Source organism: Rhizobium sp. LjRoot30, from assembly GCF_964253915.1.
In the GTDB taxonomy this organism is placed as follows: domain Bacteria; phylum Pseudomonadota; class Alphaproteobacteria; order Rhizobiales; family Rhizobiaceae; genus Metarhizobium.
Genome location: NZ_CAXUSG020000016.1, coordinates 1 through 54,937 on the forward strand (window position 1 = coordinate 1; position 54,937 = coordinate 54,937).

The following is a 54,937-nucleotide window of genomic DNA, read 5'->3' on the forward strand; positions in this document are numbered from 1 at the left end:
CCGAAGCGGAAGAGCCGGCCGCTCCAGCCGCAGGTTTCAATCCACACCTGCCTACGGCAGGTGACGCTTGGTCTTTCGCGACGACAGTGGCTTGTCTTGGTTTCAATCCACACCTGCCTACGGCAGGTGACGACCAACCTCTCCTCCATCTCGACCGCCGAACTCGTTTCAATCCACACCTGCCTACGGCAGGTGACGGTCACGAGGATGATTCCTCCGCAATCGGAGGTGTTTCAATCCACACCTGCCTACGGCAGGTGACGCGCCATGCTGGATATCATCGGCAACCTGGAGCCGGTTTCAATCCACACCTGCCTACGGCAGGTGACCCAAGGGCAAGGACGTCGATTTCGACGCGCTGCTGTTTCAATCCACACCTGCCTACGGCAGGTGACGCTGATGTAGCGGAAGCTCTACGGCATCTTGTTGGTTTCAATCCACACCTGCCTACGGCAGGTGACTGCCCTCCTTTTAACCACCGAAACTCGTTGTACAAAGGGAGTTGTGCGTGCGATCGGCGGGATTTTTCGCGTCCTTTTGGCGCCGTTTCTGCAAGATCTGGAAAATTCGAAGAAAGTTCAATGGAGTGCGACGGCGCGGACCCCTCGGGTCCTGGCGGGACGCTTGTGGTTCGCACGGTCATGCATAAAAAAATCCCGGCGCCGCGGTGAAGCGGGCCGGGATCGGCATTCGGGCCTTTTGGCGGCTTAGTTGAAGCGGCCGGCGGCGTGGGCGAGCATCGTGTAGACCTTGCCGGTATCGGAGGTCAGGTACGATTGCGTCACCGTCTTGTCGCGGTCGGTGCGGGCGACGTCCGAGAGCAGCTTTTCGAAATCGGCGATGTAGCGGTCGACGGCGGTGCGGAATTCCGGCTCCCGCTCGTATTTGCGCTTGATCTCGTCAAACGTCTGCTGGCCCTTCAGCGTGTAGAGGCGACGGGTGAAGACGTCGCGCTCGCCGCGCTGGTAGCGCCGCCACAGGTCGACCGAAGCGTCATGGTCGATGGCGCGGGCGATATCCACCGAAAGCGAATTCAGCGATTCCACCACATGGCGCGGGTTGCGGCTGTCGCCATTGCGCGGTGCTGCCCCTTCCGGCTGCTGGCGTACGGGCTGTTGCGCGCGCTGCGGCTGGACATCAGCCTCTTCGCGCGAGGCGCCCCGCAGCAGGTCGCTGATCCAGCCGCCGCTTTCTTCGCGGCGGGCCGTTTCCACGGGGCGGGCAGTTGCCGTGACCGGGCGATCGGTCGCCAGGCTACCACGCAGGCCGAGCGGCTCCATTGGCCGTGCGGCCGGCTGTGCCGGGGTCTGGGCAATGGAAGGTTGCGGACGCTGGACCGGCTGCGTTTCCGCCATGGCGCGCATGGCAGGCTCAGACACTTCGAGATTGCGCGACGAACGGCCGACGATCTGCGAGATGTCCTGCAGCGCCTTGATCTGCTCCGAGACGGCGCGGCGCATGGCGGCAGCGCTTTCGCGGGCTTCTTCCGGCAGGTCGAAGGCACCCTTCTTGAGCTCGCCGCGGGTAACGTCGAGTTCCTTGCGGATCTCGTGTGCCGAGCGGCGGATCTCGTCGGTGGCGCCGGCAAAGCGGTTGACGGCTTCCTCGACACTCTGGCGCAGGGTTTCGCGCATCTGTTCGGCGGCTTCGTCGGACTTCTTGCCGGTTTCGGACAGCATCTTGTCGATATCCGAAAGCGAAGAGGTCATGCCGCTGCGGACGCGGCCGGCAAATTCGCCGGAACGCTTTTCCGCCTCGCCGAAGGAACCGTCGAGCGTGGCGCGAACATCCTGCGTCGCCTTGACGAAGGTGTCGCGCAGGCTGTCTGCGGCCGCTTCGGCACGCTGTTCGGCGTCGGAGAGAACCCGGCCGACTTCGGCGAAGGAGGTCTGGATACCCTGGCGCAGATTGCCGGCAACCAGGTTCGAGCGCTGCTCGGCCCGGTCGAAGGCGGTTTCCACCATGTCGGACAGCGAACGCATCGATGTCTCGATCTCATCCGACCGCTTGACGAGGCCAATGGCCAGCGTGCGCAGGGCTTCTTCGCGCTCTTCCAGCGTGCTGACGAGGTTCGACTGGGCGGCCGACAGCAGGTCGGAGGCCTGGCCGAGCACCTTGGAGTGGTCGCTGAAGCGGGCAACGATGGACGAGACCTGCGAAAGCGTATCGCCGGAGATGCTCGACAGCTTTTCCACCTTGCCTTCGAGGAAGCGGGTGGAGGTCGAGACGCGATCGGCGGCCTTTTCTGCCGATTCGGCGAAGCGGGTGGTAACGGATTCCAGGCTGTCGTTGACGCTGCGCAGGTCTTCGCTGGCGCGGCTGACCACGGAGGCGATGCCGGAATTGCTCTGCGCCAGCTGGTCGATCAGGCTGTTGACGTTTTGCGTCAGGCTGTTTTCCAGGGTCGAGAGCTGGTTTGCGGCATTGTCCGCCCGCGCCGTGATGGCGTTGATGAGGGCGGCGTTTTCGGCGCGCAGGCGGTCGGCGCTGGTCTGGGTCGCAGCGGTGATCTGCTCGGCGGCGGTACGGCCGATGGCGGCATAATCGTCGAGCATCGGCCGGGCCTTCTCGTCGATCAGGCGTGCCAGTTCGGCAGAGCGGCCGGAGAGCATCGAGTTCAGCTCGCGGGTGCGGTCGTCGATTGCGCTGTGGATCGAGGCGCCGCGGGCTTCCAGCGCCTTGTCGACGTCGGAGAGCGAGGCTTCGATTTCGCGGGCGCGCTGGTCGAGGCTGACGCGGATCGCATCGCTGCGGGCTTCCAGCGCCCGGTCGACGGCGGAAAGCGTCGAAGCGATCTCCTCGGTGCTGCCGTGCAGCGTCGAGCGGATCGAGGTGCCGCGGGCGGCGAGCGCCTGCTCGGCGTCGCTCAGCGTCTGGGCCAGCTGGGTCGTCGTGTTTTCGAAGGTTTCGCGTACCGCGGTGCCGCGGGCTTCGAATGCCTTTTCCGCTTCGGCAAGCGTGTCGCTCAATTCCGTCGCGCTGCTGCCGAGCGTCGAGCGGATCGAGGCGCCGCGGGCCGAGAGCAGGCGTTCGGCTTCGGTCATTGCGTGGGCGATGCTTTCCGAGCTTTCCTGCAGCGCGCCGCGGATGGAGGCGCCACGGGCATCGAGTGCCGATTCGGCATTCGCCAACGCCTGCGAGATGGCATTGACCTGGTTGCCGACGAGGCCTTCGGCTTCGGCGACCTTGTTGACGATGGCATTGCCGGCAGCGGAGAAGGTCTGCGCCACGGCAGCGGCCTGGGCGGCCAGCCGGTTCTGGGTTTCGGTGACGCGGTTGACGATGCGTTCGGAACGCTCCTCGACCGACTGGGTGAACTCGGCGTTGCGCGTGTCGATCTGCTCGACGAACTGCGAGCCGGCGCGCGACAGGATATCGGCGGTGCGCATCGCTTCGGCATCGAGGCCCTGGGTGGCGTCGGAAACGGCATGGCGCAGGGTGGAGGCGAGGCCGGCAGCCTTCTCCTCGATCGTGCGGTTGACGTTTTCGAGGCCGACGTTGAGCGCCCGGTCCATGGTGGTCAGGCGTTCGTCGATGCGGGCCGTGCGGGTGTCGAAGGTGTCGATGAGCGCGGCGTTGCGGCTGTCGATCGTTTCGGCAATCGTTGCGGTGCGGGTATCGACGGTTTCGGCGAGGGCGGAGGTTCGGGCCTCGAAGGTTTCCGCAAGCTGTGCCGTGCCGCTGCTGAGCGTGGTGTTGATGCGCTCTGCCGCCTCGCTGCTGGCCTGCTGCAGCGCGTACATCTGGTTGGACAGCGATTCGCTCATCGCACGGCCGGCAGTGCCGACGCGTTCGCTGATGGCGGTCGTGCCGTCGCGGATCTGGCCGTCGAGCAGCGAGAAGCTGGTTTCGATGCGGCTGCCGCTTTCGGCGACGCGGCCGACGAGGCTATCGGCCGAACGCTCGATGCGGCTCGCCATGTCTTCCGTGACGCGGGAAATGCCGTCGGCGGTTTCCTGCAGGCCGCTGGAAAGGTGGCTGGTGCTTTCGCGCAGGCGTTCCTCGAGGTTGCGGGCGCTGCCGTCGATCGACTGGCGCATGGCCGCTTCGTGGTCTTCCAGCGTCATTTCCAGCATGCTGGCGCTGGTGGCGATCGTGGTGCCGATCGAGGTTGCCTGCTCCGTCAGCGTATTTTCCAGTGTGTCGCGTGCATCCTTGAGGCTGGCGGCGATGGCCGTGCCGCGCTCGTCGAGCGTCGCGCGGATCTGCTCATGCGTACCGCCGAGTGCGGTTTCGATCTGGGTGAGGCCGCCGGACAGGGTCGCATCGAATTGCTGGGCGCTTGCCGACAGCACGCTTTCGACACGCGCCACCGATGCGCCGACGACGGCTTCGACGCCCTGGCGGCTGTTGTCGAGCAGCGAGGAGAGGGTGCCGGTCTGGCTGAGGAGCGTTTCCTCGAGCTTCTGCTGGTTGGTCTCGTAGGCGGCACGGATCGCTTCGGTCTGGGTGCCGAAGGAGCTGGTCACGCGGTTTTCCGCATCGCCAAGCGCTTCGACCGCCGCGGAAACCCGCGTTTCCAGCATCATGTCCAGGTTGAACTGGCCATCGGAGAGCGAGTTGCTGATCCGCTCCTCGCCACGCTGCAGCATGCCGGAGATCAGGTCGGTGCGCTCGTCGAGCGCATTGGTCAGGCGCTGCTGGCTGTTGGATACCGAGTTGAGGAAGGTGCTGGTGCGATCGTCGAGTGCCGCGTCGATGCGGATCTGGCCGGCTGCCAGCGCGTCGGTGATGCGCTGTTCGCCCTGGCCGATCGATGCGGCAACCGCGGATGCCTTCTCGTCGAGCACGTGGTCGAGACGGATCTGGCCTTCTGCCAGCGAACCGGCAATGCGCGAATGACCATGCTCCAGCGAGCCGGCAATGGTCGCTGCCCGTTCGTCGAGGGCTGCGGCAAGGCGCTGCTCGCTTTCGGCAACACGCGACGCCATGGCGTCGGTGCGGCTTTCGAACACGCCGGCGATGGCCGAGGCGCGTTCGTCCAGCGTTGCGGCAAGGCGGTCGTGGTTTTCCGAAACGGAGGCGATGATGGCTTCCGAGCGGCTGGCCAGCGCATCGGCGAGACGCGCCTGGCTGCTTTCCAGGTTGCCGATCAGGCTGCTGCCATGCTCGCTCATGACGCTGTCGATGCGCTGCTGGGCGTTGCCGAGCGCCTGGGTGATTTCCGTGGTGCGGGTGTCGAGCGACGAGGTGATCTCGCCGGTGCGAGCCGACAGCGCCGACGTCATTTCCTGCATGCGGCTGTTGAGGGCCGTGCTCATTTCTTCGGTGCCGCTGCCAAGCGCTGCCGTGATTTCTTCGGCGCGGGCGCCGAGCGTCGCGGTGAGCTCCATCGACCGCATGTCGAGTTCGCTCGACAGGTTGGAGGCGGTTTCGCTCAGCAGCGTCGAGAGTTCCGTCGTCTTCCGGCTGATCGCGCCGGTGATCTCGCTGCTGCGGCTGTCGAGTGTCGAGGTGAACTCGTCGGTCCGGGCGCCGAGCACGGCAGCCATTTCGGCGGTCTTCTCGCCGAGGGCCGCGGTGATTTCGCCGGTGGTCTGCGACAGGACCTGGGTGATCTCGCCGGAGCGGGAATGCATGCGGTCGGCGATGTCCTGCACCTTGGCGTCGATGCTGCTTTCCAGGACGTCCTGGCCGGCGCTGAGTGCCGTGGCAAGCGCGAAGGACTGGTCGTTCAGCGTCGCGCCGATGCGTTCGATGCTGGAATTGAGGATGCCGTCGATCGATTCCGAACCGCCCGAAAGCGTCTCGTTGATCCGCGTCAGGCTTTCCATCAGCTTGCTGTCGAGCGTGCCGACGCGCTGTTCGAAGGCTTCGGCGAATTCCGAGACCCGCTCGTCGAAGATGGTCGACAGCTGGTTGACGGTCGACTGCATGCGCTCCTCGAAGAAGCCCGAGCGCAGGTCGAGGTCCATGATGGTGTCGTCGGCGCTCGACTGCAGGCTCTGGCGGAAGCTTGCGCCCTTTTCGTCCAGCGTCGAATTGAGCTTGCTGAGCACGTCGTCCAGCGTTCCGGCGATGGTGCTGTGGCCGCCGGTCAGGCTTTCGTTGATTTCACGGGTACGCGAAATCAGCGTTTCGTTCAGCTGGTGGGCGCGTTCATTCAGTGCCGCGTTGAGCCGCTCGGTGTTGGCGTCGAGCGTCGAGGCGCGGGTTTCGAACTGCGACAGCAGTTCCTTGCCGCGATCGTTCAGCGTGTGCGACAGTTCTTCCAGGCGGGTGTCGAACTCGTTGGCCAGCGCGAATCCGGAGGAATTCAGCGTCTGCAGCAGGGTTTCGGTGCGGTTGCTCAGCATGCTGCCGATCGCCTCGGAGGCCGAGTCGGACTTTTCCATCAGCAGCGCAGCGCGGGTGTCGATCAGAGACGCGAAAGCCTCGCCCGAGGTGGCGAGGCGCACGGTGATCTCTTCCGTCGCCAGCGACATCTCTTCTTTTAGTTGCTCGTTGGCGCCGACGATGGTCGAGCGGATGCGCTCGACGTGGTTGACAATCGCCTCGCGTTCCGTGCCCAGTTCCTGGACGAGGCCGCGCACGCGCATTTCATTATCAGTATAGCTGCGCTCCAGCGCGTTGACCTCGGAATGCACCAGGGTTTCGAGTTCGGCGGCGCGGGCGATGGTGCGCTCGATGCCTTCGTTCATGGCCGAGACTTCGCGGCGCACGGCCTGGCCGACGCTCATGATGCGGTCGCTGGCAGCGGTTTCCGGCTCGGCGAGGCGCAAGGCCACTTCGGCCATGGAACGGGCGGCGTTGCGCATGTCCTGGGCGCGGGCGATCATCACGGCGAAGGCGAAGAACAGCATCAGCGGCAGGATGATGCCGACCAGCAGCGCTGCAGCGCCGGGCAAGGCGAGGAAATCGCTGAAGGAGCGGATCTGCCAGATCTGCGGGGCATAGAGGATCTGCGCCAGGCCGAAGCCGCCGAGCAGCCAGAGCAGCGACACGAGGATCGCGCTGCGCATGGCCGATTGCGTCGAGGCGCCGTCGATGGATTTCAGGATGGCGGCCGGGCTGCGACGGCTGGCGTCGTTGGCAGGGGCAGGTGTCTGGCCGCGCGGGGCAGCTTCGGGGCGCGTGCCCTCAGCGGGTCGGCGACCGGGTTCGGCGCCGGGCCGGGGACGCGATTTGGGATTGTCGGACACTTTACCCTCCCGGGACTCAGAGGTGGATCTGCCACGCGGCGCAGGCTTGTCGTCGCGAAAATTGATCTGCAGGGCGTCTTCCAACGCCTGGTAGGCCTTTTCGTCGATCGACTCGTTGTTTCGGTTGTTCGCCATGCCATTACGCCTCGTTACACATCGGCTTCCTCGGACTTTGCTTCCAGCGCGCCGCCAAGGCGCCGGAATGTCGTCGGTTTGCCTGTATTGAGAACGAGCCGCCGATGCCGACGGCCGTCCCGGAATTCATTTCCTTGCCAAGGACAGATATCTGCTTTTTCAAGCATGCGGTATCTTAAGAAACCGCTATCCACGCCTTGAGGTGTCTTCACGCCTAACTTACAAAACCTAGTAGTACCGTAGTGACACATTCATGACTTTGATACAATTAAGCATCCGGCTCCGACAAAGGGGGCTAAGCCGTTGTTAACAATTTTTAAACCAAAACGAAGGGGAAAAGCGTTTATTTTAGGAGAGTTTAATGGGCGTTAACCATGTCGAAAGAATTCTGCCCTGATTGTGCCCGAATTTAACACGATGGCAGTGCCGCGGCCTCACGATGGGCCTACCAAAATAACAAAACTAAAGGAAATTTGGCACATGGCAGCGGTGAGTATCGCATTCGAGGCCCCGGACAACTCCAGAGGAACCTGCCCGTCGCGGGCGCGGCCGATCGATCTGGTCCATCTTGCGAATCAGACGATGGGCGACAAGACGCTGGAAATGGAAGTTTTGCAGATGTTCGCGCGCCAGGCGCGCAACTGCTTGCAGGAGATTTCCCGCGTCGAAGGCGACGGCCTGCTTGCGGTCGTTCATCGCCTCAAGGGCGCAGCCAGCGCCGTTGGCGCCTTCCAGGTATCGACCGCCGCCGAACGGCTGGAAGAAACGCCCCATGACGCCGCCGTGCTGGCGTCGGTCGGTGCAGCCGTGCTCGAGGCCGAGAATTTCATTCTCAAGCTCTGCCGCTAAGACGATCTTCGGGCGTATCGGCGATGCCGCTGCGCCCCTGTCGTCCGTTCTCGGGCGTGCGGCCAGGGGTATTCTTCCCTTCTGATTGACTGACCCGGGAATTTCGTGGAAGAAACCGTCTTTCCACATCGTCTTTCACCGGATTCCGATCATCATGACCAAGCTTACCATCGTCGCCTTCGACGGCACTCGTTTCGACCTCGACGCCGAAAACGGCTCGACCGTGATGGAGAATGCCGTGCGCAATTCGGTCCCCGGGATCGAAGCCGAGTGCGGTGGTGCCTGTGCCTGTGCCACCTGTCATGTCTACGTCGACGACGCATGGACCGCGGTCGTCGGCCCGCCACAGCCGATGGAGGAGGACATGCTCGATTTCGCCTATGACGTCCGCCCGACCTCGCGGCTCTCTTGTCAGATCAAGGTGACCGACGCCCTCGACGGGGTCGTCGTGCACGTGCCGGAGCGGCAGGCGTAAGCCAACCGCTCTTTGCCGGCAGCCTGCGCTTCCGGCCATTTTGCGTTTACGCAAAAAAAAGCCTCGCTCTCGTGGTACGAGAAGCGAGGCGAGGAGGGCGCATCACCGGCAGGAGAGGGAGGAAACACCTGCGGCTATCGGACGCGCCAGGAGAACCCGTGGCATTTAAGCTTGAACTCTTTAAGTTGATGAAAATATTAATCCAGAATCCGATCAATATCTACGCCCAGAAATAATCGGTTATTCACAGGGGTAATCACAGGTTTCGGGCAAGCTTCGGCCCCAAAACCCGGATATCTGGCTCTTCCAAGAAAAGTTGAGGAATTAATTCAGCGTTTTCGCCTTCATGCGGTGACGCAAAAGCCGCATCATGCGATCTTCGAAATTGGCGGCTTCGATGCGGTCGAAGCGGGCCTGGTCGCGGTCGTGGCTATCGATAGCGGCTTTCGAAGTAGTGGCGACGCGGGCCTGCAGCGCCTCGCAGCTTCTTTCCGGTCCCAGCCGCATCAGCTTGCGCTCCATGTCTCGGGCATGGTTGCGGGCGATCTCGGCATGACGCTCCTCATGCCGCTTGATGTCGGCGGAGAGCGTTTCCCAGATCATCGCCAGGCCGGGCTTGGCTTTCTTGCGGTTCTTCCACTGCGGTAGGATGAGCTGCGTCGACAGCGTGATCTTGGCTTCCTGGATCCGGCAGCGGCCGCCCTTTTCGAAATAGGTAACGGCGCCGCCGAACTTGATGCGCGTGGCGCCCGGGTGGCGCAGGCCGGAGGTTTTGGTCAGCGGGCCGCGGCGATTGAGTTCGTGGTCGAGTTCCTCGGCTGTGGTGCCGCGGATGGTGAAATAGGACACCGATTTGCTGATGATCGTTTCAGCGCATGCCTGACCTGCCAGACCGGAAAAAAATGCCAAAGCTGCGATAAAACCGAGGGATCTGTGCGCTATGGTCATTCATCTGGTCTGCCGGGTTGAAACTGGCGTTAGCTTGCGGCATAGCGGCGGCGAAGGCAACGGGCTCTTGTGTTTCCCGGTCTTTTTTGCGGAAGGATGGTTTATCGGTGACAGCGATCGGCAAATGCATCTGGCGCCTGGCGCATGGCCGCAGCCTGGAACTGGGTGACAAGGGCTGGCTGATGGCGATCGTCAACGTCACCCCCGATTCCTTCTCCGACGGCGGTGATCACGAAACGGCGGCGCGGGCTATCGAGCATGCGCTGGCCTGTGTCGAGGACGGCGCCGTGATTATCGATATCGGCGGTGAATCGACCCGGCCCGGCGCTGCGCCGGTGACCGAAGACATCGAGAAGGCGCGCATTCTGCCGGTGATCGATGCCATCGCAAAACGGAGCGATGCCCTGATTTCCGTCGACACCTACCGGGCGGCGACGGCACGGGCGGCCATCGAAGCCGGCGCGCACATCATCAACGACGTCTGGGCGGCACAACGCGAACCTGCGATTGCCGACGTCGCGGCGCAGACCGGCGCCGGCCTTTGCCTGATGCACAGCGGTCGGGAGCGGCAGAAGCTCGACGACGTCATCGAAGACCAGAGGTTTTTCCTCGAACGCTCACTGGCGATCTGCGCTGCCGCCGGCGTTGCGCGTGAACATATCGTGCTCGATCCCGGCTTCGGTTTCGCCAAGGAGACGGCGGAGGAAAATTTCGCGCTGATGGCGCGTTTCGAGGAGCTTGCCTCCCTTGGCCTGCCATTGCTGGCCGGCACGTCCCGCAAGCGTTTCCTCGGCACGGCAACGGGGCGCGATGCCCGTGACCGCGACGTGGCGACGGCGGCGACTACGGCCATTCTGCGTTTGATGGGGGCGTCCCTTTTCCGCGTCCATAATGTCGCAATCAACAGGGATGCGCTGGCGGTGGCGGATGCTATGCTTGCCGCAAGGCAGAAGCCAGGAGTGGAGCACGGCGCATGAGCAAGACCTACGTCATCGAGATGAAGAACTGCGCCTTTTTCGCGCGCCATGGCGTCTTCGACCAGGAGGAATTCCTCGGCCAGCGCTTTTTCGTCGACGTGGAGATGGAGGTCGAGCCCGGTGATGCGCTGGAGACGGACAACATCGAATCCACCGTGCATTACGGCGAGGTGTTCCAGGTCGTCGAGAAGATCGTCACCGGCACGCGCCGCTACCTCATCGAGGCACTGGCCTTTGAGATCGCCAAGACGATCTGTCGGCAATTCGCCCAGGTCCGCCGCACCAAGATCACCGTGCGCAAGCCGGCGGCACCGGTGCCCGGCATCCTCGACTACGTTCAGGTGACCGTTGAGCATTCCTGCTGATCATCCGCGCCATTACGCGACGCTCGGCCTCGGCGGCAATCTCGGCGACCCGCCGCATGCCATCGCGAGCGCCTTGCGCCGGCTCGATGCGGAGGAGCATTGCCGCATCGTTGCGGTGTCGCGGCTCTATCGCACGCCTCCCTGGGGCAAGACTGACCAGGCGGATTTCTTCAACGCCTGCGCCGGCATCGAGACGACGTTGCTGCCGGGGGATCTGCTCGATCTCTGCCTCGATATCGAGCGAGAGATGAAGCGCGTGCGCGACGAGCGCTGGGGGCCACGGACGATCGACATCGACGTCCTGACCTACGGCACGCTGGAAATGCGCTCGCAAAAACTCGAAGTGCCGCATCCGCGCATGACGGTCCGTGGATTCGTGCTGATGCCGCTGGCGGATTTCGCGGCCGAGATGATCGTTTCCGGCCGCAGCGTCGGCGCGTGGCTTGCCGAGGCCGATACCGCAGGCATCGCCGTCGCCGAGGCAGACCGCGACTGGTGGCGCCACCGCTGAACGCAAAAGGCGGGCCGGATGTCTCCGCCCGCCTTCGATCTGCCGTGAAACGGAATTTATTCGATAGAGCCGACCTTGATGTCGTCGACCTGGCGGTTCAGCGTCACGCCGATGACCGGGATCATCTTGTCCTCGACCTTCACCGAGATCGTCACCTTCATCGCGTTATCGTCTTCGAGGCGGGCGATCATCGCGCCGTTCAGCTTCGAGCGGTTGATGCCCAGCACCACCTTGTCGCCGCTGACGGCGCCGGAGACGATGTCGAGGCCCTTGCCGGCGCCGCCATCGAGGAACTTGCCCTTGTAGGAGCGGCCGGCTTCGGTGATCACTGCCGACATCGGCTGCTTGAAGACGCCGACGCGGCAGGTGCCGTCGAGCTTGACGCCGGCCTTGTTGCCTTCCTGCGCGACGCCCGTCAGGTCGCAGGTGAACTTCGTGCCCTTGTATTTTCCGGCGACGATTTCGCCCGGACCCTTCCAGTTGCCGGCAACGGACTGGAAGAAAGCCTTGTCCTTTTTGGCAGCTTCAGCCGTGGAGCCAATGGCCAGGGGGGAAAGCACCGCTGCGGCGGCGCAGAAAATAGAAATGCAGCGCGGATACATGAGACATTCCTTGGGTAGGCAATAGCCGATTCTGACCCGGAGTTTTGCCCGAGAATGGTTAATGCTTGGTTTCGCAACGCACCAAAAAACACTTTCCGGTAAGCATATCCGCCAAGGGATGTGCCGGGGCAGATCGTTCTAGCTGCCTGAATTCGTTTCCATATGAGCGTCTACTTGCCGTTGCCGGTGAAGCTCGGAGTGAGGTCGCCGATGAAATCGCCGATGCCCGGACGCTTCAGCGCCCGGAAGGCCAGCGGCCGGCAGAGATCCATCGCGGCGATGCCGATACGCGCCGTCATCAACCCGTTGACGACGCCTTCGCCAAGCCGGGCGGAGAGTTTTGACGCCAGGCCATGGCCGAGGACCTGTTGCACCAAGCTGTCGCCGACGGCAATCGAACCGGTGACGGCGAGGTGTGCGAGCACGTCACGGAAAAGCCGGACCATGCCGAGGGCGCCGGGTCGACCGCCGTAGAGTTCAGCCATGTTGCGCACCAGCCGCGCTGCCTCGAACAGCACGTAAAGCAGGTCGACGATGGCGCGCGGACTGACGGCGGTAACGACGGAGACCCGTTTCGAGGCGCCGAGGATGAGCGCGCGCGCCTGCCGGTCCAGCGGCGCCAGCAGTTCGCGTTCGGCAAGATCGATCAGGTGCGGGCCGTCGATGATCTCGCCCTCCGTTGCCTTCAGGGTGGCGCGGCCCTTGGCCGTTTCGGCCCGCGACGACAGGAGTGTCAGCAGCCGGTCGACAACGGCGCGTGCGGGTTTGGGGCCGCCGGCGAGCCTTGCCGCCTCCGCGTCCGTTTTCAGCGACTGCACGGCGGCGAGGCGGAAGAGGCCGGCCAGTTCCCGTCCGGCCAGGGCAAGAACGGCAAGGATGCCGATTGCGATGGCGCCGATCGCCGTGTAGCCGAGCCAGTCGGCGCGGCTGAAGAGATCGTGGATCAACTGGTCGGTCCACAGGCCGAGCGCCAGCGACAGGAGGATACCGAAGGCGCCGGCGGCAAGCTTGCCGAACGAAAACCGTTTTTTGTGCGGTTCAGGTACGATGAGGCTGGTGGCTTCGTCCGGCGCCTTTTCCGACAGGAAGGGGTCGAACTCGTCCGGCGTCATGACGACGGCCTCGTCGAAACTCTGCGGGCTGCGGCGCAGCGGCAGCGGTGCGGCCGCCGGCGTTTCCGCTTCGTCTTCGTCGATACGGAAGGCGGCGGGCTTGCGGGCGGACGTCCTGTCCGTTTTTTTCGGCTCGGGCGGTCTCATGCCAAACGGTCTCCGAAGAGGAATTGCAGCGCCCGGTCGAGGCGGATGTGCGGTACCGACAGTTTTATGCCGGCACCGCTTTCCTCCACCGCGGGCGGGCGAAACCGGACGACGTTGAGATCCGGCAGATGCTGCTCGGAATCCGATTCAAGCGCTTGAAAAAATGAATCCGGATCCTCCGGCAAGTCGCCGGGAAATATGGCGGTTTTCCGTTTTCCGTCGAACTGTTCGCCGTTGATCGTCTCTCCCGCCATCGGCGTTCCGACGATGACCGGCAGCGTGTGGCCGTCGCGGTTGACGGTGGCCTCGCGGGTGGCGCGCACCGAAGCGAGCGCCAGCGTGTCGATGCCGGCGCCGCTCATGCCGATGCTGCGGATCGCCCGGTCGACGAGGCGGCGGGTGATCGCTTCCAGCCGGTCGTGGCTTTCGTGGTGCAGGTGATCGGCCTTGGTCGCTGCCACAAGGACCCGGTCGATGCGGCGCGTGTAGAGCGAAGAAAAGAAGCTGTTGTGCCCGGGGCGGAAGCAGGCCAGCACGTCGGCCAGCGCCCGTTCGAGGTCGAGCACCGCTTCGGAGCCGCGATTGATCGCCTGCAGCGCATCGACGAGCACGATCTGCCGGTCGAGGCGGGCGAAATGTTCGCGGAAGAAGGGTTTGACCACCACCGTTTTGTAGGATTCGTAGCGGCGCTCCATCATCGCCCGGAGCGAGCCGCGCGGCGCCTTGCCGTCAGGCATGTCCGGCAGCGGCGCGAAGGTGAGGGCCGGCGAGCCGTCAAGGTCGCCCGGCATCAGGAAACGGCCGGGCGGCAGCGTCGACAGCGAGCGTTCGTCGGCCTTGCAGGCGCGCAGGTAGTCGGCGAAGGCGGTGGAAAGCTGGCGCGCCACCATCTCGTCGGCGGGGGCGTCCATGTCGATGCCTGATGCCAGTTCCAGCCAGGGGCGGGACAGCTCGGCGCGGATGCCGCTGCGGGCGAGTGTCGCTGTGTTGTCGCTGAAACTGCGGAAATCCTGGGCGAGCAGCGGCAGGTCGAGCAGCCATTCGCCGGGATAATCGACGATATCGATCGACAGCCGACCTGGAGAGAACATCCGGTTCCAGCCGCTGGCGCTGCGATAGTCGAGCGTGATGCGCAGTTCGGAGATGGCGCGGGTGGAATCCGGCCAGAGGCGCTCCTTCACCAGAGCCTTGACATGGTCCTCGTATTGGAAGCGCGGGATGGCGTCATCCGGCTGCTGTTCCAGGCGCACGGCGGAAACGCGGCCGGACTGCACCGGTTCGAACAACGGCAGGCGGCCGCCATGCAGCAGATTGTGCACCAGCGACGAAATGAACACCGTCTTGCCGGACCGCGACAAGCCGGTAACGCCGAGGCGAATGGACGGATTGACCAGATTGGCGGCGCGATCGGTGAGATTGTCGAAGGCGATCAGCGCGTCGTCGGTAAAAGATGTGAGCGATGGCGGCAAGTTTCGGCTTTCCCTGTGGCGCGTGCCCTTCTGCAGCGGCATGCATCGGCAATGACGCACTGAGGAGACTGCAGCATGATCAAAATGCGTGACTGCGATATAGGCGGTCGGCGGCTGCGGGAAAAGAGCCGCCTCGAACTTGTCTCACCGCGGGGCGAGCATGTCGTGCAATGCCCAATGCGGCTCGGACCCTGCATCGTCGAGGACTGCCAGGCCTGCGGTCGGATATCCCTCGGGCAGCCGGTGGCGGGCGACCTCGCGGCCGACCAGGGCCTCGAAGGTTTCTTCCATCGTCGGATTGTGGCCGACCAGCATCACCGAGCGATAGGCCGTCTGGGCATCCATGATCTCGATATAGGCGTCGAGCGTGCCATTATAGAGCGCATCGACATATTGCAGTTCCAGTTCGGGGCCGAAGACGCGGCGCATGGCCTCGGCGGTCTGCCGGCAGCGGGTCGCCGTCGAGGAGATCACCAGGTCGGGGCGATAGCCGCGGTCGGAGGCGGTGTCGGCGATGTATTCGGCTTCCGCAAAACCGGTGTCATCGAGGGGGCGATCGAAATCCCGCTGTCCGGGCAAGGCCCAGGCGGATTTCGCGTGGCGCAGCAGGTAGATGCGGGAGGGCGGCGGCGAAAGGCGTGACATGCGCGAAGCTCCTGCTCGGATCGACATGGCTATGACCTAGCTTTTCGGAACGGCTGCCGTCAACAGAGCCATGGTCGTACCGGGCGGCAAACGGGCCGCAGGCTTGGCGCAAGCCCGGCGGGCTAGAATCACGATTCTATAAATCTGCTGAAAAATTAGCCTCTTAGCTGAATTTTGTGACAGATTTAAAAATGCTTAACACTTGACCATGAGGCTTGAATCCTTGTCCGGTCATGGGATATACACCCGGCATTGAGATGTTCTTCAGGAGAATCGCGTTGAGTGAGAAGATCGATCTTAGCAGCTACGTCCTCTCGGATGACGATGAGTTTATGAATTCCAAGCAAAAAGCTTACTTCCGTGCGAAGCTCGTTGCCTGGAAAAACGACATCCTCCGGGAAGCACGTGAAACCCTCGGCCATCTGGCCGAAGAGAGTGCAAACCACCCTGATCTTGCCGACAGGGCTTCTTCCGAAACCGACAGAGCCATCGAACTTCGCGCCCGCGATCGCCAGCGCAAGCTCATTTCCAAGATCGATGCCGCCTTGCAGCGCATCGACGACGGGACCTACGGCTATTGCGAGGAAACGGGCGAACCCATCGGCCTCAAGCGTCTTGACGCCAGGCCGATTGCCACCTTGTCGATCGAAGCCCAGGAGCGTCACGAGCGCAGGGAAAAAGTCTACCGGGACGAATAACAAATCGTTTCCGGTTTTTGGAAAAAAACTAAGCCGCAAGGATGACCCTCCTTGCGGCTTTTTTTATCGGGATAGGCACCGGATGCCGGAGCTTGTGCAGGGGCGGGGCGTTGCTCGCCCGGCCTTCCTTTTCCGCTGTCCTTATTTGTCGCGTCGCGCGGTGTCGTCACCGAAGATGCGGGCCATTTCCTGTTGCATGGAGCGCTGTTCGCGGTCACTTGCCGCAGCCTGCTGTTGCGGGCGGTTGGCGGGCTGCACCACGGTTACCCGGCGCGGCGTCTGGCCGGCATCGCGCGTTTGGCCCGGGCCACGATTGGCTTCGAGACGGGCGGCCATTTCGGCTTCGAGCATACGCTCGAAATCGTCGATCTCATTGCTGATATTGGCCGCGGAGGCGCGGTTGGCCGCTGGCGTCTGTTGCCGTTCCGGCGTTGCGACCGAACGCTCGGCCGGCACGTTTTTATGCACCGGCGTTGCCACCGGCTGCGCTGCGGCTTTCTCCCGTTCGGCGGGAAACAATTTCCTCCGTGCAGCTTCCAGCGGGCTGAGCGACTGGCGGCTGACCACCGGCGCCGGCTCTTCGGCGCGGGCGACCGGGCGATCGAGATCGAGCGAGCGCTGCCGCGTCTCCACCGGAGGTGGCGTGACGACGACCGGTTCGGTGACGACTTCCGCGCGGTTGCGCCATTCGGCAGCGGGATTGGCTGTGGTGGAAAGGCGGGCCGGCGGCACGGAAACGGCGGCGGTCCGGACAACCGGTACCACCGGCCGCTCGTCGTCGCGGCGATAATCCTCTTCGTCTTCCTCCTCGTCGGCGATGAAATCGTCGTCGGCTGCGGAATAATAGTCTTCGTGGCGGCGGTCGTCCTCATCCTCGACGACGGCGGCGATGCTGCCATTGGCGCGGATGCGCGTCTCGATGACGATATCGGTCGGGCCGCCGATCATGACGAGATGTTCGACGTCGTCGCGCCGGATCAGCACCAGCCTGCGACGGGCATCGACGGCGGCGGCGTCCAGCACCTGCAGGCGCGGCTGGCGATTGCGTCCGCCGCGCAGGAACGGTGCCGGCGCGCGGTTGCGGATGAACCGCAGGACGAAGACAAGGCACACAAGGGCAATGCCAACGCCGGCGACAGCGACGAGCAGGCGCCCGCCATAGGTTGCGATCAGATCTTCCATGTACCAAGATTCTCCATGGCCGACTGTTGCGGCAGCCCGGTTCGCGGTCAAGCCGGAAAAGCGGCTGCCCCCAGCTTCCTTCGGGCCACAGCCCGATCGCCGGCGCATTTGCGGATATAGGGCGCCGCCACCCGGTGGAAAGCCGCCCTTTTGCACCCAAAGCCGCGGTATTCCTTGTGAATTGTCGCGGCGTTCGGCCCGCGGTGCTTTGTGGCCCCGGCGCAAATTGATAAAGGTAAACGGACTGTTCCGATTCCACCTTCCGTCAATCCCGGCGGCCCGAGCGGACATTGAGCGCGAGGAGATGACGATATTGCCCCAGGCGGACGATTACACGGTGCCCTTGGTGGATCGCGGCGTGCGTTCGGGCACGGTCGCGCGCATCATCCTGCTTGCCTTCGTGCTGATTGGTGCAGCCGTCGCTTTCGTCTTCTTCAAGGACCAGTTGAACAACGAAGTCGTTTTGGGCCTGCTCGGCGTTCTCGCCATGGTCGGCATCTTCTTTTTCGTGTCGTCGATCATCGGTTTTGTCGAGGTGATGCCGCAGAGCCGCTCGGACAGCTTCGGCCGCGGCTTCATCGACAGCCAGCCGGACGGCACGCTGATCACCGACGACAAGGGCAGGCTGCTTTACGCCAATGCCGCCTACGGCCGCATGACCGGTGCCAGCAAGGCGACGGACGTGCAGACGCTGGAAGAGCTTTTGTCGCGCAACCGCGAATCCAATGAAGCGCTCTATCGCCTGACCAACGGCCTGCGCGAAGGGCGCGACGGCCACGAGGAGTTCCGGTTGCTGAAGCCGCTCGGGCCGTCTTCCGGTCACGGTTCCGGCGCCCACTGGTATCGGTTGCGCTCCCGTATCCTGCCGCAGCCGCAGGGCAAGGGCAGTCTGCATGTGTGGCAGGTCACCGACATCACCTCCGAGCGTGACGACCAGGAGCGCTTCTTCAAGGAATTGCAGAACGCCATCGACTATCTCGACCATGCACCGGCCGGTTTCTTTTCCGCCGGCCGCAAGGGCGAGATTTTCTACATCAACGCGACGCTGGCCGAATGGCTCGGCATCGACCTGACGAAATTCGTGCCCGGTTCCCTGAGCATCGGCGAGCTGGTGGCCGGCGAAGGGTTGGCGTTGATCCAGTCGGTGCAGGCCGAACCCGGCGCAAAGAGAACGGAAACGCTGGACCTCGATTTGCGCCGCTCCAACGGCCAGAGCCTGCCGGTGCGCATCGTCCACCGCGTGTCCTCGATGCGCGACGGCGCGCCGGGCGAAAGCCGTACCATCGTCATCGCCCGGCAGAAGGACGACGAGAGCGATCAATCCGCCTCCGTGGCGGCGATGCGTTTCACCCGCTTCTTCAACAACACGCCGATGGCGATTGCTTCCGTCGGTGGCGACGGTCGCATCCTGCGTACCAACGCGCCGTTCCTAAAACTGTTTTCCGGTGTCGTGTCGCGTGACGATGTCGATCGCGGCGCGCTGCTGGAATCGATCGTCCACGACAACGAGCGCGGCCGGCTGGCCCAGGCGCTTGCTGCGGCCAAGGATCGGCAGGGCGACATTCCGCCGATCGATTCCCGCCATCCGAAGGACGAAACCCGGCATTTCCGCTATTACGTCAATGCCGTCATCGACCAGACGGACGAGGCGCCGGAAGAGGCTGCTATCGTCTATGCCGTCGAGGTGACCGAGCAGAAGGCGCTCGAAACCCAGATGGCGCAGACCCAGAAGATGAATGCGGTCGGCACGCTGGCCGGCGGCATCGCCCACGATTTCAACAACGTGCTGACGGCGATCCTCCTGTCGTCCGACCATCTGCTGTTGCAGGTGCGGCCATCGGATGCGAGTTTTGCCGACCTGATGGAGATCAAGCGCAACGCCAATCGCGCCGCCGTGCTGGTGCGGCAGTTGCTGGCCTTCTCGCGCAAGCAGACGATGCGGCCGACGGTGCTCAATCTCACCGATGTCGTCGGCGACCTGCGCATGCTGGTCGACCGCCTGATTTCCGGCACCAACGTCAAGCTGAACGTCGACTACGGCCGTGATCTCTGGCCGGTAAAGACCGATCTTTCGCAATTCGAGCAGGTGCTTATCAATCTCTGCGTCAATGCCCGCGATGCGATGCCGGGCGGTGGCACGCTGACGGTGCGCACCCGCAATCTTCTGGCATCCGAGGTCTCCGGCTACAATTACTCCGATCTGCCGGAGGAAGATCTCGTGCTGATCGAGGTCGCCGATACCGGCACCGGAATCCCGCCCGAAATCATGGACAAGATCTTCGAGCCGTTCTTCACGACCAAGGAAGTGGGCAAGGGTACGGGTCTCGGGCTGGCGATGGTCTACGGCATCGTCAAGCAGTCCGGCGGCTATATCTATCCGGAATCGGAAGTGGGCCGCGGCACGGTCTTCCGCGTCTTCCTTCCGCGCCATATCCCCGAAGTGGTGGCCGCCAACGAAAACGTCGCCCACCAGCCGGCAGCCCTTACGGCGTCTGGCGAAAAGCCCGTCGTGGCAGCCGACAAGGTGACGCCGCCGGAGCCGGTCGACCTGACCGGAAAGTCCGCCGTCGTCCTACTCGTCGAAGACGAGGAGGCGGTGCGGCGTGGCGGCAAGCGCATGCTCGAAACGCGCGGCTACACCGTGCATGAGGCCGGGTCCGGCGTCGAGGCGCTGGAGATCATGGAGGAACTGGACGGCAAGGTGGATATCGTCGTCTCCGACGTCGTCATGCCGGAAATGGACGGACCGACGCTGCTCGGCGAATTGCGCAAGACCTATCCGGATCTGAAGTTCATCTTCGTATCCGGTTATGCCGAAGACGCTTTTGCCCGCAATCTGCCCGCCGATGCCAAGTTCGGCTTCCTGCCGAAACCCTTCTCGCTGAAGCAGCTCGCCGAGGCCGTTTGGGAAATGCTGGATTCCTGAGGCAGCCGAAGCTCGGTTGCCCAGCGGAGACGGACCTGCTTTCAACAGTCAGGCATGCCGCGGCTTGAAACGGAAATAGAGTTTCCGTCCGGATCCTTGGCATTGGCGAAGGCGTAATCCGCGGTACGATGGATCGGGCCGAACGGAAAGCCGCGGGCATTGCTCTCGCGGCAGAATGCATCGACATCCGCTACGGAAAAAACGAGCTTTACCGTCGCTTGTCCGGTCTTCTGGCCCTTGGCAGCGGGATGCAGCATGAGATTGGCGCCGCCCTGCGGATCGACCAGCTCGACGATCCGGTCACCTTCCGCCCGTTGGGCTTCGAGGCCGAACAGCGCCGTATAAAACCGTGCGGTCTTCTCGACATCGCGCACATAGAGCAGGATTCGCGTCAGCGGCATGTCGTGCTCCGGGTGGGTCGCGGCCGGCAGGACCGGCCGCTTTGCATTTAGAGCATTTCCGCTTTTCTCCGAAATGCGAAAACGCTCTATCTCTTTGTTTTGCCGCATTGTCCGACGCCGAAGCGATTCCGCTTCAGCTGGAAATACTCTAATCCACCAGCGATACGGCGATCTCTGCCGCAAGCCGCGTGTTGTTTTCGACCAGCGCAATGTTGGTCTTCAGGCTGCGGCCCTGGGTGAGCTTGAAGATATCGGCGAGCAGGTAGGGCGTGACGGCCTTGCCGGAAATATCGTCCTTTTCGGCATTTTCCAGCGCCCGGGCGATGAAGACTTCCATCTCGTCCCTGGGGATCTCTGCCTCTTCCGGCACCGGATTGGCGATCAGCATGCCGCCATCGATGCCCATCTGCTCGCGCACGGCCTGGAAGTTGGCGATTGCCGCCGGGCTGTTGAGCATCAGCGGGCTGTCCAGGCCAGAGACACGCGACCAGAAGGCCGGGAAATCTTTCGAACCGTAGGTGACGACCGGCACGCCGCGCGTTTCCAGCACTTCCAGGGTTTTGGGGATATCGAGGATCGCCTTGGCGCCGGCGCAGACGACGATGACCGGGGTGCGGGCCAGTTCTTCCAGGTCGGCGGAGATATCAAAACTTTCCTCGGCACCGCGATGCACGCCGCCGATACCGCCGGTGGCGAAAACGCGGATGCCGGCCAGCGCTGCAGCGATCATCGTCGCCGCAACGGTGGTGGCGCCGGTGCGCCGTTCGGCAATGGCGAAGGCGATGTCGGCGCGGGACACCTTGAGCGCATCCGTCGTCTGCGCCAGCTGCTCCAGCTCCTCCGCTTCCAGGCCGACATGCAGCGTGCCGCGCAGCACGGCGATGGTCGCCGGCACCGCGCCCTGGGCGCGAATGATCGCCTCGACGCTGTTGGCCATGTCGATGTTGCCGGGGTAGGGCATGCCGTGGGTGATGATTGTGGATTCGAGCGCAACGATCGGCGCACCGCGCTGCTTGGCGGCGGCGACTTCCTTCGAATAGGCGATCGGCAGCGAGGGGGAGAGGGCTTTGGTCATCGAGAGACCTCCATTTGTCTGGTATTTGCGCTTCTCATGACAGGATTTTCGCCGCCGGCACAAGAGCCAGCATGTCGCGGAGCAAGTCTTCGGAGAGATTTTCGGCCGTGGCCAGCGGCGACTGCACGGTAATCGCCGCGGCGGCCGCGCCGAACCGCATCGCCTCCTCGAACGGCAACCCGTTCATGACGCCGTAAAGCACGCCGGCCGCCAGAGAGTCGCCGGCTCCGGTCACATCCGCAACCGTGTCGATGGCCGGTGGCAACAGGGAAACGGAGCGCTCGCCGCTAAAGCCGATCGCCGCCTCGCGACCGCGGGTGACGACGCCGCCGGAAAGCCCGGCGTCACGCAGCAACGAGGGCCATTCCTCGGCTGTTTCGGGACGTTTGCCGACAAGCGCCTGAGCCTCCGCCTCGTTCATGAACAGGAAGTCGATTTCGGCCAGGCTCTCACGGTAGCGCGGCACCTTGGCCGGCGAGATGGCGATTGCCGCAACCCGCTTGCCGAGATGGCGTGCCTTGACCGAAAGCGTGGCGATCGTTTCCTGCGGCAGGTTGGCGTCGCAGAGCACCAGGTCGGCCTCCGCCATGGCATCGCGCACCGCGCGGACGGAAAGCCGGCGCGGCGAAAACAGCCGGTAAAGCTCCATGTCGGCAAGCGCGATCAACAGATTGCCGTCCCGCTCCAGGATGGCGGTGTAGCTCGGTGTTTTCCGGTCGAGGAAGGTGAAGGGGCGATCGTCGACGCCGGCCGCCAGCGCCGCCTCCGCAACGCTCTGGCCATCGGCATCGCCGCCCCGCGGCGAAATCATCCTGACCGCAAGGCCGAGCCGCGCCAGGTTGCGGGCGGCATTGAAGCCGCCGCCGCCGGCCTCCTCGAACCAGTGGCCGGGAATGCTGGCGCCGTGCGCGGTCTCGCCGCCGATGCGGCCCCGCCGATCGATATGCGCGCCGCCGAGGACGAGAATCTTATGCATGTCGCTTCCCCGGAAAGTTCACCCGACCACACCCGATTCGCTGCGTTCCAGAAGAAACGTCCGCATCCGCTTCCGTCTTCAAGCCTCTGTTATCCAAGGTGAAAACAAAAAAAGAACACGCGTTCATTTCGGTTTTTGAATCAGTGGGTTGAATGGGCGTTGCAATATGAGAACAAATGAGGTACAAAATCCGCATCAGCAGCTTCGTTGCCTCAACGGCTTCAATAACCTAAAGGTGGACCGGATGTCACAGAATATGTTGCGGCTTGTAGAGGAAAAATCGGTGGATAAAAGCAAGGCATTGGAAGCAGCTCTCTCGCAGATCGAGCGCTCCTTCGGCAAGGGCTCGATCATGAAGCTCGGCTCCAACGAGAACGTGATCGAGATCGAAACCGTGTCCACGGGTTCTCTCAGCCTCGATATCGCGCTCGGCGTCGGTGGTCTTCCGAAGGGCCGCATCATCGAGATTTACGGACCGGAAAGCTCGGGCAAGACGACGCTGGCGCTGCAGACCATCGCGGAAGCCCAGAAAAAGGGCGGTATCTGCGCCTTCGTCGACGCCGAACACGCGCTCGACCCGGTCTATGCCCGCAAGCTCGGCGTCGACCTGCAGAACCTTCTGATTTCCCAGCCTGATACCGGCGAGCAGGCACTCGAAATCACCGATACGCTGGTGCGTTCCGGCGCCATCGACGTGCTGGTCGTCGACTCTGTGGCGGCACTGACGCCGCGGGCCGAAATCGAAGGCGAGATGGGCGACAGTCTGCCCGGCCTGCAAGCCCGCCTGATGAGCCAGGCGCTGCGCAAGCTCACCGCCTCGATCTCGAAGTCGAACACCATGGTGATCTTCATCAACCAGATCCGCATGAAGATCGGTGTGATGTTCGGTTCGCCGGAAACGACGACGGGCGGCAACGCGCTGAAATTCTACGCCTCGGTCCGTCTCGATATCCGTCGCATCGGCTCGGTCAAGGAGCGTGACGAAGTCGTCGGTAACCAGACGCGCGTCAAGGTCGTCAAGAACAAGATGGCGCCGCCCTTCAAGCAGGTCGAATTCGACATCATGTATGGCGAAGGCGTGTCGAAGACCGGCGAACTCATCGATCTCGGCGTCAAGGCCGGCATCGTCGAAAAATCCGGCGCCTGGTTCTCCTACAACAGCCAGCGCCTCGGCCAGGGCCGTGAAAACGCCAAGACGTTCCTGCGCGACAATCCGGATCTTGCTCGCGAGATCGAGACCGCGCTGCGGCAGAATGCCGGCCTGATCGCCGACCGCTTCCTGCAAAATGGCGGTCCGGAATCGGATGGTGACGACGCCGCCGAGGCCTGATCGGTTCGGTATTGACCGCAAATATCGCTTTTCTGTCGCCGGCCGCACATTTCGCAAGATGTGCGGCCGGTTTTTCTTGCTTGTGCTGGACAGTGGCAGGTGCGGACGATAAAAGCCGTTGATTTTGGTATTTTGCCGGCTTTCCGGCAGCAATGAAGGGCGTGCTATGAGCGGTGTGAATGAAATCCGGTCGACCTTTCTCGACTATTACAAGAAGAACGGCCACGAAGTCGTCGCATCGAGCCCGCTTGTTCCGCGCAACGACCCGACCCTGATGTTCACCAATGCCGGCATGGTGCAGTTCAAGAACGTCTTTACCGGTCTGGAGCAGCGTCCCTATTCGACGGCAGTGACGGCGCAGAAATGCGTGCGCGCCGGCGGCAAGCACAACGACCTCGACAATGTCGGTTATACCGCCCGCCACCACACCTTCTTCGAAATGCTCGGCAACTTCTCCTTCGGCGATTATTTCAAGGAGCGGGCGATCGAGCTTGCCTGGAACCTGATCACCAAGGAATTCGGCCTGGCGCGCGACCGGTTGCTGGTGACGGTCTATCATACCGACGACGAAGCCTTCGATCTCTGGAAGAAGATCGCCGGCCTTTCCGATGAAAAGATCATCCGCATCCCGACCAGCGACAATTTCTGGGCGATGGGCGATACCGGCCCTTGCGGTCCCTGTTCCGAAATCTTCTACGATCACGGCGATCATATCTGGGGTGGCCCTCCGGGGTCGCCGGAAGAGGATGGCGACCGTTTCATCGAGATCTGGAACCTCGTCTTCATGCAATACGAGCAGGTGACGAAAGAAGAGCGCGTCAACCTGCCGCGTCCGTCGATCGATACCGGCATGGGCCTTGAGCGTGTCGCCGCCGTTCTCCAGGGCCAGCACGACAACTACGACATCGACCTGTTCCGCGCGCTGATCGCCGCTTCGGAAGAGGCCACCGGCGTCAAGGCTGAAGGCGAACGTCGCGCCAGCCACCGTGTCATTGCCGACCACCTGCGCTCTTCGGCCTTCCTGATTGCCGATGGCGTGTTGCCGTCGAACGAAGGCCGCGGTTACGTGCTGCGCCGCATCATGCGCCGCGCCATGCGCCATGCGCAGCTTCTCGGCGCCCGCGATCCGCTGATGTGGAAGCTTTTGCCGGCACTGGTGCAGCAGATGGGCCGCGCCTATCCCGAGCTGGTGCGCGCCGAAGCGTTGATTTCCGAGACGCTGAAGCTTGAGGAAACCCGTTTCCGCAAGACGCTTGAACGTGGCCTCGGCCTGCTCTCCGACGCGACGACGACGCTCGGCCAGGGCGACATGCTCGACGGCGAAACGGCCTTCAAGCTTTACGATACGTTCGGCTTCCCGCTCGACCTGACGCAGGATGCGCTGCGCGCCCGCGGCATCGGCGTCGACCTGTCCGGTTTCACCGATGCGATGGAACGGCAGAAGGCCGAGGCGCGCTCGCATTGGGCTGGCTCCGGCGACAAGGCGACCGAAACGATCTGGTTCGAGCTGAAGGAAAAGCTCGGCGCCACCGAATTCCTGGGCTACGACACGGAAACCGCCGAAGGCGTGGTGCAGGCGATCGTTCGCGACGGCAAGAGCGTCACGAGCGCTGCAGCCGGTGAAACGGTGCAGGTCGTCGTCAACCAGACGCCGTTCTACGGTGAGTCCGGCGGCCAGATGGGCGATGCCGGCGTGATCGCCAGCGATACCGCCAAGGTGGCTGTCGCCGACACGCAGAAGAAGGGCGAAGGCCTGTTCGTGCATGTTGCGACTGTCTCGGACGGAACGATCTCCGTCGGCGACGCCGTGGCGCTGACCGTCGACCACGCCCGCCGCTCGCGGCTGCGCTCCAATCACTCGGCCACCCACCTGCTGCACGAAGCGCTGCGCGAGGTGCTCGGTACGCACGTGGCCCAGAAGGGGTCGCTGGTGGCGCCGGAGCGCCTGCGTTTCGACGTTTCGCACCCGAAGCCGATGTCGGCGGAGGAGTTGAAGGTCGTCGAAGACATGGCCAACGAGATCGTGCTGCAGAATGCACCGGTGACGACGCGGCTGATGAGCGTCGACGATGCGATCGCCGAAGGCGCGATGGCGCTGTTCGGTGAAAAATACGGCGACGAGGTGCGTGTGGTCTCCATGGGCCGGGCGACCCACGGCCCGAAGTCCGGCAAGGCCTATTCGGTCGAGCTCTGCGGCGGCACCCATGTCGGCTCCACCGGCGAAATCGGCCTGGTGCGCGTGCTGTCGGAAAGCGCCGTCGGCGCCGGAGTGCGCCGTATCGAGGCGGTCACCGGCGATGCAGCCCGTGCCTACCTCTCCGAGCAGGATGACCGCGTCAAGGCGCTGGCCGCCTCGCTGAAGGTGCAGCCGGCAGAGGTGCTGTCGCGCGTCGAGGCGATGATCGACGAACGCCGCAAGCTGGAGCGGGAACTGGCGGATGCCAAGCGCAAGCTCGCCATGGGCGGCGGGCAGGCCGGTTCGGCCGACGCCGTTCGCGAGCTTGATGGCGTGAAATTCCTCGGCAAGGCGATTTCGGGCGTCGACCCCAAGGATCTCAAGGGCCTGGCGGATGATGGCAAGGCGAGCCTCGGCTCCGGCATCGTTGCCTTGATCGGCGTTTCCGACGATGGCAAGGCCAGCGCCGTCGTTGCCGTGACCGAGGATCTCGTCGGTCGTTTCAGCGCCGTCGATCTGGTGCGCATCGCCTCTGCCGCTCTCGGCGGCAAGGGCGGCGGCGGTCGTCCGGACATGGCGCAGGCCGGCGGTCCGGACGGATCCAAGGCGGCGGAAGCCATCGAGGCCGTGGCCGCCGCGTTGAACGCTTGATCGGTTCTGGCAGGATGAAAAGGCGGATGTGGCTCCAATAGCCGAAGACGGAAGAGTGGGCGCTCAAGCCCACGTCCTGCCTGCAATTGCTGAATGGAATAAGCCGGATGGGGATCGCCTCGTCCGGCTTTTCTTTTGCATAGAGCGTTTCCGCTTTTCTCCGTATCGCGAAAACACTCTATCGTTTTGTTTCTACGCAATTCCGGACGAAAAACCGCTACACACTTTTGCTGAAATTGCCGGCCGGCGGCGCCGAGGCGGGATTACCGTTGAAGCCCGCCGGGATGCAGCCAGCCCTTCGTTGACGTAATATTAAGGATACTGGGCGTGAGATGTGTCCTTGCGTGCGCCCCGGATATTGGCATCGTTTCCGCCCGCGGCCGCGCAAGCGATGTTTCATGTTTCGAAGGTAGGGGCATGGCAGGAAGATATGCGGTTGGGATCGTCGACGCGGCCGGCAACAGGCGGACATTCGTCGTCGAAACGCTTGGCTGCGAGAACGACGTGTTGATCGTCATGCGAAACGGCTTGCGTGAGCGGTTGCCGCACTCCGCTATTTGCGAATTTTATCCCATCGATATCAATCGGTCGTCGGGCCAACTGCCGCCGGCATCGGATGACGGCGCTTCTGTCTTCGACCTTTGCTTCTAATCCATCGCGCTGAACGGCCGAACAGCGAAATGCCGCCGGCCGATGCCACCTATTTTTGCGCGATCTTGAACGGCTGGTCGATCTTGACGGTGCGGCTGCTGCCGGTGTCGTTCAGCGTATACCGCAAGAGATAGTCGCCCGGCGGTGCGCCCGAGATGTCGAGCGTCAGGTGGGTGAAGATTTCCTGGTTGCGCACATAACCGATGAAGGAAAAGTTGCCGAACGTCTTCTGGCCGGCAAGGACCTCGCCCTTGGTATCCATCAGCTCGAAATCGACGGTGAAATTGGTCTGCATCTTGCCGCCGTCGGCGGGTTTCCAGGTGAGGCCGATCGGCTCAACATAGGTGATCAGCTTTTCACCGGGTTTGAAGACCGAGTCGGTGCGCGGCGTATAGATGCCGTAAGCCGTCGGTACGTCGGCGACGAAGATGCCCTTGCCGATCGTCAGCGGCAATGTCGCGGCGAAATCGCCGAGCGCGCTGCGCATGATCTCGTAGGCGCCGATCTGGTCGCCGCTTTTGGCCTTTTCCTCCGCTTTCGTCGCCGCGTCGAGAAGCGGCCCGGCCAGCGCCGGCATCGCAGTCAGACAGCCCATGGCACTCAGAAGGACAAAGGCCGTTCGCAGGCCTTTCCGCGCAGGACGAATCATCGGTACCCTTTCCGCTCGAGCATTGGCAACCAGGCTAGTCTGAAAGATTGGCATGCGCTGTCAAGTGATTGCTATCACCGATATTTCCGCCGCTTTGGGCAAAAGCATGGCGACCGTCTCAACTGCGCCAGAAGGTCGGCATCGCCAACACCAGGACGGTGAGGATTTCGAGACGTCCAAGCAACATGAAGAAGGACAAAAGATGCAGCGCCGGCGCGCTCAGCGTCGAAAAATTGCCGGCAGGTCCGATGGTGGGGCCGATGCCCGGGCCGACATTGGCGAGCGATGTGGCGACCGCCGACGTCGCTGTCAGGAAATCATAACCGAGGCAAGCCATCGCGAGGCTGCCGGCGACCCAGAGAGAGAGAAATGCGATGAGATACAGGACGACGGCACGCTGCATGTCGTCATCGACGATGATGTTGCCGTAGCGGATGGAAAAGACACCGTTTGGATAGATCAACCGGCGCAGGCCGGATCGGAACATGCTGAACAGGATGATCAGCCGATAGGCCTTGATTCCGCCGGCCGTGGAACCGGAACAGCCGCCGACGAAGGTGGCGAAAAAGGCGACGACGACGACGAAGGGTCCCCAAAGCGTATAGTCTTCGCTGGCGAAGCCGCCGGTCGAGAGAATCGAGGCCATGTTGAAGACGGAATGCGTCAGGGCATCACCGAATGCAACTTCGTTGCGGACATGGTGATAGGCGGCCACCGCAAGCGAGAGGGCGGAGAGATAACCGAGGAAAACGATGATCTGTGGATCGCGCAGCGTATCCAGCCGGCCGCGAACGGCAAAAAGGATCATCACAGAGAAGGGCAAGCTGCCGAGCGTCAGAAAGATACTCGATATCCAGAGAATTGCCGTGTTGTCGAAAAAGGCGAACGAAGCGTCATGCGTTGAAAAGCCTGCCGTCGCCACCGTCGACATCGCATGGTTCAAGGCATCGAAATGCGACATGCCGGCGAGATCGTAGGCAACGGTGCAGATGACGGTCAGCAGGACATAGATGGCGAGGAAAGCATGGATGAAACTACCGAGCCGCGCGAACGGCCGGTCGTTGGTGTCCGATGATTCCATCTTGAAGAAGGCTATGCCGCCGACATGCAGGAAAGGCAGGACAAAAAGCCCGAGCGCGACGATACCGATGCCTCCGAACCAGCAGAGCATGGAGCGCCAGAGAAGCAGGCCGGGTGGGGCCCTGTCCAGTCCGCTGATGACCGTGCCGCCGGTCGTGGTAATCGCCGAGACGGATTCGAACAGTGCCTGGGCGAAGCTGAGATCCACGCTGGAAAGATAGATCGGCAAGGCGCCGATCAGCGAGAAGCACAGCCACAGGATGTTGACCAGGATGAAGCCGAAACGCTTGTTGAACGGCGGCTGCGTTCCCGAGGTTGCCAAGGCGGCGCCCAGCGATAGGCCGCCGGTCATCAGGCCGGAGAAAACAAAGACGGTCCAGTCGCGGTGGCCGAAATGCAGGTCGATCAATGCCGGGATGGCCATGGCAATCGACAAATAGAGGCCGCAGATCGCCGCGATATGGACGGCAGAACGAAAAAGATTGACGTTCAAGGAAGGCCCACCATGATTGCTGCGAGGCGAAAAAGTTTCTTTGTATCCGCAGTCCGCTTATGCCATAGCGGGGGTGAAATTGGAACGCAACGGACGCTTTTTCCATGACCAAAGCCGAGATCAACAACGCCGCCGAGGCGATGCGCGGCCTCTTCCCCGCGACACCCCTACAGCTCAACGATTACCTCAGTGCCCGCTATGGTGCGGAGATCTGGCTGAAACGCGAAGATCTTTCGCCGGTGCGCTCGTACAAGATTCGCGGCGCCTTTAATTTCTTCCGCAAGGTGATTGCTGACGGCGGCACAGAAAAGGTTTTCGTCTGCGCTTCGGCCGGCAACCACGCCCAGGGTTTTGCTTATGTTTGCCGGCATTTCCAGGTGCATGGCGTGGTGTTCATGCCAGTGACGACGCCGCAGCAGAAGATCGACAAGACGCGGGCCTTCGGTGGCGAATACATCACCATCCGGCTGTTCGGCGACTTTTTCGACCAATGCTATGCGGCGGCAAGACGGCATGTGGAGAAGATCGACGGCGTCATGGTGCCGCCCTTCGATCATCCAGATATCATCGAGGGGCAGGCAACGGTGGCCGCTGAAATCGTCGAGCAGCTGCCGGAGGGGGTGATCCCGGACATGGTGATCATGCCGGTCGGCGGCGGTGGCCTGTCGGCGGGCGTGACGGGTTACCTCAAGGATGACGTTGCGCCCGGCGCGTTCGTCTTTGCCGAACCCTCCGGCGCGCCGAGCCTGCGGCGTAGCCTGGAGGCCGGAGAGGTGGTGCCGCTGAGCAAGGTCGACAATTTCGTCGATGGCGCCGCGGTGGCGCGGATCGGCGATCTCAATTTTGCGGCCCTCAAGGGTTTCTCACCGGAGCAAGTTCTGCTGCTCTCGGAAAACGCCATCTGCGTGACGATCACCGAAATGCTGAATGTCGAAGGCGTGGTGCTGGAACCGGCAGGCGCCCTCTCGATCACGGCGCTGGAGGCGATCGGCAAGAAGCGCCTCGCCGGCAAGCGTGTCGTCGCTGTGGTGTCCGGCGGCAATTTCGATTTCGAGCGGCTGCCTGATGTCAAGGAGCGCGCCATGCGCTATGCCGGGCTGAAGAAATACTTCATCCTCAGGCTGGCGCAGCGGCCCGGTGCGCTACGTGATTTCCTCAACCTTCTCGGTCCCGAGGACGATATCTCCCGGTTCGAATATCTGAAGAAGTCGGCCCGCAACTTCGGCTCCATTCTCATCGGCATCGAAACAAAGAATTCCGGCAATTTTGCCGAACTGATCGAGCGTTTCGAAAATGCCGGCATGGGATACGAGGACATTACCGAAAACGAGATCATCTCCAATCTGATCATCTGAACAGGCCCGCGGTGACGCCCTTTTGGCGGGGCGGAAAGCCGGCAGCAACGCCCTTTTGGGGGCGGAAAGAATGTGTTAGGACAAAAGCATGTCTATTCTGTCGAATATTTTTTCCCTGTTTTCCGGTGGCCCCAAGGCCGAGCAATCTTCCGCCGTCAGCGCCGAAGCGCAGACGCATGGCGATTGCACGATCCACCCGACGCCGCAGCGCGAAGGCTCGCAGTTCCGTCTGGCGGGCCGGATCGAAAAGCAGGTGAACGGCGAGACGCTCGTGCGGACTTTCGTCCGCGCCGACGTGTTTTCCACCGCGGATGATGCGGTGGAGTTTACCGTGCGCAAGGCACGGCAGATCATCGACCAGAACGGTGCCGGCCTGTTCGCCGATGGCGAGAAAAGCCGGCAGGTCTGATCCCGGTAGCGCCGCTCAGGCGGCCCGGAAGATCTTTGCGCCCGAGGGAGCGCTGGTGGCGCCGCCATCGACGGTGATTTCAATCCCCGTGACATTGAGCGAATCGTCCGAGGCCAGGTAAAGCGCCGCCTTGGCGATTTCGTCTGCCTCGCTCATGCGGCCGAGCGCACTCATGCCGCCGATGCGGGCTTCCAGCGCATTCATGGCGTCGTCCGTCGGTGCAAGCGCCGACCAGATCGGCGTTCTCGTGCCTCCCGGCGTTACCTGGTTGACGCGGATGCCGCGGGGCGCAAGTTCGGAGGCGAGATTGCGCGCCATGGCGCGCACGCCGCCTTTCGCGGCGGCATAAGCGGACCAGCCGGGCATTCCAAGGACAGCATGGACCGAACCGTTGAGGATCACCGATCCTTGGTCGTTCAGATGCGGCAGGGCGGCCTGGACGCTGAAGAAGACCCCGGTGAGATTGGTGCGGACAATCTGCTCGAACTGTTCGAGAGCTGTCTGGCCAAGCGGCGTGGCGCCGCCGATGCCGGCATTGGCGAACAGGATATCGATTCGGCCGAGTTTTTCCGCTGCCGTTGCGAATGCCGTTTCCAGCGATGCCGCATCGGTAACGTCGGCGCGAAGCGCCAGCACGCCGTTGCCGAGTTCCTCCGCTGCCCTGGCAAGTGTTTCGGCATTGCGGCCGACGATTGCCACTTTCGCACCTTCCGCAGCAAAAACCTTCGCCGTGGCGAAACCGATGCCGCTATTGCCGCCGGTGATGACGGCTACCTTGCCCTGAAGACGCATGTTCAAACTCCGCTTGGATCCGTTGATGATTTGGATTATGATTGTAATCCATAAATAAGGATTATGATTATAATCTATTTCTGTCAAGGGATCGGTGAAGGAGATTCGCGATGGCCCGTTCACAAAAGGAAAAGCAGGAGACCCATGAGCGGATCGTCCAGATCGCCGCACGCCGGTTGCGCGAGGAGGGGCTGCAGGGCGTCGGCGTTGCCGATCTGATGAAGGAGGCCGGCTTGACGGTCGGCGGCTTCTACAAACATTTCGGCTCCCGCGACGATCTGGTCGCCGAAGCGATGCAGGCGGCTTTCGAAGGATCGACACAGGCAATGGCGAAGGGCGGAAAATCGTTTGCTGAATTGACCGCCGGCGAATTTGCCGAGATCTATCTCAGCGAAAGTCATTGCGCCGGGCCGAGCGAGGGCTGTGCTTTCGCCATGCTGACCTCCGACCTCGGACGCAGCGACGACAAGACGCGTGCCATCGCCACGGCGCGGTTGCAGCGCAATTTCAGAGCGTTTGAAGGCAGGGTCGCCGGGGAGGATGAAGCGGAACGACGGCGTCAGGCGATTGTTGCGGTCTGCGCCATGGCCGGTGCCGTGGGGTTGGCGCGGGTCAGCGACGATGCTGCTTTGTCGAAGGACATCCTCGATGCGGTCAAGAGTTTTGTGACCGGGATGGGTAAGGATGGAGCATAGACACAAAAACGGCCGGGAAAACCCGACCGTTCTGTTTTCGGACATTGTGCCGGATCAGGCGGCGAGCGCCAGTTCCTTGGCGCGGGTCTGCGCGGCGGCAATGGCCTTTTCCGCAGCTTCCGGGCCGTAGGCGAGGCCTTCGACATAAACCACCTCAACATCGGTGATGCCGATGAAGCCGAGGACGGTCTTCAGGTAAGGCACGGCATGGTTCATCGCGGCAGTCGGACCATCGGAATAGACGCCGCCGGATGCGAGAACGAGATAGGCCTTCTTGCCGGTGGCGAGGCCGATCGGGCCATTTTCGGTGTAGGTGAAGGTCAGGCCGGCGCGGGCGATATGGTCGATCCAGGCCTTCAGCGACGAATAGATGTTGAAGTTGATCAGGCCGGTGCCGATGACAAGCGTGTCGGCGGCCAGCAGTTCGGCAACCAGTTCATCGGAAACGGCGGCAGCCTTGGCTTCTTCAGCGTTGCGCTGGTCGGCCGGCTTGCGGATGGCGGCAGCGAAGACGCCGTCGATATGCGGTAGCGGCTGGCTGACGAGGTCGCGATGGACGATGGACTTGGAGCCGGCCTGGGTGCTCAGCTTGCCGGCGAGATCGGTGGCCAGCTTGTTCGACAGCGAATCGGCACCGCGCGGGCTGGATGTGACGAGGAGGATGTTCGACATAGTCTTTTCCTTGAAATCTTTGGGTCTGGAGGCGGCGCGGGCAGGGGAACCGCGTCTTCGAGATGAAAGATAGGAGTGGATTTCCATCCAAAAAACCGGGATAATATCGAAGTTTATTATCGAGGTTTTGGATAAGTCATGGAAGCGAACCCGACGCTCGACCAGCTGCAGGTGTTTCTCGCCGTCGCCGATACCGGCAGTTTTTCCGCTGCTTCGCGGCAGCTGAACCGGGCACAATCGGTGATCAGCTATACGATCGGCAATCTTGAAACGCAGCTGGACGTGGCATTGTTCGAGCGCAGCGGCGCACGGCAGCCGAAGCTGACGGAGGCCGGCAAGGCAATGCTTTCCGACGCAAGGCGCATCGTCGCCGACCTGCAAGTGATGCGGGCGCGGGCGAAAAGCCTGAAACAGGGGCTGGAAGCCGAGGTCAGCGTCGCCATCAGCGTCATGGTGCCGACGCATGCGGTGGTCGATGTGTTGCGTGAATTCCGTGAAATGTTTCCGTCCGTCGGGTTGAGGTTGAATGTCGGCGAACTCGGCACCGTGATGGACATGGTGCTGAGCGATCAGGCGTCCATCGGCATCGGCGGTGCGCTTTTGCAGCACGACGATGCGTTGCTGGCGGAAAAGATCGGCCATTCCTTCATGATGCCGGTGGCGAGTGCCGAACATCCGCTGGCGCGCATTGCCCGCCCGTTGACGGTGGCGGACGTGCGCGAGGAGGTTCAGCTCGTCGTGACCGACGCGTCCGGCCGCACCCGGGGCCGCGATTTCAATGTGCTGTCCTACAAGACATGGCGGGTCAGCGACATGGCGACCAAACTCGATCTGGTGCGCGGTGGTTTGGGTTGGGGCGGTATTCCCGCTTCGCTGGTGCGGCAGGATCTTTTGGAGGGCAGGCTGGTGCACCTCAAGCTCGATGCCTACGAGCAGGGCGAATATCCGCTCTACGCCATCCGCAAACACTCGAACCCGCCGGGGCCGGCTGTTGCCTGGATGCTGGAGGCCTTTTCAAGCCGGCTGTCGCGCTGCCCCAGCCGCCAGGATTTCGTGGCGATGATGGCGGATGAGGCGTTGCCGTTGCAGCAAGCCGCCGAATGAAGCGGCATGCAAAGGGCTGACGCCGTTTCAGCGGCGACATTTTAACCTGAACAGTGCCTCCGACGGAGGCACTGTTCATTCGGAAGATTTTTGCCGTTCGGCGTCCGAGGCGGGTATCAGGCGTTCGGCTGCTTCTTGAACAGGCCGAGTTCCTTGAAGAACGGGTTGCTCCGAAGATACCGCCGCAGCGTGCTCGGCCAGGCGTGCTTGCCATCGAGATTGATGAAAAGCTTGTTGTTCCGTTCCTCGACCTTCCCCTGAAACCAGGCCATCTGATAGCAAAGAATGACCAGTTCGGAGCAATAGACGTTCTTGACCATGCCCTGGTGGTCTTCAAGGCGTTCGTTGTATTTCGTTAGCCGGGCATACAGGTCTTCGCCTGCCGTGCTGCTGCCGAAGGTGCTCTTGATGACCGCGCGCGTTTTACCGTAGTCGGCCGAACCCAGGATATTGCTGGCGACGCCGACCACCTTTTTCGTATCGGCGGCACTCATTTCCGGGTTGGGCCGAAACATGTCGGCCTCCTCGTTCCACATGTCGATGTGTTCGTTGAGGATGCCGCGTTTTGTCGCGTGGATCACCATCTGGCCGTCCACCACGATTCCGCAATGGGCAGGTTTGAAGGTATTGGTGTTGATTAATATATCCCCGGCCTTAACCTTGTCGCGTTTCATGCCAATATTTGGCTGATAGAAGACAACCATTGTGGGAACCTCGGTTTTGTAAAAATTTCTTTTATTTTACAACTATAACCGTTTGGCTCGAAAAGGGAATTCAGGCCGTGGTTCGCAGCCTTACTTTTTCTGGTAGTTTCCGGCGGTCCTAAGCCTTCTTGTATTCGCCGAGTTCCTTGAAGTTGGCGTTGCTGCGCAGATAGCGGCGCAGTGTGCTCGGCCAGGTGTGCTTGCCGTCGAGCTGGATGAACAGCCGATGGTTGGCGTTGATCGCATCGTTTTCGATCCAGGCAAGCTGGTAGCAAAGAATGACCAGCTCCGAGCAGTAGACGTGCTTGACAACGCCCTGATGGTTCTTCAGGCGTTCTCTATACTTGTTGAGGCGCGAGTGCGTGCCTTCGGCGGCCGTATGCGTGCTGAAGGTGCTCTTGAAGGCGGCTCGGCCGACGCCGTAGGTGGCGGAATCCTTGATTTCCTGGGCGATGCGCTCCAGCTTGGCCGCCTCGGCTGGGGTCAGGTCCGTGGCGGAGCGGAACATGTCGGCATTGTTGCCCCACATGTCGATGTCGTCGACCTTGATGCCCTTGCCGGTGGCGTGAATGACGTCCTGGTTCGATACCACGATGCCGCAGTGCGCCGGCGAGAATGTGTTGCTGTTGATAAGGATATCGCCACACTTGACGGTCGCGCGCTTGCCCGTATGCGGTGTGTAGAAAACTGCCATGTTAGCTCCCGCTTTCGCAGCGGGCGGGCATAGGTTGCCGCTGTGCCCGCAGATTCCCGAATGCTGCCGAAAATGCCACAAGCCCAGGAAATCGGGTAGACTTTTTCTGGTTGCTGGAAACGGCTTGTGACGAAGGCGGAGGCGTTTCCTTTGCTTCAGCGCAGGGATGTGGGGCGCACATCCTTGTGGAAGAAGCGGAAGTAGGAGCCGACCTGCGCGCGCGCGTTCGAATTTGGATTGAACTGGATGCCGAGGCGACCGCGATGGCACCAGCGCACCAGGCCTTCCAGATGACCGATATCGTCACCATAAAGCTTGATCTGGCTGCCGATGCCGGCATGAAGCGGGCTGGCGAGTTCCAGCGCGACGCCGTTGGTCGATAGATTCAGCACGCGGCCCTGGATTTCCTGAAGGCCGTATTTCACCTTCGCCATGACGCGGGTCGCCTTGCGTTGCGTCTTGCGGGTTTCCATTTTCAAGCCGTTGTTCATGCCCCACCCGGAAATAGTGTGATCGTTAGCGGCAAGACTAGGGCGAAAAGGTTGCAGCCTGCTTGCAAGAATCGCTCGGATTGTCTGCTTTCCCGCGATCGCACACGTCACAGCCCGACATTGGGACGGTCGATGATTTCCCGCAGCGCGAAGGACGAATTGATCTTGACGACGTGCGGCAGCGCCGAAAGCCAGTCGCGGTGGATGCGTTCGTAATCTTCCAGATCCTTGGCCGCGACGCGCAGGATATAGTCATACTCGCCCGACATCAGGTAGCAGACGAGCACGTTGGGACAGCGTTTGACCGCGACCTCGAATTCCTGCAGCGTCTTGGCGAACTGACCGGACAGCGAGATGTGGACGATGACCACCATCTTGTAGTCCAGCACCTTGTTGGAGAGGCGGGCATGATAGCCGCTGATCACCCCGGATTTCTCCAGGATATCGAGGCGCCGCGAACACGCCGATGCCGACAGGCCGACGCGTGCCGCAAGGTCGGCATTTGACATGCGACCATTCTGCTGCAGGATCCTCAAAATGGAAGCATCCATGGCGTCTATGTCCGACATTCGTCTTTCCTTCGAATTTTTAGCAATTTTCAGCAATAATATTCGAATTCTTGACGATGGGCAAAAGCTCTTTGCAAGGACATTGCGATCTCTTTCTGCTCTCCTGACGCTCCGCCCGAAACGGCGGAACATTCGGGAGACGAGGAGGAATATTACATGCGCGTCGGTTGCCCCAAGGAAATCAAGAACCACGAATATCGCGTCGGCCTGACGCCCGGAGCGGTGCGGGAATATGTGGCGCACGGCCACGACGTCCTGATCGAAACCAAAGCCGGTGCCGGCATCGGCGCCGATGATGCGGCTTACATCGCCGCCGGTGCGAAGATCGTCGGTTCGGCCAAGGAAATTTTCGAAAAGTCCGACATGGTCGTCAAGGTCAAGGAGCCGCAGCCCGCCGAATGGGCGCAGCTTCGCGATGGCCAGTTGCTCTACACCTATCTGCACCTTGCTCCCGATCCGGAACAGACCAAGGGCCTGCTGGCCTCGGGTGTTACCGCCATCGCCTACGAGACCGTTACCGACGAGCGCGGCGGCTTGCCGCTGCTGGCGCCGATGTCGGAAGTCGCCGGTCGCCTGTCGATCCAGGCCGGTGCGGTGGCGCTGCAGAAGGCCTATGGCGGTCGCGGCATCCTGCTCGGCGGCGTTCCCGGCGTTCTGCCGGCCAAGGTTGCCGTCATCGGCGGCGGTGTCGTCGGTCTGCACGCCGCGAAGATGGCTGCCGGCCTCGGTGCCGAAGTCACCATCATCGACCGTTCGCTGCCGCGACTGCGCCAACTCGATGATATTTTCGCCGGCCGCGTACGCACCCGCTACTCGACGATCGATGCGTTGGAAGACGAGGTTTTCGCCGCCGATCTGGTTATCGGCGCGGTGCTGATCCCCGGTGCCGCTGCGCCGAAACTGGTGACGCGCGAAATGTTGTCCGGCATGAAGAAGGGTGCCGTCATCGTCGATGTCGCCATCGACCAGGGCGGTTGCTTCGAGACCTCGCATGCGACGACCCATTCCGAGCCGACCTATGAGGTCGACGGCATCATTCACTATTGTGTCGCCAACATGCCGGGCGCCGTTCCGATCACCTCGGCGCATGCGCTGAACAATGCGACGCTGCAGCATGGTCTCGCCCTTGCCGATCGCGGCTTGCGGGCAATTGCCGAGGACAGGCACCTGCGCAACGGTCTCAACGTCCACAAAGGCCGCGTCACCAACCAGCCGGTTGCGGAAGCATTGGGTTACGAAGCCTATGCGCCGGAAAGCGTGCTGAACGTAGCGTAAGTTCTCTCGCGTTAGGTCAATCGAAGGAGGCGCCGGCTTCGTCCAAGGGGCCGGCGCCTTCGTTTGTGGATATGGCCCCAAAGTTTTCTTCTGTCATTCTGGGCTTGTCCCGAACATCACGGGCAGTGAGGGCTGCTATCGATCCGAAGCGCCAGCGTCGCAAGCCCTGCGGACGCCATACGGAAGTATCCCATTCTCTCTTGCCAAGCCCGCAAATCGGTGGCTTGCTCGGTCGATATCTGGGAGAGAACGCGCATGTCATTCGAACATTGGATTGCCTTCGTGGCCGCATCCGCCATTCTGCTGGCCATTCCCGGCCCGACGATCCTGCTGGTGATTTCTTATGCGTTGAGCCATGGCCGCAAATCGGCGACGGCGACCGTCGCCGGTGTGGCGCTCGGTGATTTTACCGCCATGACCGCCTCGATGCTTGGCCTCGGTGCCTTGCTTGCCGCGTCCGCTGCTTTGTTCACGGTGTTGAAATGGGTCGGCGCGGCCTATCTGATCTATCTTGGCATAAAGCTCTGGCGCGCGCCGGTAAGCGATCCCGGTGAAACCAAAGATGCGGAGCCGGCGAAGGAGCGGCCTTTGCGCATCTTCCTGCACACCTACGTCGTCACGGCGCTGAACCCGAAGAGCATCGTCTTTTTTGTCGCCTTCCTGCCGCAGTTCCTCGACCTGACGCGTCCGATCGCCATGCAGATGGTCATCTTCGAAACGACCTTCCTCGTGCTCGCCACGCTGAACGCCGCCGCTTATGGCCTGATGGCCTCGATGGCGCGGCAGACGATTCGCAAGCCGGCGGTCCAGCGTGTCGTCAATCGCACCGGCGGCTCCCTGATGATCGGCGCCGGCCTGCTTGCGGTCGGCTGGAAGAAGGCGGCCGCCTGAGCCGGGGCGAAACAACTGCAAAGGCCTGTGCATTTTTCGACTTCGCCGCAGAAACCCGCTGCATTCTTTGCTAAAGGATCTGCCGTTGGCTCTGCGGCGAGTCACTGAAAACAGCAAACGAGGAAAATTCATTGCAGGTCGGCATCGATATGGGTGTGGTTTCGGGCGGCGCCAGCGCGAAGCTTGATATCGAGGAGCTTCTTGCCACCCGCCTTCTGGTCCAGGGCAATTCCGGTTCCGGCAAGTCGCACCTGCTGCGCCGTCTTCTCGAGCAGTCCGCGCCGTGGGTGCAGCAGGTCGTCATCGACCCGGAAGGCGATTTCGTGACGCTTTCGGACCGGTTCGGGCACGTCGTCGTCGATGGCGAGCGCAGCGAAGCGGAACTGACCGGCATCGCCACCCGTATCCGCCAGCATCGCGTCTCCTGCGTGCTGACGTTGGAAGGATTGGAGATCGACCAGCAGATGCGCGCCGCCGCCGCTTTCCTCAACGGCCTGTTCGATGCCGATCGCGAGTTCTGGTATCCGGTGCTCGTCGTTGTCGACGAGGCGCAGATGTTTGCCCCCTCGGTTGCCGGCGAAGTCTCCGAAGACGCGCGAAAAATGTCGCTGGGCGCCATGACGAACCTGATGTGTCGTGGCCGCAAACGCGGGCTGGCGGGCGTCATCGCCACGCAGCGACTGGCAAAACTCGCCAAGAACGTCGCGGCCGAGGCTTCGAATTTCCTGATGGGCCGCACCTTCCTCGATATCGACATGGCACGTGCCGCGGACCTGCTCGGCATGGATAGGCGCCAGGCGGAAATGTTCCGCGACCTTAAGCGCGGCAATTTTGTTGCCCTTGGCCCGGCGCTGTCGCGGCGGCCGTTGCCGATCGTCATTGGCCAGGTGGAAACCTCGGCGCGGTCGTCGAGCCCGAAACTGATGCCGATGCCGGAAGCGCCGGCGGATGTCGAGGACCTGATCTTTACGCCCGACCCCGAAGAATTCAATCGGCCGATGGTCCGCCGCGCGCCGCCGGCGCCGCGACCGACGACCGATATTCTTGCCGAGCTTTCCCGCTCGGCACCGGCCGCCGTCGCCATGACGGAGCCGAAGGCCAGTGTGCCTGACATCTCCGAAGAGGAGAAGGAAACGCGGCTTGTCGCCGTGCTCTCGGAAATTCTCGGCGATCCCGAGGCTGCCTTCCGCTCCGATGCCGTTCTGTATCAGGAGTTTCTGGTTCGCGCCCGCATGCGCCGGATCACGGGTGCGCCGATGCCGCTCCCGGAGTTTCGCCGGCGCGTGGCCATCACGCGCTCCGGCGTCGACGAGGAGACTGCTGCCGGCGAATCCTGGGCCGGTGCCCTGGATCTCTGCGCACGCGTTTCCGAAGACCTGCAGGGCGTCTTCCTGCTTCTGGCCTGTGCGGCGATCAGGAACGAGGCCTGCCCATCGGATGCCCGCCTTGCCCGCGCCTACGGCACGCATTCCGCCCGCCGCGCCCGGCGGCTTCTCGGTTATTTCGAGGAGCAGGGCGTCGTCGTCGTCCACACGGATTTTTCCGGCAAGCGCATCGTTGCCTTCCCGGATATCGGAGCGGAGACGTCGCCCGGGGATGCCAATGCGCCGGACGAGCCGGGGCAATTGGCGGCGGAGTAGCGGCTAGGTTTCGATGACGTGCAGTGCCTCGTGACCGCCGATGACGGCATTTGCATTGATGCGGCGGTCGAAGGTGGCGAGCTTGCCGTTCTTGAAGCGTGCGAGGCCAAGTAGATAAATGTCCGTTATCGCGCCCGGCTTGCGGATCTCTTCGATATCGAAAATCGCTGGATCCAGTAGGCTGATGTCATCGCCCCAAAAGCGATGCTCCGTCATCTGGCGCATGTAGTTGAAAAGAGCGGCGATTTCGACCGGCTTTCCCGCCCAATTGGGATAGCGCGGATTGGACATGATCCGCAGCAGGCCGTTTTCGGTAAGTGGGCAACTCGCCCAATCCTTTCCTCCGACGGTTGAGAACCAGTTGAATGCCGGAGGGTGGTGGATGTGGCTCGAGTCGAGGAGAGGAATCAGAATGTTGACGTCGAGCAGATAGGTCACGGATATTCGTCGCGTAGGGCGTTGACGATTTCCGGCGTCACCGGCGTGTTGCCGGGTTTACTGAGGATAACAGGCACACCGTTCCGGACGACGATCAGCGGCGCGTTTTTCAGGCCGTTTCGCGCGATTTCGGTCATGACTTCGTCGAGGGTACGATTCTGCTTTTTGGCAATCGCCTCGGCTGCTTCCAGCACATCGTCATCGATCTTCAGAGTTGTCTGCATCGCTTTTCTCCAGCGTTGTTCTGAATATAGGCACATTTTCGCGACTTCTCAATGTGGACGCTGCTTGACATTCCCATGACACCGGCCTAAAGACCCCGCCAGCACCGGGCAGCAATGTCCGGTGTTTCATTTGACATGTCCCGTGGCCTTTCCGTTCGCGAATGTGAGAGGCCTGTCAGAACTTCCAAAACGAGGTTCAAAGGAGGGCGTGTTTCCTTGATCCGTGCCGGCAACGGTGCGGTGTAACGTTCTGAAAGGAAATGCGATGAGCAAGCGCGAATCGTCCAAGTACAAAATTGACCGCCGTATGGGCGAAAACATCTGGGGTCGTCCGAAGTCCCCGGTTAACCGCCGCGAATACGGCCCGGGCCAGCACGGCCAGCGCCGCAAGGGCAAGCTTTCGGACTTCGGCGTGCAGCTGCGCGCCAAGCAGAAGCTGAAGGGCTATTACGGCGACATCCGCGAAAAGCAGTTCCGCGCCACCTACGACGAAGCCAACCGTCGCAAGGGTGACACCTCGGAAAACCTGATCGGCCTGCTCGAGTCGCGTCTCGACGCGATCGTGTACCGCGCCAAGTTCGTTCCGACGGTCTTTGCTGCCCGTCAGTTCGTCAACCATGGCCACGTCACCGTCAACGGCGTTCGCGTCAACATCGGTTCCTACCGTTGCAAGGTCGGCGATGTCATCGAAGTTCGCCAGAAGTCCAAGCAGCTCGTTTCGGTTCTCGAAGCCGTTGCCCTGACCGAGCGTGACGTTCCGGATTACGTCGAAGTCGACCACAACAAGATGGTTGCGACCTTCGCCCGCGTTCCGACCCTGTCCGACGTTCCGTACCCGGTCGTCATGGAACCGCACCTGGTCGTCGAATTCTATTCGCGTTAATTTTCGCGAATCGGTATTCAAGATTTGGAAAGCCGCTCTTCGGGGCGGCTTTTTTATTGACGAGAGGGAGCGCGGATGCCGGATTTGCAGACCATCGTTGAAGACATTCACCAGGCACTTCTGCCGCGGCTCGGCGAAGGCGCCGTCGCCGATTACATTCCGCAGCTTGCGAAGATAAACCCGAAGCAACTGGGCATCGCCGTGGCCACCACCGGCGGAGAACTGCACCTGGCCGGCGATGCCGCCACGCCGTTCTCGATCCAGAGCATTTCCAAGGTGTTCATGCTGACGCTGGCGCTCGGCAAGGTGGGCGAGGGCATCTGGAAACGGGTCGGCCGCGAACCGTCCGGATCGCCGTTCAACTCCATCGTCCAGCTTGAGCGCGAAAACGGCATCCCGCGCAATCCCTTCATCAATGCCGGCGCGATTGCCGTCACCGATACCGTTCTGGCCGGTCACCAGCCGCGCGAGGCGATCGGCGAACTGCTGCGGTTCGTCCGATACTTGGCAGACGACGACACGGTATCCATCGACGATGCTGTCGCCCGCTCAGAGACGCAGACGGGGTTCCGCAATTTTGCGCTTGCCAACTTCATGCGCTCCTTCGGCAATATCGATCACCCGGTCGAGCATGTGCTCGGCGTCTATTTCCATCAATGCGCCCTGTCGATGACCTGCGCACAGCTCGCCCGCGCTGGCTTGTTTCTTGCCGCCCGCGGCGCCAATCCGCTGACGGGGCACACGGTGGTGTCCGCCAAGCGGGCGCGGCGCATCAACGCGCTGATGCTGATGTGCGGCCACTATGACGGCTCCGGCGAATTTGCCTATCGCGTTGGCCTGCCGGGCAAGAGTGGTGTCGGTGGTGGTATCCTCTGCGTTGCTCCCGGTGTTGCCTCGGTCGCCGTCTGGTCGCCGGGCCTGAACAAGGTCGGCAATTCGCTGCTCGGCTCGGAGGCGCTGGAAATGCTGGCGGCGCGCACCGGCTGGTCGGTTTTCGACATGTGAACCGCCGGTAGCGCGGCAAAGCGCGCTGCAAGGCAAAAACACCTTGATCTTGCGGTCCATAGCGGGCATTGCCTTTGCGCATCAGCCCGCAACGGTTTTGTCCGGAACGAGACGCCATGAACATCGCCATACCGGTCATCGACGAGCCGGATATTGCGGACGAGGCAGCCGAAGGCGGCGCCCATCCGCTGTTTGCCGAGGCCCCCCGCTCGGTGTCCTTCAACAAGCTGCGCAAGCGCCTGCTGCGACAGGCCCGCCAGTCCATCGAAGATTTCGGCATGCTGAAGGGCCAGAAGCGCTGGCTCGTCGGTGTTTCCGGCGGCAAGGACAGTTATGGCTTGCTGGCGCTGCTGCTCGACCTGAAATGGCGCGGGCTTCTGCCGGTCGACCTCATCGCCTGCAACCTCGACCAGGGTCAGCCGAATTTCCCCAAACATATCCTGCCGGAATACCTGACCAGCATCGGCGTGCCGCACCGCATCGAATATCGCGACACTTATTCGATCGTGAAGGAAAAGGTGCCGGCAGGCGCCACCTACTGTTCGCTCTGTTCCAGGCTGCGTCGCGGCAACCTCTATCGCATCGCCCGCGAAGAGGGATGCGATGCGCTGGTCCTCGGCCATCACCGCGAGGACATCCTCGAAACCTTCTTCATGAACTTCTTCCATGGCGGAAGGCTCGCCGGCATGCCCGCCAAGCTCTTGAACGACGAGGGCGACCTGATGGTGCTGCGTCCGCTCGCTTATGCGGCGGAGGACGACCTTGCCAAGTTTGCGGCGGCCATGCAGTTCCCGATCATTCCCTGCGACCTCTGCGGCTCGCAGGACGGCCTGCAGCGCAATGCCATGAAGGCGATGCTTGCCGATATCGAAACGCGCATGCCGGGCCGCAAGGATACGATGCTGCGTGCACTCGCGCATGTGAACCCTTCGCACCTGCTCGATCCGAAACTCTTCGATTTTTCCAGTCTGATGTCCGTTGAGAGGAATGTATCCGATGACCGTTGATGTGACTGCGCTTGCCGATCTGCTGCGTCGTGCGGCGAAAGCCGAAATCATGCCGCGCTTCCGGCGGTTGGGTGACGGCGATGTCCGCACCAAGACCGACGCCACCGACCTCGTCACCGAGGCGGATGAATCGGCAGAGCGGATGATGCGTGCCGAACTGGCGAAGACGCTGCCGAACGCCGTCTTCATCGGCGAGGAGTCCGTCGCCAGCGATCCGGACCTGCTCTACAAGCTGCCGGATGCGGAACTGGCGATCGTTGTCGATCCTGTTGACGGCACCTTCAATTTTGCCGCCGGCGTGCCGGCCTTCGGCGTCATGGCGTCCGTCGTCTGGAAGGGCGAGACGGTTGCCGGCATCATCTACGATCCGATGGGCGACGACTGGGTCATGGCGGAAAAGGGCGCTGGCGCCTGGCTGCGCCGACCCGAGGACAGCAATGCGCTGCGGTTGAAGGTCGCTGATCCTGTCGGGCTCGAGCATATGGTCGGCATGGCATCGACCGGCTACCTGGAGAAGAACGTGCGCGCCGAAGTGATGCACAGCCTTGCCAAGGTACGTTATGCCGCCAGCTATCGCTGCGCTGCTCACGAATACCGCGCTTTTGCCGGTGGCCACGTGCATTTCGTCATGTACAACAAGCTGATGCCCTGGGACCATCTGGCCGGCACGCTGATCTCGCAGGAGGCCGGCGCGTATGCTGCACGTCTCGACGGCTCGCCCTATCTTCCCAAGCATGTCGATGGCGGCCTGCTTCTGGCAACCGACAAGGAATCGTGGCAGCGCCTCAAGACCGAGGTTTTCGCCGCTATCTGACGGATCGGCACACCACAATGAAAAAGGCGCGGAACTTGCCGGTTCCGCGCCTTTTTGTTTGTCCAATAACTGCCTGATCAGACACGCGGATTGTGTGGGTGGAAGAGCTGCCCCTTCTCGCCGATCAGCACGAAGATCAGACCAACGATCGAGACGCTGAAGAAGCCGGCCACCATCGGCAACGCGGTGCCGTCGAAGGCCTGACCGATAGCCGCACCGATGGCGGCGCCGCCCACCGTGCTCATGAAGCCGAGCACGGAGGATGCGGTACCGGCTACATGGCCGAGCGGTTCCATGGCAAGCGAATTGAAGTTCGAGCCGATCCAGCCGAACTGGAACATCGCCAGGCCGAAGAAGCTGAGGAACAGCAGGAACGGCATGGGCTGCGGTCCGAACAACTGCACCAGCAGCCACAGGAAGGTGATGGCGATGAATCCCAGCAGCGAGGCATGCGACAGCCGGCGCATGCCGAAACGCCCGACCAGCCGGGAATTAAGGAAGGACGCGAAGGACATGAACAGCGCCACGGCGGCGAAGGCGACCGGGAACAGCACGCCCAGACCGTAGATGCCGACATAGATCTGCTGCGCCGAGTTGATAAACCCGAAGAGTGCGCCAAAAATGAAGGTGCTGGCGATGGTGTAACAGAGGGCAACACGGGTCGTCAGCACGATGCGGAAGCCACCGAGCACCGATGAGAAGGTGAAGGGGCGGACATCGGCGGGGTTCAGCGTCTCCGGCAGGCGCAGGTACATCCAGGTGGTGACGATCATTCCTGCGACAGCGATGAACAGGAAGATGAGGTGCCAGTTGCCGACCAGCATCACCGTCTGGCCGATGCCGGGGGCGATGACCGGAACGACCATGAACACCATCATGATCAACGACATGGCTTCCGCCATGCGCCGGCCGCCGAAGACGTCGCGGACGATCGACACGGTAATGACGCGGGTCGCGGCAGAGCCGACACCCTGGATGAAGCGCAGGGCGAGCATCAGCCCAAAGGACGGCACGGCGACGATGGCAAGGGCGGAAACGATGTAGATGATCAGGCCGATCAGCATCGGCAGGCGGCGACCGAACCGGTCGGACAGCGGCCCGTAAAACAGCTGTGCGATACCGAATCCGATGAGGTAGGCCGAAACGACATATTGCCGATGGTTCTCGTTCTCGACGCCGAGGCTGGCGCCGATCTCCTGAAGCCCAGGCAGCATGATGTCGATGGCAAGCGCATTCAACGCCATCAGGAACGCCATCATGACGATGAATTCGACTTTACCCATGCCCTTGAGCTGGGCGGGCATGGTTTCCGATGGAGATGTCACGATGGATATTCCCGAATAAAAGGTAAGGCGCCGTTATTATCCGGCGCCTTTGCAAAATTCCAATGAAAATTCGGAATGAGTCCGATGATATCAGGCGGCGCCGCGCACCGCGATGCCCTGCTGCTCCAGATGCGTCTGGAGTTCGCCGGCCTGGAACATCTCGCGGACGATATCGCAGCCGCCGAGGAATTCGCCCTTGATGTAGAGCTGTGGAATGGTCGGCCAGTTGGAATAATCCTTGATGCCCTGACGGATTTCCGCGTCGGCGAGCACGTTGATACCCTTGTAGTCGATGCCGAGGTAGTCGAGGATCTGGACCACCTGGCCGGAGAAACCACACTGCGGGAACTGCGGCGTGCCTTTCATGAAGAGCACCACGTCGTTGCTCTTGACTTCGTTGTCGATGAATTCGTTGATGCCGCTCATGAGGCTCTTTCCTTTCACATGCGGGTTCAAGATCCGCAGTTTGACAGTTCGGCTTAAATAGCAATGCCGCAAAATGAATTCCAGCGCTGTGACGAAAAAACGGCGCAGAACCGGCGAGTTTCAGCAGCTGGAAGCAGCGTTATTGTGTCGCGTCGCAGCGTTCTTCGCCGGTTTTGCTGATCTTGAGCGATTTCAGGTCAAGCTGCTTGCGTTCGGCAACCGCCGAGCCCATGCCGTTTGCCTGGTTTTCCGCAAAACTCGGGCAGTTTTCCGCGGTCGCTTCGCCGGTGCGCTCCCAGAAGGCGAGTTTGCCGCCGGAAACCTCGTACTCGTCGGCTGGAACATCCAGAACGCTTTTGCCGGTAGAGAGGTCGTAGACGACGAGATCGCCTTGCGGCCCGGTCGAGCGGGTGAGGATCAGGTATTTTCCGGTCTGATCGCCGTACCACAGGGGATCGCCCGGCTCACCGATGACAAGGTCGGCCTTGTCGGCATCGAAGCGGCAGGAAGCCGGCTTCTTCTTGCCCTTGAGTGCCGTCACCGCAAATTGCGCGCCGGCATCCTCGTCGTAGCTCTGCACTGCCACGGCATACTCTTTGTTGGCGTGGCATTCCACCTCGCCGGCGAAAACGGGCAAGGGCGCCAGAAGGCAAGCTGCAGCGAGAGAGGCGAATGTAATCGGTCTCGGCATGGCGTTTGATGTCCCGTGAAAAGGGAGGCTCTTATCGGTTGCGTTGCCGGCTGCGGCCAGCGGCGGTGCGACGGCGGCTGACCTGCTTTCTCGCTGGCTTGCGGGCGGCGGTCGAGGTCTTCTTGACGAAGCGCCCGGTCGTCGCCGACCGGGTCTGCCGCTTCTTGCGTTTCGTCGTCGTGCTCTTACGGGTACCCTTCTTCAGGATTTCCTTGAGCACGCTGTTCACGACACCCGTGACCAGCTCCTTCACCAGATCAGCCATGCGTTCCTCCCGCCGTCAGGGGCCGGTGTTGTGTTCAATCGGGTGCGCTGGTCTGCAGGGCGAGCGCGTGCAGCACGCCGCCCATGTTGCCCTGCAGGGCGTTGTAGACCATCTGGTGCTGCTGGACGCGGGTCTTGCCGCGGAATGCCTCGGCGACCACTTCGGCTGCGTAATGGTCACCATCTCCGGCCAGATCACGAATGGTCACCTTGGCGCCGGGGATGCCTGCGCGGATCATGTCTTCGATATCGCCGGGTTTCATGGGCATGTTGGGTCACTCCTCAGACTATTCAGCGGCGGCGACCGTTCCCGAGCCGCCCTCCATGAAGTCAGGGAACCACGATTCATGGGCCGAACGCAATTGCTCAATTGAAACAGGCCGTGCAGAACCCAATGTCACCCACGATCCGCCGGTGCGGCCGATCCACGGGCAGAAGACGCCGGCGGCTTCGGCGCGTTCGTGCACCTTGGTGAGATTGCTTTCCTTGACCGTGATCACGTAGCGGCCCTGGTCCTCGCCGTAGAAGACCGGGATCGGGTCGTGATCGTTGAGCTGGTTGAGATGGGCGCCGATGCCGGATGCCATCGCCATTTCGGCAACGGCGAGCGCGATGCCGCCGGAGGAGCAATCGTGTACCGCCGTCGCCAGACCGTCGGCAATCAGGCCACGAACGAAATCGCCGGCCTTCTTTTCATGGGCGAGGTCGACATGCGGGGCGGGGCCATCGGTGCGGCCATGGATGTCGCGCAGGTAGACCGATTGGCCGAGATGCGTGCCCCAGCTTGCCGGCGCGCCGGCGAGCAGGATCGCCTGGCCCTGTTCGGCAAAGCGGATGCGCGCCATCTTCGTCCAGTCCTTGAGCAGGCCGACGCCGCCAATGGTGGGGGTCGGCAGGATGCCCTGGCCGTTGGTCTCGTTGTAGAGCGAGACGTTGCCGGACACGATCGGGAAGTCGAGAGCGGTGCAGGCCTCGCCGATGCCCTTGATGGCATGCACGAACTGGCTCATGATTTCAGGGCGTTCCGGATTGCCGAAGTTGAGGTTGTCGGTCGCAGCCAAGGGCAGGGCGCCGGTGGCGGTGATGTTGCGCCAGCATTCGGCAACGGCCTGCTTGCCGCCTTCGTAGGCGTCGGCCTCGACATAACGCGGTGTCACGTCGGAGGAGAAGGCCAGCGCCTTCTTCGTATGGCCCTCGACGCGCACGACGCCGGCGTCGCCGCCGGGAAGCTGCACGGAGTTGCCCTGGATCAGCGTGTCGTACTGTTCGTAGACCCAGCGGCGCGACGAGTTGTTGGCGGAGCCGACGAGCTTCAGCAGCGTTTCGGCCACATCGGCCTGCGGAACGTCGTTGGTGGCCAGCGGTGCGGCGACCTTGGCCGGAGTCCAGGGACGGTCGTATTCCGGCGCCTGGTCACCCAGTTCCTTGATCGGCAGGTTGGCGACTTCTTCGCCCTGATGGATGACGCGGAAGCGCAGGTCGTCCGTCGTCTTGCCGACGATGGCGAAGTCGAGGCCCCACTTGACGAAGATCGCCTTGGCTTCCTCTTCCTTTTCCGGGCGCAGCACCATCAGCATGCGTTCCTGGCTTTCGGAGAGCATCATCTCATAGGCGGTCATGCGCTCTTCGCGCACCGGTACCTGGTCGAGATAAAGCTCGATGCCGAGGTCGCCCTTGGCGCCCATTTCGACGGCCGAGCAGGTCAGGCCAGCGGCACCCATGTCCTGGATGGCGATGACCGCGCCGGTCTTCATCAGCTCAAGGCAGGCTTCCAGCAGGCACTTTTCGGTGAAGGGGTCGCCGACCTGCACAGTCGGGCGCTTTTCCTCGATCGATTCGTCGAATTCGGCCGATGCCATGGTGGCGCCGCCGACGCCGTCGCGGCCGGTCTTGGCGCCGAGATAGACGACCGGCAGGCCGACGCCCTTGGCTTCCGAAAGGAAGATGGCATCCGATTTCGCAAGGCCGGCCGCAAAGGCGTTGACGAGGATGTTGCCGTTGTAGCGGGCATCGAACTCGACCTCGCCGCCGACGGTCGGAACGCCGAAGGAATTGCCGTAACCACCGACGCCGGCCACGACACCGGCCACCAGATGGCGGGTCTTCGGATGATCGGGCGCGCCGAAGCGAAGGGCGTTCATCGCCGCGATCGGCCGGGCGCCCATGGTGAAGACGTCGCGCAGGATGCCGCCGACGCCGGTTGCCGCACCCTGGTAGGGCTCGATGTAGGAGGGGTGGTTGTGGCTTTCCATCTTGAAGACGACGACGTCGCCGTCATCGATATCGACGACGCCGGCGTTTTCGCCCGGTCCCTGGATGACGCGTGGTCCCTTGGTCGGCAAGGTGCGCAGCCACTTCTTGGAGGATTTGTACGAGCAGTGCTCGTTCCACATGGCCGAAAAGATACCTAGCTCGGTGAAGGTCGGCTCGCGGCCGATCAGCGAGAGGATGCGTTCGTACTCATCCGGCTTGAGGCCGTGGGAGGCAATCAGGTCCGGCGTGATCGGGCGGGTGTTGGAAATGCTCATGGGTCTTGGGACATCCGTGCGATAGGGCGGCTTTTGGCGTCTCTTTAGCGCAGTTAGATGGACTGCGCGACAGGAAAATCAAACGCCGGCCCCACTATCCCGTCAAGGATCGCAAGGCCGGCGATTGTCATTCCGAAAGGCCTGCAAAACCGCCATGCGGTATGCAGGCAAGGGATTAGAACTTGTAACCGATGGCAAGACCGGCACGGGTCAGGCCGTTGTTGGTGTCGCCGCACAGGTTGGCGTGCGAGGAGTGTTCGATCTGAGCCAGCACGCGCCAGTTCTGCGTCACGTCGTAACCAACGGCCGCATATTCGCGGAACAGCGTGCGGCAGCCGAGTTTCGGACCGCGCGTGCCGTCATAGTCGAGATCGCCATTGTGGATCATGCCGCCGAAGCCGACTTCGAGGAAGGCCTTTTCCGTGATGTTGGCATTCCAGGCCAGACCGGTGAACAGCATGCTCGCTTCGCGGCTGTCGCTGGCAACGGTGCCGCCGACATAGACGCGCGGACGCAGGAGGTGTTCCTTCCAACCGACAGCCGTGTCGTTGTCGAAGGGATCGAAGAACATGGTCAGCTGGTAGAAGCTGCCGCGCTCGTCGTTGGTGCGGGTCTTGTCCACGGCGATCTGGGCGCCGAATCGCAGTTCGTCGAAGAACGGCTCGTCCGTCGCCGGCGCGCCTTCAAAGTCGGCTGCTATGGAGACAGAAGAAAGAAGAAGGCCTGCTACCACCGATACGGCCGAGACAGTTGCCATGCGCACTGCCAAAAATTTGCCGAATTGAAATGCCATTCCAGAAAAGCCCCCAAATCCCAGTTTGACTCGCCCTGATTTGCCGGACGTTAACACTTGCCTTTATCAATGGTAAAGGGCGGATATGCCACACTCATGAATAACTATCGTAGCCGGCCGATCCCGTTTCCAGGAGGCGGCGGACGATCTGGAATCCCTTGTCCGCTTCTTCGGCCGTGCTTTGCGTCGAGAAACCGATTCGAACGCGATGGAAGGCCTTGTCCGAACGCCCGGCCTTGAACTCGTCCTCGTCGTCGACCAGCACGCCTTCGCGGAAGGCGGCGTTCTTGAATATGCCGGAAAGCCATGGATCGGGAAGCTTCAGCCACAGGAACGGAATGCCTGCCGCAGCTGAAAATTCGAAACCGGAGAAGGTCCTGCGGGCATAATCCACCCGCGTCGAGAGTTCGGCGATCGCTTTCGTGCGGATTTCCGCGGCCTCGCCCGACAGCACCATGCGGGCGCAAAGCTCGGCCAGCAGGAAGGGCATGCCGCCCGTCACCATCTTGTGGGCGATGCTGACGCGGTGGCTGAAATGCGCCGGGCAGGCGACCCAGCCGCCGCGCACGCCGGCGGAAACGGATTTGGAGAAGCCGCCGACGAGGAACGTTCGCTCCGGCGCGAATTCCGTCAGAAGCGGTGTCGTATTGTCGCTCATGGCGCCGTAGAGATCGTCCTCGACCAGCCAGACATTGTGCTTGCGGGCAATTTCGCCGATCGCCCGGCGACGATCTTCCGGCATGCAGATGCCGGTCGGATTGTGTGCTGTCGGCATCAGGAAGGCGAGTTTCGGGTGCTGCTGGGCGCAGAGCCGCTCGAAATCGGCTGGCACCACGCCGTGTTCGTCCGATTCCACCAGCACGGTCCGCCGGCCGATCAGCCCGGCACTGCGACTGATCCGCGAGTAGGTGAGGTGCTCGAAGACGATCTTGTCACCCGGCACCGTCACGGCGGAGATCACCGCCATGATGGCGGCATGGGCGCCGAGCGCCGGCACGATGCTGTCCGGGGCAGGGCGCCAGTTGCCTTTTGCCAGCCAGCTGGCGCCGGCCTGAAACCAGTGCGACGGGAAAGTCCGGGTATAGCTGGTGATGTCGAGCGGATGATCGCGGGCAATATCCGCCAGGTTGCTGGCGACGGCCTCGCCCTGACCGACATCCGGCGCCGCCGTCGTGTCGAAACGGACGATGCCCGGCGGGGCGTCGATCGGCCGCGTGCCGGTCATCGCTGCCGTGACCGGATCGGGCTGGGCGGAATTCTGGTTCTGCGGCAGGGGCAACACGTAGGTGCCGCGCCCGACTTCGCCACTGACGAGGCCGCGTTCATGCACCAGCGAATAGGCGCGTCCGATGGTGCCGATGGTGACGCCGATATCGTAGGCGAGGTTGCGTTGCGGCGGCAATTTCGTCCCGGGCGACAATGTCCCTTCCGAAATTGCCGATTCAATGCTGTCGGCGAGGCGCACGTAAAGTGGGCCGGTGCCGGTGGAAAGGTCGGGAAGCCAATTTGTCATGATGACAATTCTCACTATTGTCACTGTTATTGAGTCAATTGTATCTCATTCCGTGTCGAATACAATATCGGTTTCAGGAAAAGCGGTGCAATATGGCCAGCACAGATCATTATGTGGGTGCAATAGATACAATTTATCCAGACGGCTATGCGCGGGAAAGGCTGTTTCGCGATACGGGCGAGATGCTGAACCCCGGGCCGGTGCACGGTGATGCGAGCCTGCTGAGCCGGCTATGGTCGTTTGTCTGCCTGTGGCAGCAAGAACGCGCCGGCCGCCTGGCCTTGCGCGAACTGACGGACGATCAGTTGCGCGATATCGGCGTGAGCCGAAAGGAAGCGGGAATCGAAGTCGCGAAATCCTACTTCTGGGATTGACGCATTTCCGGCCAGGCGACTGGAAAGAGTGGCCCGGCGCAGCCAGTCCCAGCCGGCGGCGCCGGGCCTTTCAAGGGCAATTATGGCTTGGAAGCAAAGGCCGCTCTTCAGCAGCCCTGTCCGCCGGCGGCCCAGCGGTTGACGTCCTTGGTGACGCGTGCGCCGACCGCTTCGCCCATCAGCGGACCAAAGGCCTCCAGCTTGGCGGGATTGCCTTCCGCATGAACCACCAGCAGCGGCCGCGCCTCCGGCCTGGTCTTGTGGACGACAAGGATGCGCGGACGACCAGAGAAGGAATTCAATTCCGGCGCCAGGCGGTAAGGCTTGAAGGCAGCGTCGCCCGACTTGAACCAGCAGGCATTGGCGCCCAGCGCCACGCGTTCCATCACCGGCAGTGCGGCCCGATTCGCGGCCGGCGGTGTTTCCGGCTTCGTCTGACAGGCAGCGAGTGCTGAAGCGGCGACAAGAATGCCGAAAATCGGGAGCGGGCGGAAAGGACGGAAAGTGGCCATGTCGGTCTCTGATCGATTGCTACATTACCGTTCTAGCAGTTCCATGGTTAAGCAGCCATTACCCGCGCGCGTTCCGATTACGCGCGGCCTTGCAGGCCAATCGCCGCTGTCACGGCTTCAAAAGCGCCGCGATGGCCGTTTTCGTCGCTTCATCCGGTTTTCCCGAAGTCTCGGCGGAGAAATGGCCGCTTTGGCGAAGCCGTTCCTGCAGGCTGGTCCAGAAGGCGGGGCTCCACTGGCGGTCGAAAAGATCCTTGGTGTTTTCCTCGTCGTCGCCGGCATTGCCTTTCTCGAAGGCGCTCAAAACGAGACCCGCTGCCTTGGCGGCATCGGCGGGTACGCCAAGCCCCTTGTCGGTCATCTCGGCGAGGTTCATATCCGCCAGCGCGTAGTCCTGGGCGCTGGCCTTTTCATACCATTCATGCGCGAGCGCATAATTCTGGGGCACGCCATGGCCGCTTTCGTAGAGGCTGCCGATATTGTTCTGCGCCTCGACAATGTCGTGCTTGGCGGCGATCTGGTACCAGCGCATCGCTTCGACATAGTCCTGCTTTACGCCGTTGCCGCCGTCATAGGCAAAACCGATATCGACGGCCGATTGCGTGTAGCCGAGGTCATAGGCCTTCTGGAAGAGTTTTAGAGCGGCCGCATGGTCGATCGCCACGCCATCGCCTTCGCGGTAGGAGATGCCGAGGTTCTGCGCAGCAAAGGCGACATTCGCTTCGGCTGCTTCGCTCCACAGCGTATGGCTCTTCGCCTTGTCGACGACGGTTCCATAGCCCTCGTCATACAGGTAGCCCAAGGCGCCTTTCGCGGCTGCATAACCCTTGTCGGATGCTGCGGCAAAGCTCGCGAATGCAGCCTGGTAGTCCTCCTTCTCGAATTGTGCGCGTCCAAGCTGATAGCGGTAGCGAGGGGTGCCGGGATCGCCTTCCGCAGCCGCAGTGCAAGCGGCTATGGCCGGTGCGATGTCGATGCTGCCGGTCGCGACACCTTCAGCGATGGCCGACCTTGCCGGATCGAAAGGATGCGTCGCGAGGCGGTCACACACCTCTCCCGGTGTTTCCGCATGGACGAGGGGCGCTGTCGTCAACAGGACCCATGAAAGGGGCAGGAGCATTGTCGGAATCGAAGCCATGCGCATGCCATTTCCTCCCTCGGCCGGTTGGCGGCAAAGCGCTCCG

The 54,937-nt window shown here is 62.2% G+C and carries 53 protein-coding genes and 1 CRISPR repeat array; of the genes, 22 read left to right on the forward strand and 31 right to left on the reverse strand.

Annotation, left to right across the window (positions count from 1 at the left end; translation table 11 throughout):
* Positions 1 to 33 precede the first annotated feature (33 nt).
* Positions 34 to 461: a CRISPR direct-repeat array (repeat unit 32 nt; unit sequence GTTTCAATCCACACCTGCCTACGGCAGGTGAC).
* A 246-nt stretch (positions 462 to 707) separates the two neighbouring features.
* Positions 708 to 7,277 carry a hypothetical protein gene (locus ACSQ3I_RS23750; RefSeq protein ID WP_436003043.1) on the reverse strand — a complete coding sequence of 2,190 codons (6,570 nt, stop codon included), beginning with the start codon at positions 7,275 to 7,277 and terminating at the stop codon, positions 708 to 710.
* A gap of 14 nt (positions 7,278 to 7,291) precedes the next feature.
* Positions 7,292 to 7,444, reverse strand: a complete 153-nt coding sequence (locus tag ACSQ3I_RS23755) for a hypothetical protein (protein ID WP_436003045.1) — start codon at positions 7,442 to 7,444, stop codon at positions 7,292 to 7,294.
* A gap of 313 nt (positions 7,445 to 7,757) precedes the next feature.
* On the opposite strand from ACSQ3I_RS23755, the gene ACSQ3I_RS23760 reads away from it, so the two are divergent.
* Both ACSQ3I_RS23760 and ACSQ3I_RS23765 read left to right on the forward strand, forming a co-directional pair.
* On the forward strand, positions 7,758 to 8,126 hold the full coding sequence (locus ACSQ3I_RS23760; protein WP_436003047.1) for an Hpt domain-containing protein: 369 nt from the start codon (positions 7,758 to 7,760) through the stop codon (positions 8,124 to 8,126).
* 154 nt (positions 8,127 to 8,280) lie between these two features.
* Positions 8,281 to 8,601, forward strand: coding sequence for a 2Fe-2S iron-sulfur cluster-binding protein (locus tag ACSQ3I_RS23765; RefSeq protein ID WP_109457965.1), 321 nt, complete (start codon positions 8,281 to 8,283; stop codon positions 8,599 to 8,601).
* Positions 8,602 to 8,925: 324 nt separating this feature from the next.
* Here the strand turns inward: ACSQ3I_RS23765 and ACSQ3I_RS23770 are convergent, their stop codons facing one another.
* Entirely contained in the window at positions 8,926 to 9,549 is a 624-nt protein-coding gene (locus tag ACSQ3I_RS23770; RefSeq protein WP_436003050.1) for a DUF922 domain-containing Zn-dependent protease, read from the reverse strand.
* Between the two features lie 107 nt (positions 9,550 to 9,656).
* On the opposite strand from ACSQ3I_RS23770, the gene folP reads away from it, so the two are divergent.
* The 3 genes from folP to folK are packed head-to-tail and all read left to right on the forward strand — an operon-like array spanning position 9,657 to position 11,402.
* Positions 9,657 to 10,526 carry a dihydropteroate synthase gene (folP, locus tag ACSQ3I_RS23775; protein ID WP_436003052.1) on the forward strand — a complete coding sequence of 290 codons (870 nt, stop codon included), beginning with the start codon at positions 9,657 to 9,659 and terminating at the stop codon, positions 10,524 to 10,526.
* Complete coding sequence (folB, locus tag ACSQ3I_RS23780; RefSeq protein WP_436003054.1) at positions 10,523 to 10,891, forward strand: dihydroneopterin aldolase; 369 nt, start codon at positions 10,523 to 10,525, stop codon at positions 10,889 to 10,891. Before folP ends, folB begins: the two co-directional genes overlap by 4 nt.
* Positions 10,875 to 11,402, forward strand: a complete 528-nt coding sequence (gene folK / locus ACSQ3I_RS23785) for a 2-amino-4-hydroxy-6-hydroxymethyldihydropteridine diphosphokinase (RefSeq protein WP_436003056.1) — start codon at positions 10,875 to 10,877, stop codon at positions 11,400 to 11,402. Before folB ends, folK begins: the two co-directional genes overlap by 17 nt.
* A 56-nt stretch (positions 11,403 to 11,458) precedes the next feature.
* On the opposite strand, the gene ACSQ3I_RS23790 is transcribed toward folK, so the two are convergent.
* From ACSQ3I_RS23790 to ACSQ3I_RS23805, 4 genes are all read right to left on the reverse strand, one after another.
* Complete coding sequence (locus ACSQ3I_RS23790) at positions 11,459 to 12,004, reverse strand: hypothetical protein (protein ID WP_436003058.1); 546 nt, start codon at positions 12,002 to 12,004, stop codon at positions 11,459 to 11,461.
* Positions 12,005 to 12,174: 170 nt separating this feature from the next.
* The gene (locus ACSQ3I_RS23795) at positions 12,175 to 13,263 is read right to left on the reverse strand and encodes a YcjF family protein (RefSeq protein ID WP_436003060.1); all 1,089 of its coding nucleotides are present in this window, start codon (positions 13,261 to 13,263) and stop codon (positions 12,175 to 12,177) included.
* Positions 13,260 to 14,732 (reverse strand): YcjX family protein, encoded by a 1,473-nt coding sequence (locus ACSQ3I_RS23800; RefSeq protein ID WP_436003062.1) that lies wholly within the window; start codon positions 14,730 to 14,732, stop codon positions 13,260 to 13,262. Before ACSQ3I_RS23800 ends, ACSQ3I_RS23795 begins: the two co-directional genes overlap by 4 nt.
* 144 nt (positions 14,733 to 14,876) lie before the next feature.
* Positions 14,877 to 15,377: a SixA phosphatase family protein gene (locus ACSQ3I_RS23805; RefSeq protein WP_436003064.1), complete on the reverse strand. Its 501-nt coding sequence runs from the start codon at positions 15,375 to 15,377 to the stop codon at positions 14,877 to 14,879.
* 278 nt (positions 15,378 to 15,655) lie between these two features.
* Between ACSQ3I_RS23805 and dksA the strand changes: the two genes are divergently transcribed.
* Complete coding sequence (gene dksA / locus ACSQ3I_RS23810; protein WP_109457958.1) at positions 15,656 to 16,075, forward strand: RNA polymerase-binding protein DksA; 420 nt, start codon at positions 15,656 to 15,658, stop codon at positions 16,073 to 16,075.
* 141 nt (positions 16,076 to 16,216) lie between these two features.
* On the opposite strand, the gene ACSQ3I_RS23815 is transcribed toward dksA, so the two are convergent.
* Complete coding sequence (locus ACSQ3I_RS23815; RefSeq protein ID WP_436003066.1) at positions 16,217 to 17,257, reverse strand: flagellar biosynthetic protein FliO; 1,041 nt, start codon at positions 17,255 to 17,257, stop codon at positions 16,217 to 16,219.
* Between the two features lie 304 nt (positions 17,258 to 17,561).
* Here ACSQ3I_RS23815 and cckA point away from each other — a divergent pair, with 304 nt between their 5' ends.
* Positions 17,562 to 20,183 carry a cell cycle histidine kinase CckA gene (cckA, locus tag ACSQ3I_RS23820; protein ID WP_436003068.1) on the forward strand — a complete coding sequence of 874 codons (2,622 nt, stop codon included), beginning with the start codon at positions 17,562 to 17,564 and terminating at the stop codon, positions 20,181 to 20,183.
* 41 nt (positions 20,184 to 20,224) lie between these two features.
* On the opposite strand, the gene ACSQ3I_RS23825 is transcribed toward cckA, so the two are convergent.
* The 3 genes from ACSQ3I_RS23825 to ACSQ3I_RS23835 form a co-directional block, all read right to left on the reverse strand.
* A complete protein-coding gene (locus ACSQ3I_RS23825) occupies positions 20,225 to 20,584 on the reverse strand; it encodes a VOC family protein (protein ID WP_436003070.1) in 360 nt (119 codons plus the stop codon).
* 148 nt (positions 20,585 to 20,732) lie between these two features.
* Positions 20,733 to 21,659 carry a pseudouridine-5'-phosphate glycosidase gene (locus ACSQ3I_RS23830; protein WP_436003071.1) on the reverse strand — a complete coding sequence of 309 codons (927 nt, stop codon included), beginning with the start codon at positions 21,657 to 21,659 and terminating at the stop codon, positions 20,733 to 20,735.
* Positions 21,660 to 21,693: 34 nt separating this feature from the next.
* The gene (locus ACSQ3I_RS23835) at positions 21,694 to 22,635 is read right to left on the reverse strand and encodes a carbohydrate kinase family protein (RefSeq protein ID WP_436003073.1); all 942 of its coding nucleotides are present in this window, start codon (positions 22,633 to 22,635) and stop codon (positions 21,694 to 21,696) included.
* A 244-nt stretch (positions 22,636 to 22,879) separates the two neighbouring features.
* On the opposite strand from ACSQ3I_RS23835, the gene recA reads away from it, so the two are divergent.
* The 3 genes from recA to ACSQ3I_RS23850 all read left to right on the forward strand — a co-directional run bounded on the left by recA (position 22,880) and on the right by ACSQ3I_RS23850 (position 27,443).
* Complete coding sequence (gene recA, locus ACSQ3I_RS23840; RefSeq protein WP_436003075.1) at positions 22,880 to 23,965, forward strand: recombinase RecA; 1,086 nt, start codon at positions 22,880 to 22,882, stop codon at positions 23,963 to 23,965.
* Between the two features lie 166 nt (positions 23,966 to 24,131).
* Positions 24,132 to 26,792: an alanine--tRNA ligase gene (gene alaS / locus ACSQ3I_RS23845; protein ID WP_436003077.1), complete on the forward strand. Its 2,661-nt coding sequence runs from the start codon at positions 24,132 to 24,134 to the stop codon at positions 26,790 to 26,792.
* Positions 26,793 to 27,209: 417 nt separating this feature from the next.
* Complete coding sequence (locus tag ACSQ3I_RS23850; protein ID WP_436003079.1) at positions 27,210 to 27,443, forward strand: hypothetical protein; 234 nt, start codon at positions 27,210 to 27,212, stop codon at positions 27,441 to 27,443.
* Between the two features lie 49 nt (positions 27,444 to 27,492).
* Here the strand turns inward: ACSQ3I_RS23850 and ACSQ3I_RS23855 are convergent, their stop codons facing one another.
* Together ACSQ3I_RS23855 and ACSQ3I_RS23860 are read right to left on the reverse strand one after the other, a co-directional pair.
* A complete protein-coding gene (locus ACSQ3I_RS23855) occupies positions 27,493 to 28,092 on the reverse strand; it encodes a hypothetical protein (RefSeq protein ID WP_436003081.1) in 600 nt (199 codons plus the stop codon).
* Between the two features lie 118 nt (positions 28,093 to 28,210).
* On the reverse strand, positions 28,211 to 29,665 hold the full coding sequence (locus ACSQ3I_RS23860; RefSeq protein ID WP_436003083.1) for a TrkH family potassium uptake protein: 1,455 nt from the start codon (positions 29,663 to 29,665) through the stop codon (positions 28,211 to 28,213).
* A 104-nt stretch (positions 29,666 to 29,769) separates the two neighbouring features.
* Here ACSQ3I_RS23860 and ilvA point away from each other — a divergent pair, with 104 nt between their 5' ends.
* Positions 29,770 to 31,020 carry a threonine ammonia-lyase gene (gene ilvA / locus ACSQ3I_RS23865; protein WP_436003085.1) on the forward strand — a complete coding sequence of 417 codons (1,251 nt, stop codon included), beginning with the start codon at positions 29,770 to 29,772 and terminating at the stop codon, positions 31,018 to 31,020.
* A gap of 88 nt (positions 31,021 to 31,108) precedes the next feature.
* Positions 31,109 to 31,429: an HlyU family transcriptional regulator gene (locus tag ACSQ3I_RS23870; RefSeq protein WP_436003087.1), complete on the forward strand. Its 321-nt coding sequence runs from the start codon at positions 31,109 to 31,111 to the stop codon at positions 31,427 to 31,429.
* A gap of 15 nt (positions 31,430 to 31,444) precedes the next feature.
* Here the strand turns inward: ACSQ3I_RS23870 and ACSQ3I_RS23875 are convergent, their stop codons facing one another.
* Positions 31,445 to 32,221, reverse strand: a complete 777-nt coding sequence (locus ACSQ3I_RS23875) for an SDR family NAD(P)-dependent oxidoreductase (RefSeq protein WP_436003089.1) — start codon at positions 32,219 to 32,221, stop codon at positions 31,445 to 31,447.
* A 110-nt stretch (positions 32,222 to 32,331) separates the two neighbouring features.
* Here ACSQ3I_RS23875 and ACSQ3I_RS23880 point away from each other — a divergent pair, with 110 nt between their 5' ends.
* Positions 32,332 to 32,916, forward strand: a complete 585-nt coding sequence (locus ACSQ3I_RS23880; protein WP_436003091.1) for a TetR/AcrR family transcriptional regulator — start codon at positions 32,332 to 32,334, stop codon at positions 32,914 to 32,916.
* 54 nt (positions 32,917 to 32,970) lie between these two features.
* Here ACSQ3I_RS23880 and ACSQ3I_RS23885 read toward each other — a convergent pair whose 3' ends face one another.
* The gene (locus ACSQ3I_RS23885; RefSeq protein WP_436003093.1) at positions 32,971 to 33,588 is read right to left on the reverse strand and encodes an FMN-dependent NADH-azoreductase; all 618 of its coding nucleotides are present in this window, start codon (positions 33,586 to 33,588) and stop codon (positions 32,971 to 32,973) included.
* A 138-nt stretch (positions 33,589 to 33,726) separates the two neighbouring features.
* Here ACSQ3I_RS23885 and ACSQ3I_RS23890 point away from each other — a divergent pair, with 138 nt between their 5' ends.
* Positions 33,727 to 34,692: a LysR family transcriptional regulator gene (locus ACSQ3I_RS23890; protein ID WP_436003095.1), complete on the forward strand. Its 966-nt coding sequence runs from the start codon at positions 33,727 to 33,729 to the stop codon at positions 34,690 to 34,692.
* Positions 34,693 to 34,808: 116 nt separating this feature from the next.
* Here the strand turns inward: ACSQ3I_RS23890 and ACSQ3I_RS23895 are convergent, their stop codons facing one another.
* The 4 genes from ACSQ3I_RS23895 to ACSQ3I_RS23910 form a co-directional block, all read right to left on the reverse strand.
* Complete coding sequence (locus ACSQ3I_RS23895; RefSeq protein ID WP_436003097.1) at positions 34,809 to 35,288, reverse strand: hypothetical protein; 480 nt, start codon at positions 35,286 to 35,288, stop codon at positions 34,809 to 34,811.
* A gap of 226 nt (positions 35,289 to 35,514) precedes the next feature.
* Complete coding sequence (locus tag ACSQ3I_RS23900) at positions 35,515 to 36,090, reverse strand: hypothetical protein (RefSeq protein ID WP_436003099.1); 576 nt, start codon at positions 36,088 to 36,090, stop codon at positions 35,515 to 35,517.
* A gap of 155 nt (positions 36,091 to 36,245) precedes the next feature.
* Positions 36,246 to 36,581, reverse strand: coding sequence for a PilZ domain-containing protein (locus ACSQ3I_RS23905; protein WP_436003100.1), 336 nt, complete (start codon positions 36,579 to 36,581; stop codon positions 36,246 to 36,248).
* A gap of 107 nt (positions 36,582 to 36,688) precedes the next feature.
* Positions 36,689 to 37,150: an Lrp/AsnC family transcriptional regulator gene (locus tag ACSQ3I_RS23910; protein WP_436003102.1), complete on the reverse strand. Its 462-nt coding sequence runs from the start codon at positions 37,148 to 37,150 to the stop codon at positions 36,689 to 36,691.
* 156 nt (positions 37,151 to 37,306) lie between these two features.
* On the opposite strand from ACSQ3I_RS23910, the gene ald reads away from it, so the two are divergent.
* From ald to ACSQ3I_RS23925, 3 genes are all read left to right on the forward strand, one after another.
* Positions 37,307 to 38,425, forward strand: coding sequence for an alanine dehydrogenase (gene ald, locus ACSQ3I_RS23915; RefSeq protein WP_436003104.1), 1,119 nt, complete (start codon positions 37,307 to 37,309; stop codon positions 38,423 to 38,425).
* Positions 38,426 to 38,680: 255 nt separating this feature from the next.
* A complete protein-coding gene (locus ACSQ3I_RS23920) occupies positions 38,681 to 39,316 on the forward strand; it encodes a LysE family translocator (protein WP_436003106.1) in 636 nt (211 codons plus the stop codon).
* Between the two features lie 131 nt (positions 39,317 to 39,447).
* Positions 39,448 to 40,956 (forward strand): helicase HerA domain-containing protein, encoded by a 1,509-nt coding sequence (locus ACSQ3I_RS23925; RefSeq protein ID WP_436003108.1) that lies wholly within the window; start codon positions 39,448 to 39,450, stop codon positions 40,954 to 40,956.
* A 3-nt stretch (positions 40,957 to 40,959) separates the two neighbouring features.
* Here the strand turns inward: ACSQ3I_RS23925 and ACSQ3I_RS23930 are convergent, their stop codons facing one another.
* Both ACSQ3I_RS23930 and ACSQ3I_RS23935 read right to left on the reverse strand, forming a co-directional pair.
* Positions 40,960 to 41,394, reverse strand: a complete 435-nt coding sequence (locus tag ACSQ3I_RS23930; protein WP_436003110.1) for a TA system VapC family ribonuclease toxin — start codon at positions 41,392 to 41,394, stop codon at positions 40,960 to 40,962.
* Positions 41,391 to 41,618: a CopG family transcriptional regulator gene (locus tag ACSQ3I_RS23935; protein ID WP_436003112.1), complete on the reverse strand. Its 228-nt coding sequence runs from the start codon at positions 41,616 to 41,618 to the stop codon at positions 41,391 to 41,393. Before ACSQ3I_RS23935 ends, ACSQ3I_RS23930 begins: the two co-directional genes overlap by 4 nt.
* 265 nt (positions 41,619 to 41,883) lie before the next feature.
* Here ACSQ3I_RS23935 and rpsD point away from each other — a divergent pair, with 265 nt between their 5' ends.
* The 4 genes from rpsD to ACSQ3I_RS23955 all read left to right on the forward strand — a co-directional run bounded on the left by rpsD (position 41,884) and on the right by ACSQ3I_RS23955 (position 45,327).
* Complete coding sequence (gene rpsD, locus ACSQ3I_RS23940) at positions 41,884 to 42,501, forward strand: 30S ribosomal protein S4 (protein WP_436003114.1); 618 nt, start codon at positions 41,884 to 41,886, stop codon at positions 42,499 to 42,501.
* A 75-nt stretch (positions 42,502 to 42,576) separates the two neighbouring features.
* The gene (locus ACSQ3I_RS23945) at positions 42,577 to 43,506 is read left to right on the forward strand and encodes a glutaminase (protein ID WP_436003116.1); all 930 of its coding nucleotides are present in this window, start codon (positions 42,577 to 42,579) and stop codon (positions 43,504 to 43,506) included.
* A 116-nt stretch (positions 43,507 to 43,622) separates the two neighbouring features.
* Positions 43,623 to 44,513, forward strand: a complete 891-nt coding sequence (gene ttcA, locus ACSQ3I_RS23950) for a tRNA 2-thiocytidine(32) synthetase TtcA (RefSeq protein ID WP_436003118.1) — start codon at positions 43,623 to 43,625, stop codon at positions 44,511 to 44,513.
* Positions 44,503 to 45,327 (forward strand): inositol monophosphatase family protein, encoded by an 825-nt coding sequence (locus tag ACSQ3I_RS23955; protein ID WP_436003120.1) that lies wholly within the window; start codon positions 44,503 to 44,505, stop codon positions 45,325 to 45,327. The genes ttcA and ACSQ3I_RS23955 overlap by 11 nt, the downstream gene beginning before the upstream one ends.
* 77 nt (positions 45,328 to 45,404) lie before the next feature.
* On the opposite strand, the gene ACSQ3I_RS23960 is transcribed toward ACSQ3I_RS23955, so the two are convergent.
* The 8 genes from ACSQ3I_RS23960 to ACSQ3I_RS23995 form a co-directional block, all read right to left on the reverse strand.
* Complete coding sequence (locus ACSQ3I_RS23960; protein ID WP_436003208.1) at positions 45,405 to 46,610, reverse strand: multidrug effflux MFS transporter; 1,206 nt, start codon at positions 46,608 to 46,610, stop codon at positions 45,405 to 45,407.
* A 132-nt stretch (positions 46,611 to 46,742) separates the two neighbouring features.
* A complete protein-coding gene (gene grxD / locus ACSQ3I_RS23965) occupies positions 46,743 to 47,078 on the reverse strand; it encodes a Grx4 family monothiol glutaredoxin (RefSeq protein WP_436003122.1) in 336 nt (111 codons plus the stop codon).
* A gap of 139 nt (positions 47,079 to 47,217) precedes the next feature.
* Positions 47,218 to 47,769 carry a hypothetical protein gene (locus tag ACSQ3I_RS23970; protein WP_436003124.1) on the reverse strand — a complete coding sequence of 184 codons (552 nt, stop codon included), beginning with the start codon at positions 47,767 to 47,769 and terminating at the stop codon, positions 47,218 to 47,220.
* Between the two features lie 31 nt (positions 47,770 to 47,800).
* Entirely contained in the window at positions 47,801 to 48,034 is a 234-nt protein-coding gene (locus tag ACSQ3I_RS23975) for a hypothetical protein (RefSeq protein ID WP_436003126.1), read from the reverse strand.
* Between the two features lie 34 nt (positions 48,035 to 48,068).
* Positions 48,069 to 48,302, reverse strand: a complete 234-nt coding sequence (locus ACSQ3I_RS23980) for a BolA/IbaG family iron-sulfur metabolism protein (protein ID WP_436003128.1) — start codon at positions 48,300 to 48,302, stop codon at positions 48,069 to 48,071.
* An 18-nt stretch (positions 48,303 to 48,320) separates the two neighbouring features.
* Positions 48,321 to 50,561 (reverse strand): phosphoribosylformylglycinamidine synthase subunit PurL, encoded by a 2,241-nt coding sequence (purL, locus tag ACSQ3I_RS23985; RefSeq protein WP_436003130.1) that lies wholly within the window; start codon positions 50,559 to 50,561, stop codon positions 48,321 to 48,323.
* Between the two features lie 175 nt (positions 50,562 to 50,736).
* Positions 50,737 to 51,318 (reverse strand): acyloxyacyl hydrolase, encoded by a 582-nt coding sequence (locus ACSQ3I_RS23990; RefSeq protein WP_436003132.1) that lies wholly within the window; start codon positions 51,316 to 51,318, stop codon positions 50,737 to 50,739.
* Between the two features lie 130 nt (positions 51,319 to 51,448).
* Positions 51,449 to 52,867: a PLP-dependent aminotransferase family protein gene (locus ACSQ3I_RS23995; protein WP_436003134.1), complete on the reverse strand. Its 1,419-nt coding sequence runs from the start codon at positions 52,865 to 52,867 to the stop codon at positions 51,449 to 51,451.
* 92 nt (positions 52,868 to 52,959) lie between these two features.
* On the opposite strand from ACSQ3I_RS23995, the gene ACSQ3I_RS24000 reads away from it, so the two are divergent.
* Positions 52,960 to 53,241: a DUF1127 domain-containing protein gene (locus ACSQ3I_RS24000; RefSeq protein ID WP_436003136.1), complete on the forward strand. Its 282-nt coding sequence runs from the start codon at positions 52,960 to 52,962 to the stop codon at positions 53,239 to 53,241.
* A 107-nt stretch (positions 53,242 to 53,348) separates the two neighbouring features.
* Here ACSQ3I_RS24000 and ACSQ3I_RS24005 read toward each other — a convergent pair whose 3' ends face one another.
* A complete protein-coding gene (locus tag ACSQ3I_RS24005) occupies positions 53,349 to 53,753 on the reverse strand; it encodes a hypothetical protein (RefSeq protein WP_436003138.1) in 405 nt (134 codons plus the stop codon).
* A 109-nt stretch (positions 53,754 to 53,862) separates the two neighbouring features.
* Complete coding sequence (locus ACSQ3I_RS24010) at positions 53,863 to 54,897, reverse strand: tetratricopeptide repeat protein (protein ID WP_436003140.1); 1,035 nt, start codon at positions 54,895 to 54,897, stop codon at positions 53,863 to 53,865.
* Positions 54,898 to 54,937 lie beyond the last annotated feature (40 nt).

What these genes read in the sequence shown, in the direction of transcription:
- ACSQ3I_RS23750 (WP_436003043.1), bottom strand. Translation starts at nt 7,277, where the DNA reads ATGGCGAACAACCGAAACAACGAGTCGATCGACGAAAAGGCCTACCAG.
- ACSQ3I_RS23755 (WP_436003045.1), bottom strand. Translation starts at nt 7,444, where the DNA reads ATGCTTGAAAAAGCAGATATCTGTCCTTGGCAAGGAAATGAATTCCGG.
- ACSQ3I_RS23760 (WP_436003047.1), top strand. Translation starts at nt 7,758, where the DNA reads ATGGCAGCGGTGAGTATCGCATTCGAGGCCCCGGACAACTCCAGAGGA.
- ACSQ3I_RS23765 (WP_109457965.1), top strand. Translation starts at nt 8,281, where the DNA reads ATGACCAAGCTTACCATCGTCGCCTTCGACGGCACTCGTTTCGACCTC.
- ACSQ3I_RS23770 (WP_436003050.1), bottom strand. Translation starts at nt 9,549, where the DNA reads ATGACCATAGCGCACAGATCCCTCGGTTTTATCGCAGCTTTGGCATTT.
- folB (WP_436003054.1), top strand. Translation starts at nt 10,523, where the DNA reads ATGAGCAAGACCTACGTCATCGAGATGAAGAACTGCGCCTTTTTCGCG.
- ACSQ3I_RS23790 (WP_436003058.1), bottom strand. Translation starts at nt 12,004, where the DNA reads ATGTATCCGCGCTGCATTTCTATTTTCTGCGCCGCCGCAGCGGTGCTT.
- ACSQ3I_RS23795 (WP_436003060.1), bottom strand. Translation starts at nt 13,263, where the DNA reads ATGAGACCGCCCGAGCCGAAAAAAACGGACAGGACGTCCGCCCGCAAG.
- ACSQ3I_RS23805 (WP_436003064.1), bottom strand. Translation starts at nt 15,377, where the DNA reads ATGTCACGCCTTTCGCCGCCGCCCTCCCGCATCTACCTGCTGCGCCAC.
- ACSQ3I_RS23815 (WP_436003066.1), bottom strand. Translation starts at nt 17,257, where the DNA reads ATGGAAGATCTGATCGCAACCTATGGCGGGCGCCTGCTCGTCGCTGTC.
- cckA (WP_436003068.1), top strand. Translation starts at nt 17,562, where the DNA reads ATGACGATATTGCCCCAGGCGGACGATTACACGGTGCCCTTGGTGGAT.
- ACSQ3I_RS23825 (WP_436003070.1), bottom strand. Translation starts at nt 20,584, where the DNA reads ATGCCGCTGACGCGAATCCTGCTCTATGTGCGCGATGTCGAGAAGACC.
- ACSQ3I_RS23830 (WP_436003071.1), bottom strand. Translation starts at nt 21,659, where the DNA reads ATGACCAAAGCCCTCTCCCCCTCGCTGCCGATCGCCTATTCGAAGGAA.
- ACSQ3I_RS23835 (WP_436003073.1), bottom strand. Translation starts at nt 22,635, where the DNA reads ATGCATAAGATTCTCGTCCTCGGCGGCGCGCATATCGATCGGCGGGGC.
- recA (WP_436003075.1), top strand. Translation starts at nt 22,880, where the DNA reads ATGTCACAGAATATGTTGCGGCTTGTAGAGGAAAAATCGGTGGATAAA.
- alaS (WP_436003077.1), top strand. Translation starts at nt 24,132, where the DNA reads ATGAGCGGTGTGAATGAAATCCGGTCGACCTTTCTCGACTATTACAAG.
- ACSQ3I_RS23850 (WP_436003079.1), top strand. Translation starts at nt 27,210, where the DNA reads ATGGCAGGAAGATATGCGGTTGGGATCGTCGACGCGGCCGGCAACAGG.
- ACSQ3I_RS23855 (WP_436003081.1), bottom strand. Translation starts at nt 28,092, where the DNA reads ATGATTCGTCCTGCGCGGAAAGGCCTGCGAACGGCCTTTGTCCTTCTG.
- ilvA (WP_436003085.1), top strand. Translation starts at nt 29,770, where the DNA reads ATGACCAAAGCCGAGATCAACAACGCCGCCGAGGCGATGCGCGGCCTC.
- ACSQ3I_RS23870 (WP_436003087.1), top strand. Translation starts at nt 31,109, where the DNA reads ATGTCTATTCTGTCGAATATTTTTTCCCTGTTTTCCGGTGGCCCCAAG.
- ACSQ3I_RS23875 (WP_436003089.1), bottom strand. Translation starts at nt 32,221, where the DNA reads ATGCGTCTTCAGGGCAAGGTAGCCGTCATCACCGGCGGCAATAGCGGC.
- ACSQ3I_RS23880 (WP_436003091.1), top strand. Translation starts at nt 32,332, where the DNA reads ATGGCCCGTTCACAAAAGGAAAAGCAGGAGACCCATGAGCGGATCGTC.
- ACSQ3I_RS23885 (WP_436003093.1), bottom strand. Translation starts at nt 33,588, where the DNA reads ATGTCGAACATCCTCCTCGTCACATCCAGCCCGCGCGGTGCCGATTCG.
- ACSQ3I_RS23890 (WP_436003095.1), top strand. Translation starts at nt 33,727, where the DNA reads ATGGAAGCGAACCCGACGCTCGACCAGCTGCAGGTGTTTCTCGCCGTC.
- ACSQ3I_RS23900 (WP_436003099.1), bottom strand. Translation starts at nt 36,090, where the DNA reads ATGGCAGTTTTCTACACACCGCATACGGGCAAGCGCGCGACCGTCAAG.
- ACSQ3I_RS23905 (WP_436003100.1), bottom strand. Translation starts at nt 36,581, where the DNA reads ATGAACAACGGCTTGAAAATGGAAACCCGCAAGACGCAACGCAAGGCG.
- ACSQ3I_RS23910 (WP_436003102.1), bottom strand. Translation starts at nt 37,150, where the DNA reads ATGTCGGACATAGACGCCATGGATGCTTCCATTTTGAGGATCCTGCAG.
- ald (WP_436003104.1), top strand. Translation starts at nt 37,307, where the DNA reads ATGCGCGTCGGTTGCCCCAAGGAAATCAAGAACCACGAATATCGCGTC.
- ACSQ3I_RS23920 (WP_436003106.1), top strand. Translation starts at nt 38,681, where the DNA reads ATGTCATTCGAACATTGGATTGCCTTCGTGGCCGCATCCGCCATTCTG.
- ACSQ3I_RS23935 (WP_436003112.1), bottom strand. Translation starts at nt 41,618, where the DNA reads ATGCAGACAACTCTGAAGATCGATGACGATGTGCTGGAAGCAGCCGAG.
- rpsD (WP_436003114.1), top strand. Translation starts at nt 41,884, where the DNA reads ATGAGCAAGCGCGAATCGTCCAAGTACAAAATTGACCGCCGTATGGGC.
- ACSQ3I_RS23945 (WP_436003116.1), top strand. Translation starts at nt 42,577, where the DNA reads ATGCCGGATTTGCAGACCATCGTTGAAGACATTCACCAGGCACTTCTG.
- ttcA (WP_436003118.1), top strand. Translation starts at nt 43,623, where the DNA reads ATGAACATCGCCATACCGGTCATCGACGAGCCGGATATTGCGGACGAG.
- ACSQ3I_RS23955 (WP_436003120.1), top strand. Translation starts at nt 44,503, where the DNA reads ATGACCGTTGATGTGACTGCGCTTGCCGATCTGCTGCGTCGTGCGGCG.
- ACSQ3I_RS23960 (WP_436003208.1), bottom strand. Translation starts at nt 46,610, where the DNA reads ATGGGTAAAGTCGAATTCATCGTCATGATGGCGTTCCTGATGGCGTTG.
- grxD (WP_436003122.1), bottom strand. Translation starts at nt 47,078, where the DNA reads ATGAGCGGCATCAACGAATTCATCGACAACGAAGTCAAGAGCAACGAC.
- ACSQ3I_RS23970 (WP_436003124.1), bottom strand. Translation starts at nt 47,769, where the DNA reads ATGCCGAGACCGATTACATTCGCCTCTCTCGCTGCAGCTTGCCTTCTG.
- ACSQ3I_RS23975 (WP_436003126.1), bottom strand. Translation starts at nt 48,034, where the DNA reads ATGGCTGATCTGGTGAAGGAGCTGGTCACGGGTGTCGTGAACAGCGTG.
- ACSQ3I_RS23980 (WP_436003128.1), bottom strand. Translation starts at nt 48,302, where the DNA reads ATGCCCATGAAACCCGGCGATATCGAAGACATGATCCGCGCAGGCATC.
- purL (WP_436003130.1), bottom strand. Translation starts at nt 50,561, where the DNA reads ATGAGCATTTCCAACACCCGCCCGATCACGCCGGACCTGATTGCCTCC.
- ACSQ3I_RS23990 (WP_436003132.1), bottom strand. Translation starts at nt 51,318, where the DNA reads ATGGCAACTGTCTCGGCCGTATCGGTGGTAGCAGGCCTTCTTCTTTCT.
- ACSQ3I_RS23995 (WP_436003134.1), bottom strand. Translation starts at nt 52,867, where the DNA reads ATGACAAATTGGCTTCCCGACCTTTCCACCGGCACCGGCCCACTTTAC.
- ACSQ3I_RS24000 (WP_436003136.1), top strand. Translation starts at nt 52,960, where the DNA reads ATGGCCAGCACAGATCATTATGTGGGTGCAATAGATACAATTTATCCA.
- ACSQ3I_RS24005 (WP_436003138.1), bottom strand. Translation starts at nt 53,753, where the DNA reads ATGGCCACTTTCCGTCCTTTCCGCCCGCTCCCGATTTTCGGCATTCTT.
- ACSQ3I_RS24010 (WP_436003140.1), bottom strand. Translation starts at nt 54,897, where the DNA reads ATGCGCATGGCTTCGATTCCGACAATGCTCCTGCCCCTTTCATGGGTC.